The following is a 57,671-nucleotide window of genomic DNA, read 5'->3' on the forward strand; positions in this document are numbered from 1 at the left end:
TGGAAGGCCTGTACAGTTGCCTCGACTACTACCGCAACGTCAGCGATTCGTTCAGCAAGAACCTGGTCGAGCATTACGACACGCTCTATCCGGGCAGTGCCAAGTTCACGGCTGGCAGTGCGTGTTCCGGGATGTACCGAGGTCTGAGGCTCTGGGAGGCTGCCGTGAAAGAGGCCGGCTCGCTAAAGCAAGACGATGTCATCAAGGCACTGGACCACGCGAGGATTGCCGAGGGACCGGGTGGTCCGGCCGAGATGGTGCCGGGCCAGCATCACGTCCGGATGAACATGTACCTTGCCCAGGCGCATGACGGTAATTTCAGGATCGTCCAGAGCCTCGGGGTCATCGATCCGAAAGAGTGCGTGCAGGGTGCTGGATAAGCCAATCCAGGGGATCGGGCCGCACGGAGGCACGCACAGCCGTCAGATCGCCTGAACATAACGCCCGATCACAGAAAAATGGATGCTCGGATGTACGTTGGAGGGGAAGGGATCTTAGCGGCCTGCCGGATCCGTACGCACCTCAGCCGGCAGTCGAGCACGCGCTGGCAACCGGCGCAAAGTCGAAATGGGCGGCGGCGTATACAGCGTTGCACGCCCATACTTCTTCCCCATCCTTGTAGAAGGCAACCCATTTGCCGTCGCTGACGCAGTGGGCGCCAGGGAAGACTTCGTCATGGCCGTTCGGACCGTCCAGTGGAAAGGGCGCGTGGGGCGTGGCCCAGTAGTGGCCGCTCGGTAGGGGCGCGAATCGGTTTTGGGGGCATGCTCATTAGCCCCGCAATGCGGCGTCACACAACGCGCGCTCCGCCCCGCCGCGACGAAACGGAGGCCGTGCCAATCCTGTAACGGCGTGGCACCGTCTTGTGACATCCTCGTGTAGTCTCGCTACCAAATCACCTCCTGCTATCCGGTGCGATTTCCATGGCACGATGCCTTCAATTTGCGGCCCGTGCCTTCTGCGTCGGCGCCATCATTGTGATCGTCGCCGTCTTGAGTTCGGACAATGCCTGATCAGTCCGGCAGTTCTCGCGGCTTGCGTGACGCTGGCGGGCTGTCCAATTTTGGAAGCAAGCGCTGATGATTTTTGGCTTGCTTTGTCGTCGCTTGGCTGCAAAACAAGTCCCCTGGCAGTTATTGTCCCCACTCCCGAATGGGGTGCCGTGGCATGTCGACAAGGCTTACTCGTAATACTCCGGCGCCATCTTCAGAGTGTCGCGCTGCGCTTTGTCGTGATTGATCCAGAGCTGCGCATTTTCCTGCACCAGCAAATCGGCAATGCGCTGCATCGAGGCCAGCGTCTTGTCCTTGTCGAAGTTGATTGAAGGAACTCGGCGATTGTCCCAGTTGCTCTTGAAGTGGACGGCATCGCCCGACAGCACGAGCGCACCGGTCTTCGGCAGCTTGACTAGCAACGACTGATGGCCGGGCGTGTGGCCGGGCGTCGAGATAATCGTGACGCTGCCGTCACCGAACACGTCCTTGTCGCCTTCAATCTTGGTGACCGGATGCCCGGGCTTGAAGCGCGGTGCATTTTTGGCGCCGGGCCATTCGTATTCAGCCTTCTACACCAGCAGCATCGCCTGCGGGAACATCTCAACATTGCCAAGGTGGTCCGGGTGGGTGTGCGAGATCGCGACATATTTGATGTCCGAGGGCTTGACACCGAGTTGCTCCAACTGGCTCGCAAGCGCTTTCGGCCGACGCCAGTGTATCGCCCTCGGATCAGCCGGGGCCTCCCCGTCGGGCAGGGCGGCGATAGCGTCGTCTAGGCCCGTGTCCCACAGAATCCAGCCCTGGGCGTGCTTGATCAAGTAGCAATTGTCCGCGAACGGCATTGATTTGCCGATATTCACGCCCGGTGACCAACGCGAGATGTCACCGGCGACGCCTTCCCCGCAATTGAGGATGTAGAGCCGCTCGACACCGCTTGTCTGCTGGGCGGGCATGCCACTGCACCCAGCGAAGAGGATTACAAGCGAAGCGAGCGCGAGTTTGGCGGCGATGAACGGAGATTTCAGCATGACAGATTTCTCCTGATGGGCGGGCGAGTTCGGGCAGGGCAGATTATAAGGCTTCGAGTCGGAACGCCAATTATGTGAACGACCGCTCCTGGGGCTGCCGCTTCCGCCAGCCTTGGGGCAGCAACGGTTTGTCGCAGCACGGGGGGGCCAGGAAGAACGTGAGGTCGGCCTTGCCGGGGCGCGGCGATAGGCCACGATAACGGTGCCTTGTCGGCGCATCGGTCATCACCCAAGAAGGCAAGGCCTTAGCGGCCTATGTCCCGCGCAACTATTTGAGGGAGATCGGGCCGATGCGCGGCAGGCCGGCATCGGAATCCCTCGTGTTGCAGACGAGCACGGCAAACCGGCTAGTCGAGCGGCTTGGCTTTATGTCGATCAGCGACGCCGAGCTGCCGCCCGCCGTACTGCCCTCGCCAGCATTCCACGGCTACTGGGACGATGCTGGGACACGGATGCAGGGCGGCGCCATCCCCGCGCGGCAGCGCCAATGCAGGAATTCAACGCTGCGCATTCTGTCGCGCGGGCAGGCGGCTGGTGTGCCGCCGCGCCTGGCTAGGCCCTGACCACCGTGACGCTGAACGCGCCGTGGTCCAGCCCATCCGCAATGGCATCGCACGCATGTTTGAAAAAGCAGTAATAGGTGCCGCGCCCGTTGACCACGATCCGGAACAGGATGACTGTCCGGCGGGGTTCGGAATGCTTGTTGCTTAGAAGCTGAAAGTCACTGAGATCACGGTTACCTGCTCGTGCGACGCCGGGTTGAACCAGTACACCGCGGCGTCAATGCGCTTGGCCCTTCACCTGCGCAAACACGCCGCGCTGCAGGTTGCGGCCGTTGTCATGCACGCGCGTGCCGATGGTGATGCGCACAGATCCTGGATCAGGATACCGGCAATGCATGATCGAATCCCTCGCGCGCGCCGCCGGCAACTGCCCAAACTGAAATCGTGTTCCTACGCCCCGGCTGTGGCATGAGCAGCTTTGATCGCGGCATCACGCTCCTTGGCCGCAGCGGCCTTTGTCTCATCGAAAGCCTTCTGGGCCTCGGCTACCTTTCGCTTGTATTCCTTCCTGGCGGCGGCGATCTCCTGACGCATCTTGACGATCGCATCGCTGTGACCTTTCGCAGTAGGAGCGGTAGCGGTCTGCGCCCAACCTGGTGAAGCCATGATCGCTGCAGCCAGCATGGTCATTGTTGCCAGTCTTCTCATAATTTTCTCCCGATTCCGATTGTTCCCATGTCTCGAGCTGGTAGAACGCCAGACGGCCAAATCGACACTTGGCGGCGCCGTCGGCGTCAAGAATAAGAAGTATTGGTTGCGGGTTCCAAAGAAGTCAACCGTAGATGGCACACACAACCACCACACGGCATCGCCGTGGTCCCCCGACTGCAATCTCATTCGGCCGCTTCTCGTAGTTTTTCGGCTCTTGTTATGAGGACAACGTACTCAGGCCAGTTTCTTTTAATTTTCGGTTAAGACTTCGATGTGTCGGTACAACATCTGGAAGCCAAAAAGGTGAGGCCCGGTGCGTTGCATGCATGCGATACCACGCCATCCCCGCCTTCGGAGTAGCAGAGGCCAACGGCGAAAAGCGCTAAAGTTCTGGATTCGCCTGCCGATAAGTCGAATCGCTGCCAGCGGCAGGGCTATGGCGAATTCCCCTTGGCACCATCGTCGTGACGCGGCCGTGTCGAATTTACGGCTGCAGGAGTGTGACGACCACCTAGGCCAACCTGTCGAAACGGCAGCAACGGCGCTGACGCTGGGCGCGTTCGCTTTGCGCGGCTGATGTCAGTGTCCGTGACATCAGCCGCGCCGTACGGACCAGGTTCGACATCCGTCCACTCATTTGTCGCCAGCTTTTCGTGACGACGACGGTGGTCCAGGCAGGTCCGCGCTAAAGTCTGAAGCGTAGGTTCGAGTGTCCCTCGTCGGGCGTTGCCGATGGACTGGTGGGGGGAAAGGTGGCGTGAAGGGGAGGAGTGGGTCGCTAGCTGCTATCGCGGTCAGGCCGGCGAAGATTGGCTGGAGTCAAGCCTCCTGCTGCGCTAACGGCGGCGCCCCAGTCTGCGTGGGACGATCAGCCAAGTATATGTCTCGCTTTGTCAAATGAAGGCGAGTGCCCCTTGGTAGAATCCGGTGCCCTATGCAGCCAGTTGGCAGGTCACGCCGCCCCGATCCATCCAAGCGTGCCGCCGGTCTGAGTTAACGCGCATGCCGCCACCTATCATCTCCGTCGTTATCGCAGACGATCACCCGGTAATTCAGCTCGCAGTCAAGGCCACCTTGAGCGAGATTCCGAATGTCCGGATTTCCGCAACGTGCTCGTCAGGAAAAGAGCTCTTTTCGGCATTACAAACGCAACAACCTGACCTCATCGTCACGGATTTCACGATGGAGCGTTCCCAGGGCAATGAAGACGGCCTTCGACTGATCCACCGGCTCAGGCAGTCTTCCCCAAATACGCCGATCGTGGTCTTCACGATGTTGACCAATGGCGGACTGCTCACGCGCATCAAGGAGACGGGCGTAGAGGGAATCGTCGGGAAAAACGAGGAGCCGGGCATCCTGAGGCAAATCTGTGTCGATGCAATGACTGGTACTGGTCAGCGCCTGTCACCGGGCATAGCGGCCAGGATGTCAAGTGCGGGGGCGTTGGTCAACGGCACGGCAAGCCCGCTGTCCCCGCGGGAGATCGAAGTTGTGCGGATGTTCGCGACTGGCAGCACTCTCACGGAAATCGCGGGATATCTCCATCGATCGCTCGCTACCGTCGCGACGCAGAAGCGCTCGGCAATGCGCAAGCTGAATATCACCAGTAATGCGGACCTTGTCACGTACGCACGCGACAACGGTCTTACCTGATGCAGGACGAACGCGAGCGCTCGCAGCAACCGCCACTACACGCCGACCACTCGGTTGAGCGGAATCTGCAGCGGGAGCGCCGTGTGTTCTCGATGGTGGTCCTGCTGCTGGGGCTGGTCGCCATCGCGATCGCTTCGGCAGCCATGCTTGCCCGCCTGAATGGATCCCTGCATGCCCAGGAGCAGGTCGCGCGCCTGTACGAGCAAGGCGTAGTCGATGCAGTGCTCGAACGCCGCAGCACCCTGACGGCGACGAACTTGATCCTTGAGTTGCGCAGCAATGGCAAAGTCACCGTGGCGCCGCGCGGGCATGCCGGCAGTCTATGCACGCAGGTGTCTCCGTCTGCGCCTCCCGATTCCGTGTTGGAGCAGAGTTGCGACCAGGCTGTCCGGACGCTGACTGCCGCAAGCCAAAAGCCTTCGATCGAGATGATCTCGATTGCGAACGGGGCGACGTATCGGTATGAAGCGCCTGACGCATCGGGATCCGGCGTCGGTGCGACCCTGCCGCCGCTGTCGTCGTCAAGCATCACCACGATGATTCTTGAACGGTTCCAGAGCCGCGACATGGATCTCTTGCAGGCTGCGCGGGAGAAGCGCGTCGTATGGCTGGGCATCCCGGCGAATGCGGCCGGAGGGAGTCCGGAGATGGTTGGCGCATCGCTGGTCGCGAAAGGCGACGAACTCTACGCCATCGTGTTGACGCGGATCCCGCTGCAAGACTTGCTTCGGCCAGCCTGGCCGAACTTGTCGATCCCGGAGCCAATTGTCGTCGATCGCCTAGGCACGCCACTGGTTGCTTCAGGTGCTGGGGCCAACGCACGGCGCCTGGACGCCAGGCTGGAGGGACTTCCGGAGGGGCTGTTTCATTGGGTCCAGGACTATGGGTGGGCCCTGCGGCGCCCGCCGCTCGTTGCGGATTTCGGCCACCTGGTCTTCGCACTGCCGCTAGGGCAGCAGTTCCGGGAAATGCGGGAGGAACTGCTTGTTACCGGCCTGATGACCGCTGCGCTTCTAGCCTTGCTGTTTGCGATGTATCGCTACTGGAACTATCGCTTCCTGACCGGCACATATGCCGAGGCGGCACGCGCACAGCAGCTATTGCACGAAGCGAGACTCGCCAGCGAGGCTGCGGCCAAGGCCAAGGTGGCGTTCTTTGCGTCGATGAGCCACGAGATACGGACGCCGCTTTCCTCGCTGCTGGGAAACATGGAGCTCGTGGCCCTCGGTACGCTGGAGCCGGAGCAGCGGGCGCGGGTAAGCGCCATGCAGGTGTCGGCCGAAGGGTTGCTGCAGATCGTCAATGACGTGCTCGATTTTTCGAAGCTCGACGTGGGAGCGATGCGCCTGGCGGAGGAGCCCGTCGTCCTCACGGAACTCCTCGGGCGCATTGCAATCTCGCACGCGCCGCTTGCGGCGCGGCGTGGGCTGAGCTTCTTCGCGGTATATGGCAAGGAGATTCCGGCGCGGCTCAATCTTGACCCGGTACGCCTGACCCAGATCATCAACAACCTGCTTGGCAACGCGTTCAAGTTCACCGAGGCGGGGAAGATTGTCCTGCGCGCGCAATGGGTGGATGCAAACCTTGAGATCGTCATCACCGATACCGGCGTTGGCATACCGGAGGCATACAAGGAACGGCTCTTCCAGCCATTCTCCCAGGTCGGCAACAATCGTCTCGCGCAGGCCGGCGGGACCGGGCTTGGACTGTCAATCTGCATGCGGCTGGTGGAGCGAATGAACGGACGTATCACGCTGGACAGCGTATTAGGCGTTGGCACGCGCGTCACGGTTCACCTGCCGCTCAGTACGCCGGGTGGGCATCAGATCCCGGCGCAATGGCGCTTGGCGCCGCACCGCGCGCTGGTCCTGTCCCGTGAGCCAGAGTGCCTCGAAGGAATGCTGAACCATTTCGACTGGGGATCATGCCAGCCATCTTTCCGGTCGAGCATCGACGAGCCCATTGACGGGGACAGATTCGACTGCCTGCTCGTGACCGAGTCCTCGGATCCGGCCCAAGTCATTGCGTGGTGGCGGAAGCCGGCCTCTATCATATGGCTCAAGCAACTGGGCCCGCTCGTCCCGACCATACGGCCGGATGGCAGCCGGGAGGTGTCTGCCTACAGCCTTGCCGGTATCTATGCCGCTGCACAGGCGGTCCTCAAAATAGCTCCGGAGACTAAGCATGTCGACGAAGACCGTGTCGGGGCTGCCATACACGATCAGTCTGCAGCTCCGTTCGCGGGCCTTTCCGTGTTGGTCGCGGAAGACAATCTGCTGAACAGGAAACTGCTGCGCGACCAGCTTCACCTGCTAGGTGCGAGCGTTATCGAAGCCGGCAACGGCAACGAGGCCTTGGCAGTGTTGTCGGAGCAGGGCGTGCATGCAGTGCTGACGGACGTGGACATGCCCGTAATGAATGGATTCGACCTGCTTCGTGAAATCAGGCGGCGCGGGCCGGAGATACCCGTCTATGCCGTAAGCGCAAGCGCGAGACCGAAGGATGTTACCGAGGGGCTGGCAAGCGGGTTTACCGGCTATCTCACGAAACCGGTGTCGCTGGCGACGCTGGCTTCGGTGCTCGATGCTGTTGCCGCCCAGGCCGACCCGCTACACACGGATGATGGGGCGGCGCCAGTGCTGCTAACCGATGACGATCTCCCTGAACTGCCGTCGGTCGCCGAAGAATACGCCGAAGCGTTCCTGGCGCAGACCATGGTGGACCTGAACGAATTCGAGGCGATCCGGGCAGCGCGAGACATCCGCCACCTCGAACAGCTGCTGCATCGCATCTCGGGGACGCTCGGGGTCGTCGGGCGCTCAGGACTATCCGAACTCTGCGTTGACCTGCACGGCCACGTGGCTGAAGCCGGACGCTGGGACGATGAGATCGAACTGCAGTCCGCCTTCATCATGCAAGGCCTGATGAGCGCATGCGAACACGTGCGTGGCGAGAACCGGGTCGCCTGCGGTTCCCGTCCGCTGGCTTTCTAAGTTCTATGATTGTGAATGCTCCTGCGCGCGGTCAGCATTGAGGAGACGGCTGGATGCCTGCTTCAGGCACCACTCGTCTTGGGTACTGACCTCTTGCGAGGCCCTTAGTTTGCCCGCCTGTACGGCGGGCATTTTTTTCCTGCGCCCCGGCAGGGAGCATCGGCTAGCGCTGATTGCCGCCACGCCGAGGCGCGAATCCTTGCCACCGGGGAAAGATGGCGCAATGCCCCGGACTGGCACCTCCTCAGGAGAGTTCATGAGCAATCGTAGAAGTCTTGCTCTTGCCGCGTGCACGGCATTGGTTCTGATCTCGGGTGCGGCGGGTACGGCGCAGGCTCAAGCCTTGATGCTGAAGCCCATCGCCTATCCGCTGAGAGGACAGTCGGCCTACCAGCAGGCCAACGACGATGGGGCCTGCTATGGCTGGGCTCGGCGGGAGACCGGCGTCGATCCGGCCCGAATAGCGAGCACGCCAGCGCCGGTCATCCTGCCGGGCGGCGAGAGGGTACGGGGCGCAGCGGGCGGGGCGGCTGCCGGGGCAGTGGTGGGTGCGATTGGCGGTGACGCGGGCAGGGGGGCTGCTGCGGGCGCGGCGGTCGGCACGGTCGCTGGTGGCGCCGCCCATCGCCAGCACCGCCGGCAGGCTGCAGCCATCAGCGCACAGGCGCAGGCCAGCAACGACTGGGCCATGACGTCGTACTGGCAAGCCTGGCGTGCCTGCATGGCGGGCCGCGGTTATTCAGTACAGTAAGGATCACGGAAGGTGGACTGGGCTGGCGTCAGCCGGTCCACCCCGGGAAGCAACACGTCGGAGGCGTCCTAGAGAACGGCGCAGGCTTCTGCACTGGCGGTAACGGCAAGATCTACCCGCGCATCATTGCGCAAGACTACGCAGAGGAAGTTGCCGATGGGTTCGCCAGCGTGAGGATCTTCCCGCCACAGGTGTGGCAGGGGTGCCGTCGAAGCATGTAGCTCGCCCCGTTCGGACGCGGCATGGGATTCCGTGCCGGCTATGGCATCGCTCCAGGTTATCGCGATGGGCCCCTCCGGCTTGGTGCCAAGGAAGCAGAAAGAAGGCGCCGACAGCGAGCGCCGCGACGCGGGTCCGGTCTCGCAAGGGCCGGCGCGTAATGCCAGCACGTCATGATCGGTCTGATTGACAGTGACGATCTTTGTCCACGGCCAGGGCTCCTGGAACGGACTCCACGTCTCAGAGGTAGGGATTGCGCATCCGGAGATGGCGCTTGCTGTGGCAATGGCAATGACACATGCAGAAATCGAGGAAACAGCATTCATTGGATAGTCAATTCAGGTGAACCTGATATTCACCTGGGAGGGCATACGACGGCGGACAGGGTAAGCCGGCCTCGCCGTGGCGGCTATCAAAGGAATTCGAAATACCGGGCCACGCTTGGGGCGCATCCATTCGACGCGCCCTCACTTTCTAATTTCTTTGATAGCCCCGCCTGCGCCACCGGCATAAGGTGTGCACATTCACGGAGATGTGACTGGCCGCGCCGGTTTGCGTCGACGGTATCTGATCCACTTCGAAGGAAACTACAGGAATGATCAAGCACTGCCTTTCGGCTGTCTCGATAGCGGGCGCGGGCGCGCGCGGTCGTGGGGTGCCCAACCTTGTCATGGCCCTGCTGATTGCCGGCGCCGCGCAATCGTACGCGCAGATCCTGCCCGCTCACGGGCAGCGAGACACCGCCGCGCAGCCGGAAGCCTGCTCAGGTACCGGCGCCGGCCTGCAATCCGCGGCCTGCCGTGCCGCCAGCAATCCCGGCCAGAGCAAGTACAACCTCCTGTACGCGGACGATGTGCCAGCCGGCAAAAGCGAACGGTCTTCCGGGCCGGTTTCAGCCAGCCCGTGCCGGAGCTGCCCGACGGATGCACAATCCGGCTGGCAAGCCGGGCGCATGCCGGACAGCGCCGCCAGGAGCAGCCGCAGCGAATCAGCGGGTACTACGCCGACCAGCACACTGTAGTTCTCAACGCAGCCGAGTACCTGGCAAGTCAAACACCGGGCCCTGGTGCCCGATCTCTCTATTTCCCCGATGAAACTGCGTCAATATCTGCTGGCGGGCCTTGGCCTGCTGGCAATGCATGAACCAGCGTTCGCCTCCTTCCTCAGCGGAAAGGCCCTGGAGAGCGCCGCCAATGCCATCTCCTGGGTGGTGATGATATTCGTGCCGCTTGCAGCCATCTACCTGTTCTGGATGCTGCATATCTGGCCGGATACGGTCGCCCACCGGAAGCAGCATCCGCAAAGGGAAGCCATCCATGCGCTATGCCTGCTTTCGCTCTTCTTCGGCGGACTGCTGTGGCCGATGGCCTGGCTCTGGGCACACACCAAGCCGGTGTTCTACCGGGCGGCCTATGGCACCGACAAACTGCCGGAAGATGAAGCGGCGCGAGGCGCGGGACATGCCCCCATCGGCCGTCCCGGGAACGTCGCGTCCCTACGGGCGACGGCACGCGGCGTTACGTCCGACGCAGGGGAGCAGAGCTGAATGGATGCGCTGCTGCTTGCAATCTACGCGCTGGCCGTCTGGCTGGTCTTCTTCAAGTTCAAATGGCTACCATGGAACACGACTTCCATGGTCATTGTGGTCACGATTCCGGTGGTCGCCCTGACGCTGCTGGTCCTGACGCTGAACGTGGTGGCGCCTTCCTCCCATGATGTCAGGGTGGTTGGCAAGGTCCTCCAGGTGGTGCCGCAAGTGCGGGGGCGTATTGTCGAGCTTCCGGCCGAGGGTAACCGGCACTACAGCAAGGGCGATGTCCTGCTGCGCATCGACCCGACGCCGTATCAGGCCTCAGTCAAACAACTCGAGGGCAGGTTGATGGCGGACGATGCCGGGTTGGCTGAAGCGCAGGCAGCGGCGCGCCAACTCGGCGAATCCGTGCGCGGTGCGGCCGGCAAGGTTGCCACGGTGCAAGCCAAGCTGTCGCTCGCCCGCCAGCGCCTCAAGGAACATGAGGCCCTGCTTGCAGCAGGGGCCGGTTCGAAGTTCGACCGGGAAGATGCCCTGGCCCGGCAGCACGAACTGGAAGGCGAACTGGTCAGTGCGCAAGCTGTCGAGGACGAGGCGCGGCAGAAGCTGTCGGCGAGGAGCCAGGGGGAATTCGCCGCCATCGCCACGGCGCGCGCCAAGCGTGCGGAAACTGAAGTCATGCTCGAGAACGCCCGATGGGAACTTGGCCAAACCGAGTACCGGGCGCCCGCAGACGGCAAGGTCGTGAACCTGCAGGTGCGCGTGGGCACGATGCTGGTCCCGTTTCCGTTCTCACCGGCATTCAGCTTCGTGGAGGATGAGCAGGAGGTGGTCGCCTTCTACACGCAGAACGAGCTTTACAACGTCAAGGCGGGGGACGTTGCCGAGATCTACCTGCCGACGCATCCAGGTGAAATTATCAAGGCAAAGGTGGATTCGATCGTCTGGGCACAATCGCAAGGCCAGTTCGCGCAGGGCGGAATGATCCCGAACACTGGTGCCACGGAAGCAGTGCCGAACCGATTTGCGGTCAAGCTGGACCTGCGCGACGAATCGAAGGGCCAGATGCTTCCGGTCGGGGCTGTCGGCGCGGGTGCCATCTACACCACGCACATGAAGATGTTCCATATCGTTCGGATGGTCTTCCTGCGCGTCAGTTCCAAGCTGAACTATCTGGTATTCAAGCTCCATTAAAGGCAAGCCTGTGTCGTCATCTCTCAACAAGACCATTCCGGTACTGCTGACGCTGCCGCTCTCCATGCTCTTTGGCTGCGCCCTGCAGGCGCCGCCGGATAGCGCCAGCCTTCGAGGCCAGGCCGTCCCGGCGCTTGAAGGGCAGCGCACCTGGGCAAACGCGGCCGAAGCAGGCGAGCCCGCGGGCGACTGGCTTGCAAGCTTCGGCGATGCCGAGTTGCAGCGGCTGGCCCGGGAAGCGATCGCGCACAACGGCGATCTCAGGCTGGCAGCGGTGCGCGTCGAGCAGGCGCAGGCACTCGTTACCATGCAAAGCAGCGGCCTGTTACCGAGCGCGGGCGTGAAGGGCAGGGCCGGCCATTCGGAAACCCAGTTCCTCTCGATTGGTGCGAGCTGGGAGATCGATCTCTGGGGCCGCATCCGTGCACAGTCGCGCGCGGCAAAATCCCAGTACGCCGCTACCGCGGACGAATATCTCTGGGCGCAGCGCGTCGTCGCAGCCGCCACTGCTAAAGCATGGTTCACGCTGATCCGGTCCGCAAAGCTGGAGGACCGGCAGCGGCAAGCCGTTGCCATACAGGAGCAACTGGTGCAGATAACCGAGCGGCGGGTTGCCATCGGTGCGGCGCCGGATACTGAGCTGGTGGAAGCGAAGAATGCGCTGCGCACGCAGGTGGATTCGCTCCGGAAGGCCGAACTGGCCAGGAGCCAGGCCGCGCAAGCCCTGGAGCTGCTGCTGGGCCGCTACCCTGCCGGGGAAATCGGGGACGGGGATAGTGTGGCGAAGCTGGAGCTGCCCGCCATGCCCGTAGCTCCGCAGGCAGGCCTGCCTGCAGACCTGCTCGATCGCCGCCCGGACTTAACGGCTGCGGCACACCGCGTCGCCGCGGCCTTCGACCTGAGGCAGTCCGCCGAGGCAGCGCGGCTGCCAAGCATTTCAATCAGCGCGGCCATTACTGGCATCCGCAGCGACGTGCTGCTGCTCAACCAGGCCGGCACTCCGATCAAGGGACTGAATGGCGCGATCTTCGCGCCGCTGTTCACGGGGGGAGAGCTCAAGGCCAGGGCGGACTACTACAGCGCCGAGCAGAAGGCCGCCATGATCGCATATGGCAACAGTGCCCTGCAGGCACTGGGCGAGGTCGATGCGGGGTTGCGTGCTGAATCGAATCTTGCAGATCGCACCAGACAACTGCAGGATCGGGTGAACGAGAGCCAGCTATTGGTACAGCGCGAGGAGGCACGCGTAAGCATTGGTGCTTCCGACCCGCGCGGCGTCCTGAAGGCTCGGCAGACACTGCTGGCTGCCGAGATGAATCTGATCAACGTGCGGGGCGATCATCTCAACCAGCGTATTGCGCTGCTGTTGGCGTTGGGGGGAGACTGGAGCGGGAGAACCAGGGAAAGCGCTTGAATGAGCCAGCGCCCTCGCATACGAATTCAGCCTTTTGCTCCGCGGATATGGCACCGGCACTTCTCACTATTGGTCCGGTATTCGGTCGCCGAGGGACGTCTTGACCTTCGCGGCTGCCTGGGAAATCCGGTCTCGGACGACGCCAATCGCCTGCTTGAGGGCGTAGACATCCTGGAAGTAGCGCTGCGGCAGCCGTATCTGGCTGGCGTGCGCGTCGATGTTCTCGATCTCGTCGCGCCATTGCGCCACCTGCTCTGTGGTCGGCTCGCCGTTTCTCCAGATTTCATCTTCCAGCGCCTTGATCTCGTGGTACCAGACTACAAGCCGTTTCTTGTACCGCGCCTCTATCATGCGCGGCAATGCCTGCAGCAAGCCGAGCAGCAAAGCCATGAAGGGCAGCAGGATCAGCAGGCGCCGTTCGATGAAGCTGGCGAGCCAGAAAGGGAGGTAGCGCTGCAGGAAGGGGCGTCCGGACTTGAAGTAGCGCGTGCTTTCGTCCGAGATCGGAAACTCGCTCGTATTCAGGTTGGGAAACGTGCCCAGCCGCGTGAAGTAGTCCTCGCCGCCATGCACGGACTTGGTTACCTCCAGCAACAGGTAGACCAGGGCAGGGTGGAGGGTGTCCTTGGAGACCAGCAGGGCCGTGGCGGCCAGCAGCGTGACATCCGCTTGCGGAAGATCCTTGGAGATGCTGGTCGATGCGCGCGGGAATGTGAGCTTGGAGAGAGAGGGAAACCTCTGCACCAGGGCGTCGGCCTGGGCGAAATTCATCAGCTTCAGGTCGCTGTTCAGCAGCTTCTGCTGCATGTCGGCATCCGGCCTCCCGATGAAGAAGGCGGCGTCGAGCTGGCCACCGAGGAGGCGTTGATAGGCCTGGGTAGCGTCCATTTCCAGCAGCATGCTGTTGCTCGCGTTGACGCCACTATGTTTGAGCAATACGCGCGAGATATTCAGCAGGCCGCTGCCGGGTACGCCGATCGAGATCCGCTTGCCGCTTAGCTGTGCCAGCCGGTCGATCGTGGCCTTGCCACGATAGAACACCCAGATCGGTTCGTAGGCAACGGCGGCAATGGTCTGCAGGTGGTCGGCTTCCGTCGGGGTGGTGGTGCCTGACTGGATGAAGCCGACGTCGTATTCGCTGTCGGGATCCGTCAGCCTCGCATAATTCTCGACCGATCCGGCGGAGTTGCGGATATCAAGTGTGATGCCGTCGCGTTTGAGGAGAGGGGCATAGCGATCCGCAAAGCCGCGGTAGATGCCCTTGTCCGCGCCGGTTGTGATTACGATGGTGCGCTGGATAGCGGGTTCGAGGACGACCTCCACTCCCCAGCCCAAGGCAGCGACCAGCATGATGGCGCCAGTGATCACAAGCCGCCGGCGCCCCGGTGTCATGGGCGCCTTCTGGCTGCGTCGGAGCGCTGGGTTGGGCCTGGGCATTGCTTGGCTCTCTTGTCAGGTTTCTTCTATGCCGTATGGCTTGGGCGCCATACGATATCAGATTGTCCTGTAGCGAAGCTGGCGATTGCGCCAGCAGGCGGGGCAACGCCGCGTTCCGTAACGCCAATGCGCGACGGTACCTGGGGTGATCGTCCTTTTCCTGCAGATTGATACGGTTATGAGTCAGCCCAGACCCCTTGTTGGGTTGGGTTGCAGCCCATTCGCCTGACCTTATTGCGGCCATCCGAGCACTTGTCGTACAGTTTTGTCCCGAACGACACCAACGAAAAGTGTAGATATCGGCATTTTCGTATCGCTACGTTGGCAGGGAAGAGTTGCCCGCCCGGTTGACCGAATTTGACCTGAGGCAGTTTTTTCAGCTCACCAGTGCTGACATCGCGGCAATACGGGAGCGGTTTCGGGCCGACAGATACGCCGCGGTCGGCCTACAGCTCGTTTGCCTCCGGGCCTTCGGTCGGCCGTTGGACCGGTTTGCTGCCGTTCCGCGCAATCTCCTTCGGTACCTGTGTGAAGCTTTCTCCGCGCCGCTGTTGTCGATTGCCAGCCTGAAGACGCTGTACCAGCGACGCCCGACGTTGTACGAGCATCAGCAATGGGTCAAGGAGCACCTTGGCATCAAGGCGCTCGATGTCACCAGCCAGGCCGCTTTGCTGGAGATGCTCCGCGTGCAAGCTGCCGCAGCGCCACACGTGGATGAACTCGTCACCACTGCCCAGCGATGGCTCCACGATCGCTGCCTCCTCATTCCCGGCCAGCGCCAGCTCACAGACTTGGCACGGCATGCATTTTCCGCCTACGAGGCGCAAATGCTCGCGGCGGTCAACCGCGCAGTGCCGGCGGCCACGCTGCAGCACTGCATGGAATCCGTCCGCAGTCCGCGGGCTGACGGCACTGCAACACACCTCGAGTGGATCAAGGCGCCTTCCGGGCGCAATGGCCCCAAGAACCTCGCTGAAACGCTGGACACGATCCGCTACCTGAAGTCCCTTGCTGTGCACGAGTGGAACCTGGATGACATCGCGTTGCCCAAACTGCGTGCCTATGCGCAGAAGGTGCAAGCAAGGCGCCCGGGCAAGACCAAAGCACTGAAGGGGAGCACCCAGGCGCTCGAACTGGTGTGCTTTCTGCGGATGGGCTTGCTGGAACTCACCGATATCGCGATGCACCAGACCAGCCGACGCACACCCGTTCTGCCGTGGAAGGCAGGCAGCAGGCGCTCAAGGCCAAGGCCGTTCTGCAAGACAAGAGCAAGTCCACCACGCAGCGAGTGGATGAAGCCCTGACGCACCTGGCCGTCGTCACCGACGGGGCGCAATCGAGCTTTGCGTCACACGTGCGGGCGGCGCTGACCAGTAGCCATCAGCGGGTTCACGCTCTGCTGTCGGGCCTGGAAGACCTGGAGTTCGGAGGCAGGGAGGACGATCCCGGCTTTGCGAACCTCAAGGCATGGCGCGAACTGCAGACGAGGAAGCTCAATGCTCTGCCAGAAGACTTTACGGAGACCGGCGTTGGCACGGCGTGGCATGACCTCGTCCATGACCCTGACCCAAAGCGCGGCTACCAGGCCTTCGCTGCTTGCACGATGATGTCGCTACACAAGAGCCTGCGTCGGGGCAGCGTATGGATTGACCACTCGATGCGCTTTCGTGATCGCGACCAAATGCTCATTCCTGCCAAGGAGTGGGAGCGCGACCGTGCCAAGTACCGCGCGCTGTTGGGCCTGCCAGCCACCGCTGATACCTTCATCGAACAGCTACTGGATACGCTTCGTGCTGGCGTGGCTGTGGTGGCCGAGGCCTGCGCTCAAGGCAAGATCGATATTGGAAACGATGGCATGCTTCACCTGCCGGCGATTGTGCCGCTGGAGCAGGACGATGAGCCGCGCCGCACGCGCGACTTGATCTACAAGACAATCGGCGATGTGCAGTTTCCGGACCTATTGCTGGAGGTCGACGCGTCGACCAATTTCAGCGAGGTGCTACTCGGGCACCGGGCAGAGTCCGTGGCCGAACTGCTGTCGACCTATGCGGCCTTGCTCGCCCATGGCACCGAGATCGACGCCAAGGGCATCGCAGCAATGATTCCCGGCATCGACACCGCTCAGGTGTCACTTGCCATGCGCGCGCTGGAGACCCATGGCCATTTGCGCAGGGCCAACGAGGTGGTGTCCGAATTCCAGGGAAAGATCCCGTTAGCCACGCACTGGGGCACCGGAAATAAGGCATCGGCCGACATGATGAGATGTCATTGGACGTTTCACGGCATCTGTGGATCGCTCGCGTTGATCCGCGCCGACGCACCTACGCGGCCGGCATCTACACCCACGTGCTCGACAAGTGGGGCATCGTCTATGATCAACCGATCGTCTTGAACGAGCGTCAGGCAGGGGTTGCAATCGAGGGTGTGGAGCAGCACAACCGCAGCGAGGACCATATCCGCCTGTCGTTACTGGCAGTGGACACGCACGGCTACACGAACGCCGCGATGGCCACGGCCAAGGGCCTGAGTTTCGATCTATGTCCGCGCCTGCGCGATCTGGCAGAGCGCAAGCTGTACCTGCCTGCAGAGTTCAAGGTGCCGGAACGTATCGAGCGTGTCACCACGAAGCGCTTGTCCTTGAGAGCCATACGCCTGGGTTGGGACGATTTCCTCCGGGTGCTGGCATCGATCCGTATCGGCCGCATTAGCGCTGAGCTCGCGATGCAACGGTTCGGCAGCGCCGCCAGGACCAACAAGGCGCACAAAGCTGCCGAGCATCTCGGTCGGCTGTTGCGTAGCATCTTCCTGTGCGACTATGTGACCATTGAAGACTTCCGCCGTGAAATCCATACATTGCTCAGCCGGGGGGGAGTCGGTGCACCAGCTGCAGCGCGCGATCCATGCTGGCCGGGTACCACACGAACGCGGCCGGCGAGGCGATGAGATGAAGGCGATCTCGGGGGCGCACGCGCTTCTGACCAACATCGTACTGGCGTGGAACACCCACCGCATGAACGATGTCGTCGAGCGTTTGCGCAAGAGTGGTACGAATATCGAGGACGCTTGGCTGCGCCGCATGGGGCCCGGGCATTTCGGACACATCAACTTCCGTGAGACTTTCAGCTTCGGTGTGGATCGCTACACTGAGGCGCTCATCCAAGGCCGCCGCGCGGCTATCGGAGGGGCAATGACATGACCGCAACATCAAACACCGCAGAGCACAATCCATCAGCAGCCGAAAATCGGCACGCCGCAGTGGCTCGAGGCCGAGAAATGCGTGGATTCGCGTGGTCGGCAAGGGCCGCAAGGCCGGAAGTGTGTGCTGCCACCGCTGGCCCGCCGTGCGCTCGATCGCTACCTCGTGGAGCGTGGACTGCCAGTGGCGCCATCGAAGTGGCGACCCATCGACGCCGCTCATCGGCAGCTTGGGCGAAGAGGGTGGGATCACCGCCTGGCGTTTGTGACGGGTGATGAAGCGATTTTTCGCGACCGCCGCCGCCGTCGTCGAAGACGGCGGCCCGGCCTTGGCCGAAAATCTGCGGCGCGCGAACCCGCACTGGACGAGGCACACCCATGCAACTCACTTGCTCAACGGTGGCGCGGAACTCACGACCGTGCGCGACAACTTGCGGCACTCGTCCCTGGCCACGACTTCGATGGACCTGCATGCGGACGACGTCCGGCGTGCGAAGCAGGTAGCCGATCAGTTCGGCGCACCCTAAGCATGTCCCTCCGTGTGCCAGCTTCGCAAGGGCGGAAATGGTGGGCAAGCGTACCAATCTGCAAAAAAGGACCGTGCGGCGCGATTGGAGGCTCACTAAGTCATTGTTACAGAACGTCTTTTTTTCTGCCTGACCGTATCAATCTGCAGCAATAGGACGATAACCCCAGGTGGGGCGCGTTGCTGTCGCTGCTCATCTGCGCCATTGGCGTCAATGGTGGGGGTGGATACCCTTTTCGTCGCTGGCGCTGCGGGACTGGTCCTTTCGCTTTCCTATGAAATAGACGCTCTCACTCGGGTGCTCTCATTCGGGCCGCTGGTATTTCTTGGCGAGGGTTCATACTGCATCTACATCGTGCAGCGAATCCCTCAGTATCTGTTCTCCTTCGCGAGGTCCCGGCTGCCCGACCTTGCCATGATGCCGGCTGCGGTGCAGGCTTTGATCCTGTTGGCGCTGACGGTCGGCGCTTCTGTCTTTCTTCACTACATGATAGAAAAGCCGATGCGGTCCCGGATCAACCGCTACTTCGGTTCAAGCCGCAAGCGGGGCGGGTCACTGGCGACTCCCTGAGGACTGACGGCAAGGGTCGCAGGTCCAGTTATAGCCGCGCACCAACTGGCTGGCCCCTTGGCGCAAAGCTACGCTCGTCGTGAAACTACAATGACCCGCCGTCCAGGATCAATACTTCTCGAATCAACGCAAGGTGATCAGGGTCGGACTGAATATCTTCTGGACTGTGATAGCGTAACGGTTGCACCGGGCGGCCTTGTCGTCGAAGGCGTGGAATTACGGCGTCAGTGCGAATTGTCGCCTACGGCAAGCAGACCGGTGTGTATGCCGTATTCTTCGACGGCGAAGTGTATGCGCCGTTCCGGCACGAGGACTTTGAGGTGGTGCGACATGGCGAGTGAATACGCCAGGTGGCAATGCGTTCCGACAGGGTACTTGAACCGGTATCCGATTTCAGCCGCATAGAGACAGTGCCGAATGCGATCACTATGAGGCTGCGGCAAGTCTGCTGCAGCTATCCGCGATGGCTTCCGGTCTGGTGGTCGTTGATGCGGCACTGTCATTGCTGGCGATCCATATGCGTAAGCCGAACTGGCTGGTAGAGAAATGGCTGCTTGTGCTTCTCACCATGATCGTGGTGGACCTCGTCACGGTCCCGAACTACGGTGCACGCGGCGCCGTCTATGGCTATATCGCCGGCTATGCGGTAGCAATGATTGCCGGCATCGGGTTCTTTATCCGGTCCCGTGAGACAGTCGCGGTAAAGCAGGCGGTGTAACCGCCGGCGCGATCTCCAATGATACTTTCGGATTGTTCAAGCACATAAGACCACCCGCGGGCAATCTCATGCACCATGAGGCCTGAGGCCGCAGCGGCACGCTGCGGCCTCACTCGCGTTCAAGGCCCTGACATACCTCATGTCCGCTTCAACTGCTTTTTGCCGTACTCGCCAAGATATCGGTACTTGCCGAAGTAATAATGCGCGCGGTACCAGCGGCCTTCGATCTTCATGCCATTGAGCAGCACCCCTTTGACCTCCGCCCCGCTCTGCAACAGCGCCCGCTGGGACGCCTGCAGTTCGCTCACGGTCGTCTTCTCGGCGAGCGCCACCAGGAAGACTGCGGCTGCCTTGCCGGCCAGGATACCGGCGTCGGTGGCCGCCAGGATGGGCGGGGTGTCCAGCAGGACCAGATCGTAGCGCATCGTAAGCGTGTTGAGTAAGGTATCCATGGCGGGGCTGAGCAGGACGTCCGCCGCATGCGGCGGCTCTCTCCCCGTCGGAATGAAGTCCAGGCCGGGGGCAACGTCCCTTTGCACGGCCTGTTCGAACGACGCGCCAAGCAGCAGCTCGGTGAGTCCTGGCTTGCGTCTAGCGCCAAAGCGCCGGTGTAGCGATCCTCGCCGAAGGTCGGCATCGATTAGCACCGCGCGCCGGCCGCTGGCGGCGATCGCCGCGAAATTCGCGCAGATAAAGGACTTGCCGACCCCCGGTGCGGGCCCTGTGATAACCACGGTCCTGTTGCGGCTGCCGGCCAGTGCAAACTGCAGGGCTGTGCGGAAACTGCGCAGCGTCTCTACGGCAGGGTCGTCCGGCTGCAGCCGGACCAGCAGCCCGCCGTTGTTCGGGGCCTTCTGCACCTGCGCCTCCTGTGCGCTGAAGGGAATTGTCGTGTAGACGGTCATGCCCGTCCTGCGCTCGATCTCATCGGCGTCCGCCACGCCGCCGTTGAAGGCATGATGGAGCACGACTGCCATGAGACCGGCGAACAGGCCGACGGCGACTGCCAGCGCGGCAATTACCTCCCGGTTGGGCCGGATCGGGCTGAGCGGCACTTCGGCCGAGTCGACCAGGCGCGAGGAGCCCATCTTGCTGGCCTTCATCAGCCTGAGCTGCTGCAAGTCATTGAGCACTGACTGCAGCGTGTCGGTGCTGACCTTCACGTCTCGCATCAGGCGCATCACGTTCTGCTCCACGTCAGGCAGCTTCTGGATGCGGGCTGTCATGCCGTTGATCTGGGCATTGACGCTGGCGATCTGGTTGTCGATCAGCGAAATGGCAGGATGGTGGGGCGTGAAGCGCGCGTCCAACTCCTGCCGCTTCTGCCGAAGCTCTTGCAGCTTGGTCTGCAGCTGCACCGACTGGTTCAGCATCAGTTTGGATTCTTCCGGCAGGTCAACGGTACCGCGCTGGTTGCGCATAGCGTTGTAGCGGGTCTCGGCGGTCGCGGCTTGCTGCTTGAGGCCGGGTAACTGCTGCAACAGAAACGCCAATGACTTCTCCGCTTCGGCGGCCTTGCGCAGCACGTTCTGTTCGACATAGGCATTACCGATTTCATTAAGCGTGGCAGCCACCATCGCAGGGTCGTCGCCCTCCAGGGAGATACCAATCACGCCACTATGTCGCCCGCGCTCGGTGATGATGATCTTGCTCCGCAAGTGCGTGATGACGGCGCTGCGTGGGAGCCGGCGCAGCTCGAACGCGGCGTCACGGCGCGCCTCGAGTGCGCTGACCAGCAGGCGCACGGGCCCAGCCGGTGTTGCGATCGACAAGGGCGTACCGACCTTGCCGTTGCCCGTGATGTCGGAGCCATGGAGCGATACCGAATAACTGCCGTCACCGGTTGCTGTCAGCCGGATCTTGCGGCCTTCCATCGACATAGGGACATCTAAGTCCTGCACGGTAATCGATTCGCGCCCCCAGGCGAAGCCCCCCCAGCCGAGCAGGCTGGGGGCGGACAATTCGCGGTTGAGTTGGGCGATGGTCTCCCCAATCAGGGGAAAGTAGCGCGGCCGCGCCTCGATATCCAGACGCAAAGACGCGACCGCTTTGCCGAGCACCATGCGCGAACGCAACAGTTCCATTTCGGCGGTAGCCGCCGGCTTGATGTCCAGCGCCGGCGATATCGACGTGGCTAGCTTGCTAGCCGTTGCGCCAGGACCGTTGCTCTCTTCCACCTGGACCACGATGTCGCTGTGGTAGACCGGCGAGGCGATCAGGGCGTAGAGCAGCCCCAATGCGATAACGACGATGGCGGCACCGAGGAACGTCCGGCGATAGCGGACCAGGACATCGAGGTAGGCGGTCAAGTCGACATTCTGGTCGTGCTCGACCGGTGCCTCGATCGCGTCATCTCGCTCGCTTGTCGTTCTCATGTCGCTCTCCTGTGGCTGCCCATCGACGCAACGGCGTGCTCTTTGTTCCGTTTGCGACAACCCACGTGCCCAGCTTTCACGATCGCTCGCAGCGGAACAACGTCGGGGAAATGATCAAATGGCGATGCGTGCGCATGGATGCATCAACCCTTGATGTTTCGTGAAGCCGAAAAGGTGGTGGGGGCGTCAGCAAGTCCAAGGCGGCCTGAACCCAGGCACGATCGGGGACAGATTCGGCGCAGGCGGCTCCATTTTCGGCACACCTCCTTTGCCCCCGGGCCATCCGGTTCCGAAGGGATCACCAACACATCTCCGGGATGCCAGGACAATCGGAATGAGCGGACCCGGCAAGCAGGTGACCAGGACCTCAAGGACACCCAATCGCCCTGAGCTCAAATACAGCGCGCTCAGCTGCGGGCACAGACTCAGCAAGTCTGGCACCAACATCAGGGTCAGCAGCGAGAGGAGGAACAGTCCGTGTGGGCGCATGGCACTCCTCCGCGACGGTTGTGCGAGGCCTATCCAACGCTAAGAGTTTCCTGCAGGCGGCGTCGTGCTGCGATATATGTATGTGCGCAACACCACAAAACTCCGTTAGCCAGATGAAGCGAATCGTGCAGAAGGGAGCCCGGTCCAAGCTGCGGCATGTACGGAGGTTTGGCTGTGTGTGCTAACGAGCGAGGGCGCGCAACCAATGCGCAAGCAAGAAAACCGAGCCTCAGTGAGAGGCTCGGCATGTAGAAATGCTAACGGGCTCGTGGAAGTTTGCCCGTTAGAGTAAGGGGCTAGTTTGATTTCGGTGCAATTTACGACGGTTCGCAAGCCCAGCTGGGGCGCGGGTTCTCAAGCGTAAGTTGTGGTTTATTCGAGGTTTGCTGTTCGCCTTTGCTTGACGTATCGGGCTTGGCCCACTTGACGGGAGGCGCACGAGATACAAGGCTGGCAGAGCACCTATTTGGGCGCGCGCGAGGTGCCGCGTGAACTCAGCAGTTTCGAATTGCAGACGTTTTTCACATACAGCCGCGCCGAGCACGAACTGATCGGGCGACGGCGCGGCGCAAAAAAATGGCAACGTATCAGGAACTCCTGGCGCAAAAGCAAGCGTTGGAAGCCAAAATCGAAGAGGCGCGCACAACTGAGGTCGCGGGCGGCATCGTCGCGGCCGGCCCGCGGGTACAGCTTCCGCTGCTTCCGAGAAGGCGCCGCTACCGCCGAAGTACATGGATCCCAAAACCGGCAAAACCTGGTCGGGATGTGGCCGGACGCCCGCTTGGCTGGGCAAGCGGCCCGAGCGTTTCCTCATTCCGCAGGAATAAAAAAGCACACGCGTCGTTGGGGGGCGACTAGGTCGACCATCCGAAGCGGATACGGAGCGCCCCCAAGCTGAGAAATTACCTGATCGGCTCGGGCACGTAAAAGACGACATGGAAAGAAGTAGTGCCGGGGTATAACGGCAGAAGTGGCCGCCGTAGGAATAGGTAGGCTGTTGCGAGCGGGGCGCCTGACGTGAGCTTGAGATCCAGCCTTGGCCAAGATCTGCTTGACCGCCCATAGGTGGGCATTTTGAAGTGCCTTAATCGTCGCATCCCTCTGAGCGTGCAACGCCGGCAGGGAACCTTGATTCCCCTCATGATGTACAATTGAAATGTACGCATCAAGCAAGGAGCACTTTTCCATGCAAACCATTCCGTTCTCTGAGGCAAGAGCGCACCTCGCCGATGCGCTCCGGGGTGTAGAAGTGGCACAAGAGCCGCTAATGATCTCCCGGCGCGGGCAGGCTGCCGGCGTCTTGATGTCGTGGTCACAATATCGACAGCTGGTTGGGTCTTCCTCTGGCTTTTCTGCGCGCTTAGCAGAGTGGCGCAAAACGCATGTGACAGTGGAGGATGAGGGCGATCCCTTTGCGCAATTACGTCAACCTGATGGGGGAAGAGAATTCTCATGGTGAGCGCCGTGAGTTGGTTGCTGGACACCAACATTGTTTCAGAGGCCATGCGGCCGAGACCTGAGGTCGCGGTAATGGAGAATTTGGCCCGCTACGAGGGGGAGCTAGCAATTCCAGCCCCGGTCTGGCACGAGCTCCGCTTTGGTTGGTTGCGCATGCCGGATGGCCAACGGAAGGACGCTGTTGGCCGTTTTGTGCAAGATGTCGTGGGCACTTTGCCAGTCTTGCCTTATGACGCTGCCGCAGCGCGGATCCACGCAGAGCTGCGCCAGTCGCGCGAGCGGGCTGGATTCACATTGCCATTCGTGGATGGGCAGATTGCATCGGTGGCGATAGCGCACGGGCTAACCCTGGTGACGCGTAATACAAAGGATTTTGCGGAATTGGCTGGTTTGCGGCTGGCGAACTGGTTCGGCCTCTGAATGCCGCTACGCGTCGGTTTACATCATCTTGCCTCGACATCCGGTCCAGCCAACGGAGCGCCACCGGTCGGCTTGTTTGCTTCAAGCTGCTTTGCAGACCACGGATCGCACCGCCGCCACTTAAAGTATTCCGAGAGGATTGGCCGGGATTCGTTAATATCTGAAGCTTCAGATATTTGCGAATCCCGGGCGTCCCTCGTCAAGCGCGCGGGGACGGGTGTGACGGTGCTTACGCCGCGCTCGATCGTCGAGGTGCTTCGAGCAGGGTATGTGCCGGATTTGCATTCGACGGCAGAGATTTGGGCTTTGAGAAACAAGGGGAAGCAGGGTGCAGACGGTTGCGATTTTGGATTTTGAAACGACGGGATTGTCGCCAAGTCGAGGTGACCGAGCGACGGAAATTGCTGTCATTTTGTTGCGCGACGGCGAGATCGTCGACCGTTTTCAAAGCTTGATGAACGCTGGAAAGCGTATCCCCTCGCAGGTTGTAAGCCTGACCGGAATCACCAATGACATGATTTCAGATGCGCCTGCTGCGTCGAAGGTCATGAGTGAAGCGGCCCGGTTTGTCGGCAGACATCCGGTGGTAGCCCACAATGCTGGTTTTGACCGAAGATTTTGGCAAGCCGAGCTTGGGCTTCTGGACATCGCAGCCAATCAGCACTTCGCGTGTACGATGCTCACCTCCAGGCGTATCTACCCACACGCTCAAAATCACAGGTTATCGACACTCGTCGATATGCTGCAATTGCCTAAGACCGGGCGTGCACACCGAGCGATGGCCGACGCTGAAATGACCTGTCATCTGTGGCATCGACTGCAATGCGATATCGCTCAAACGTACGGAGTGAGCCAGGTCGATTACGCACTCATCGCCCGTGTCCAGGCCACCAGCAGCGCTAAGGTCCCGACGCTTCTGCGGTCACTAGGAGCGGCGTAGACGTTAATCATCATCCACCAGTTGCCGAATCCCTTTGATTTGGGATGATCGTACTTTTGGTGCGGAATCTGGCGGTTTGGCTCCCTGCCGCACAAAGTGCGGGCAGCCACGAAGCCTTGCTGCAAGCTGCTCTCCGGCTGGCTACCGCCCGATTTTGCGCAAAATGTACGACTACCCCAGAACCCGCCTTCAACCTTGCTCACTCCCCCCGACGTAGTCATATGTGGGGTGATCGTACTTTCCGTGTAAAAAATGGCGGTAGCAGGGCTCGCAGCCGCCTGTGGCAAGGCTTTTCGCCGCAATGAGTCTCGCGCGATCTGTGTATGTGTAAGTCCTTGATGGATTGGCACTTTCCGGGACAAACCGCCAGAAAATGCACGGAAAGTACGATCACCCCGGAATGAGCTGGGACGGGCAGCGCGAGATGCCCGCCTGGCTGCGGCGGGCGGTCAATGCGGGGCAGAGCGTGGAGTTTTTCCGGATCGGATAGCTTCGACGGCGGATTAGCTTGGGGGCGGTCGTCTTGTGGAAGTGGACTCACACCATTCCGCGAGGCCGCGCGGGGCGATGGCCAGCCGTCAGGAGCAGCCAGTGCTCCCCTAGTACCGCGCTCTGTGGCATGGGTGCCCCGGCTACCCCGGTAGTGAAACGGTCAGCTCGGGTGGCGCTCAGCGCGTGCACATTCCAAGTCGAACAGCAGCGCGCGCCGTTCGTCCAGGAAGTCTACGAACAGTCCGGGGGTCGCCAAAAACATCGTTGACAAGACGGGCTTCCAGCAGGGGACGCATGTTCACTCGCGGTGCGGCAGGTACGAAGGCTCAGGTCAAGGGCCGGGTTGGCGCTCGCCGCTGCGCCGCGTGCGGTTGGTTCGCAGTATTGACTAGCGAAACACGAAAACCGGGATCCGGCAATGCGTCAGGACTTTCTGGGTTTCGCTGCCGACCAGTAGCCCCTGCAGGCCGGCTCGGCCATGCGATGCCATGACAATGAGGTCACAGTTACGTTCCTCCACGGTCCGGATGATCGCCTCATAGGGGTGATTGTGGGTAACGCTGATCGTCTCGCATGCCACCGCCGCTTCATGTGCTGCTTGTGCGACCACCGCCAGGTATCTCTCCGCATGCATTTCGGCAAGTTGTGCGTAGCGCTCCTGGCTATCCTCCAGCATGTCGACCCGATGTGTGAAGACATGGAATTCCGGGATGACAAGCAATCCAGTGATCCTCGCCTCAAATGCCTTGGCGAGTGTCACCGCCATGCGCACGGCAGCGTCGGAGAGTGCCGATCCATCGGTGGGCACCAAGATATGCTGAAACATGTTGGCCTCCTCATGGCCGGCCGGGCCATCCGCCTCGCCCCCCTGGCACGCGTTACGAACTTACTGTAATGGTATGACAATCGTTCCTGCTCTGACGTGACGCGCTCCTCGATTCGCTGATCAGGGGAACAGGGCGACTCGTGGCGGTGTAGCTCCCTTGTCAGCCTTGGTGCTTCAACAATTTGGTGTCTCCGCCTGGGCGGCAAGATTTCGCCTTCAGCCTAGCACTGCAGCAACCCGTCAACAAAGGGCCGGCGGCGGCAGCGGTACGCTGAGCGAGAAATTCTACGGCGTTGATCGCAACGGGAGGATTGCTCACCTGCGACAGCGGGATGTTGCAGCGCCGCATGCCATCGGTGTACAGATATTCCGATGACCTCCTGAACCAGGATCTGATCCCCGACCGCATGTACAGCGCGTGGCACGCCAGGAAGACGGGCAAGCGAGCCCTCCTCAGCGACAAGAGGCTTTCGTGGCATAAGCGCGACGATACTTCCGTCGCATTTATTCCACGGTCCTCTTGCCCCCCTTCCGGGCCGTTTCGTAGTGGCTTGCTGCTTGTTATGCCGGGCTGTCAACCCAAGCCTATATTTGACACAGTGCCAGTCGTGCTGCGCGACGCACTGCGATGATTTCGCTAACAGGAGGGCAAGATGAACGACATCCAATCCAATTTCTCCATGCACAAGGACGCATTGACCCGTGACGTCGATGCGCTGATGACCGACGTGCAGGCGCTTCTTCATGATGTCAAAGCCGAAACCGGCGTAGGGACCAGCCTTGGGCGCCACGCACTCAAAGCCCGGCAGCGCGCGCTGCAGGACCGCCTCGTTGCGCTGCGCGAAGAGAGCCGCACCAGAGTCTCCGAGTGGGCGACAACGACCGATCGCTACGTCCATGAGCATCCGTGGCATAGCATTGGTACCGTGGCCGCCATCGCGGCAACCACAGGCGCTATCGTCGCGCTGGCTGGCAGCCACCGTTAGGCATTCGTGACTGCGGCGCCGGCATGGCAATGACACGTGGTAGTCCCGCATGGGACACGTGGCGTTTGCCATGCCTGCAAATGGCTGCAGCCCCTTGCCGGAAGCAATTCAGGAATGGCCGACATTTGGCGGTCTGGCTCGGCCTGGTGCCTCGCCAGTGCTCTTCGGGAGGCAAGCCTCGTCTGCACGGCATTAGCCGGCGCGGCGACACCTACTTGCGGACCTTGCTCATCCACGGCGCGCGGGCGGTCTTGCGCTACGCAACGACAAAAGCTGATCCGCGAAGCCTCTGGCTGCAGCAACTGATTGCGCGATGCGGGCACAACTGCGCGCCGTCGCACTAGCCAACAAGAACTGGCGCGTCATCCAAGCGCTGCTCAGCAGCGACTCGACCTATATGACGCGAAGCACGGCAGCATAACCCCAATACCGCTTGCAAGGAGAGGATGGCCTCGTCGGCGGACATTCGTGCCATCATGGACTTGCGGTAATGGCTGCTCGCTTCTATCGGAGAAGGCTTCTTGGGTTTCCCTCTCTAGGAGCATAGGAAGGGCGTCCTGGCGCGACAGCTGACCGCTGTCTCAACCCAGCATAGAGGAGCGTGAAAATGGTCGAATCGAGACTTTGGAGTCGGACGGGCACAATGCTGGCCGCAGCGGGACTACTGGCACTATCGGGCGCTGCCCTGGCTACCGAACAGTCGCAGCAGCGGCAACAAGGCAGGGACGCAAACCAAGCTGCCAAACAGGAGGCGCGCTCAGGCAAGGTCGACTGCCGGGCCGCAAACCAGAAGAGCAACGCCGAGTGCCGACAGGACAAGCGCGGCACGAAGCAGGAGGGCCGCCAGGAAAAGCGGGACATCAAGTACTGATGGAGAGTATCGGTCGATTCCCGTGCTCGCCAGCAGCAGAGCATGCATCGGCCGCTTGGCGAACCTTCGGCTGAGCGTGCTGGTCTCGCCCGTAAGCGCCGCGATGCGCCGGGCAGATCGTAAGTTGGCAAAGCAGCACAAAGCGCTTGATTTCGCTCCAAAAGGTGAAGCCCTCAGCGCGCTCGGCCGTGGAATCAGCAGGAGGCTACGCCGCATTCAGTGCAGGCCGAGTCGGGTATCGGCGTCAAGCGGTTTCAGCTGGTCTGGGTGTTCGAGAATGAGAAGGTGCTGAACGTCATCAGTTCAGGATGGACATTCGGCGGGCAGGTACGCGGTGTTGCATTGATGCCGGGTTCGCCCGCCTAGCCGACAAGCCGGATGAAGTTTATGTGTCGGCTGCTTTGAGTTTGGCGTCATTTGAAAGAACAGCAGCAGGACAAGCAAGGTTCCGTTTCCTATCATGGATCGAAGCCGACTTCTCCGGCCTTTGCTTGTACCATGCCTCCGACCGAATCCGAAGCCCTCTCCCGTTCCCCTGTCGATCGAGTCCGCCCGTGCCCATTTTTTGTGAAGGTGATGGCCGCCGCGGGCACGGCGGGGTTGCTGGCTGGCTGCGCCATCACTGCCGCCCCCGACTCCAGCATCGACTTCCGGAGTCGCGCGCTGACAGCTACCGAGGAGGGTATGACCGTATCTGTAACGGTGCTTTCGGCACGCGAAAGTGCGTCCCTGTATGGACTGGCGCTTGCGAAAAAAGGGATTCAGCCAGTCTGGGTCGAGGTCAGGAATGAGGAAGATCGTCCTTATTTTCTTTTGTTTCCCGGGCTCGATCCGAACTTCTTCCCGAGCTCCGAGGCCGCCGACGCGTTCGCCGAGGGCGAATCACGTGAAGTGCGGGCAGAGATCAGCGAACGCTTCGGGCGGCTTGCCTTCCGGAACCCGGTTTTGCCTGGGCAAACTGTGTCAGGCATGGTATTGACCAATCTCGAGGAAGGCGTAAAGCTGATTCAACTCGACCTGGTGGCCCACGGTCGCGTACGAGCGTTATCGATGTTCACAATCGTGCCAGAGTTCCGCAGTGATTATGACGCAAGCGCCGTCTTCTGGCGCGAGGTTTATCCGCCCGATCTGATCCGCAGCTACGAGGACGACGACGCCTTCCTGGCGGCGCTTGAGACGTTGCCTTGCTGTGCCACCAATGGCGATGGCGCGAAGAACGGCGACCCGCTGAACCTGGTCGTCGTAGGCGGGCTCGAGGATGCGTTTCCTGCGCTGGTGCGCCGCGGTTGGCGCCCGACTGAGACAAAGTGGTCGGGCGCAATCATGAGGGTAGTGTCATCGGCTATCTCAGGTGAGCGGTATCTCAATGCGCCAGTGAGCGACCTCTTTCTTTTCGGGCGGCCACAGGACCTAGCGCTGCAGAAGGCGCGCGACTCGATTCACCAGCGCAACCACCTGCGGCTCTGGCTGAGTCCCATGCGTTATCACGGCAAGCCCGTATGGGTCGGGCAGATCAGCCGTGACATCGGGAGTCGCCTGACGATCCACTCGCCAACGCTGACGACGCACAAGATCGACCCCGATGTCGACGAAGCGCGCACGGCGCTGGCAGAAGACATGGCCTATTCCCAGAGTCTCGCCATTGTCGGATATGCTTCCGGCGTGGGCGCCGCGGCGCCAGAGAGCCCGCGCGAGAACCTGACCACGGACCCCTACTATACGGACGGTGATCGCTTGGTTCTCGTGTTCGACCGCCGTCCCTCCTCTCTCGCTGCGGTCCGGTTCTTCTCGCGGCGCGAACAGGACGGGCAGCGCCGTACCACACCGGGAATCGGGCGATGAGCCTGTCGCCGGCCATCTGTCGCGGTCTTTGCGCGGTGGCGGGAGTCATCGTCATCTTGTGCCTCGCTGCCGGCTGTTCTGCGTGGCACCCTCCAGCCGAAGGAGGAGATGCAGCATTCCGTGCCCGCGCCGTGAGCATCACGAAACAGGATGTGAGCGTAACAGCGGCTGTACTGAGCACGGCCGACAGCGAGCGTATGTTCGGCGCGGATGTCAATGCGACAGGCGTGCAACCGGTCTGGATCGAAGTCAGAAACGGGACGTCACAACCGCTGAGCCTGCTTCGCACGGGCAGCGATCCTGACTACTTTTCGCCATTGGAGGTCGCCTGGCCCTTGCATACGTGGTTCGACGGCAGGACCAATGATCGTATAGACGAATGGTTCAACCTGCAGGGATTCAGAAACCCGATTTCCCCAGGCGAGACGCGTTCGGGTGTCGTGTTCACCAATCCGGATCGCGGCACCAAGTTGCTGAACGTGGATTTGCTGGGCAATCTCTCCCTGATCGCCCTCACACTCTTCCTCAAAGTGCCCGACGATGCCGGGGACCCGAGCTTTTCCCGTCCGTTGTTTGCGTACCCAGCCTCCGCCATCACGGACTATCAGGACCTGGCATCGTTGCGCTCCGCTCTGGAGCGTCTGCCATGTTGCGCCACCGATGCCACAGAGCAGACCAGCGAGGATCCGCTGAACGGCATCGCTATCGGCGACATCGACGATTTCGGGGCGGCCATGGTGCGACGCAGCTATCGCCGAAATCAGCAAGCCTTCGACAATGCCCAGTATGTTTTCGGCCGCATCCCGGACGCGGTCCTGCGCAAGCAGGCACAAGCCGGAGCGCCGGCCACCTGGATACGAGCCTGGCGCGCCCCCCTCAGCTTCGGAGGGCGGCCCGTCTACGTCCTGCAGTTCGGCCGTCCGGTGGGCGGCCGCTTTGCCGCGAGCAGCGTTGCCCCGGTGCTGCATGAGAATGTTGATGAGGCACGAAACCTGGTGGTCCAGGACTGCATGTATTCGGAAGGCCTGGAGACGCTTGGCTTTGTCGGTGGCGTCGGTCCCACAGCCCACATGCAGGAGCGGGCGACACTAGGTGGCGCGCGCTACTTCACTGACGGGCTGCGCGCGGTGATGTTCTTTGTCACCCGGCCGCTGAGCCTATCGGACTTGGAGATTCTGGACTGGGAGCCATATGTGAATCCGCATGGTGCTCCCACCTCCAAGGAGGTGAAGCGTGCCCACGAATGAATCGATCCCAGCCAGTTGCAAGGGCATTGTGCGCACTCTGAGGCAGCGCGTCAGGCGCCTGAGCGGGCAGGGCGCATCGGCGGGGCTTTTGGCATGCCTGGTCCTGGCCGCTTGCGCCCCAAAGCCGCTCATTCCGTACTCCACCGAAACACCGCCACTGGTCCTCCTGCCGGCGTCCTCCGCGGGCATGCAGGACGCCCGAGGGCGCTTCCGCGAGATTTTCTGCGAGGTGCTCCAGGCGAGGCAATCAGAACTCCCGGACTACCGCCCTTGCGACGATGCATTGACGCGCATTTCGGAGGAACCCACCGGCACCGGCAGCCCGGTCGATCTTGGACTGTCGCAACGACGTCTTGTCGCGATGGTGGTTCCAGGTATCGGGTATGAATGTTTCGCGCCATGGCTAAGTCCGCCCGGGACCGTCACCGCGCATCTGAGGCGGTTCGGCTATGACGGGACGTGGATCAAGGTCGATGCCTTGTCGAGTTCCGAAAACAATGCGCGTCAGATCCGCGATGCGATCATGTCGATGCCGGTGGGCACCGGCGCACCGCGGCTGGTGCTGATCGGTTACTCGAAGGGCGCGCCCGACATCCTTGAGGCAATTGTCAGCTATCCGGAAATCCGCAGCCGGGTGGCAGCGGTGGTTAGCGCCGCGGGTGCAGTTGGCGGCTCGCCGCTTGCCAACAACGCCGAGCAATACCAGGCCAACTTGCTGCAGCACTTTCCCGGCGCAACATGCCAGCCCGGAGACGGTGGCGGCGTGCAAAGCCTGAAACCAGCTGTGCGCAAAGCGTGGCTGGCGAAGCATCCGCTGCCGGCAGGTCCCCGTTACTATTCCCTCGTGACTTTTCCCCAGCGCGAGCGAATCTCATCAATTCTCACATCGAGCTACGACAAGTTGGCGCGCGTTGATGCGCGCAACGACAGCCAGATGATTTTTTACGACCAGCTTATACCGGGCAGCGCCATCATCGGCTACGTCAATGCAGATCACTGGGCACTGGCGGTCCCGATCGCCCGGACACGCCCGACGATCGGCGCGATGTTCGTGACCCAGAACGCATACCCGCGCGAGGCCCTGACTGAGGCCATCCTGCGGTTTGTCGAGGAGGAGTTGGCGAAATCGTCCCGCTAAGCGCGAGCAGGCCCGACCGATGTGCCAGTCCTGCCTGGCTGACAGTGGCGGTGGTCGACCAGCAGGGCGCCGGGGTCTTCTTACATTCGCTGCTCGTTTGTCTTGAGTGAATCACAGGGAGACCGTGATTATTTTCCTTATCGCGGAAGAAAAAGATTTCATTTCTGTTTTTTGGACGGATGTCGCTACAGTGGGGCAGGAGGAAGGGTGCCGAGCCCACGTATGTGGCGGTGCAGCGAAGGGGAGATATCTCCCGGGCGAAAGGATATCTATAGCCTGGGCGATGCAATCAAGTCGTTGGCTGCCGTTCCGCACCCTTGAGCGACGGACTGGACAATAGGGCCAGGGCGCTGGTATGAGGCTTTTTTTCGCGCCGAAGATCTGCGCGCTAGTGCAGCCGAAGCGCTGCCACTGGCAGAGGTCCGCACGCGCCATTGAATTTGGGGCAAAGCAGAAAAATGCAAGGGAGAACGGCATGAAAGGAAGGACTCTGCTGGCCATGGCCATGGCCATGGTGATGACGGCGACCACGTCGGTCTGGGCGCAACCTGAAAGGAAAATGGATGTTACGCAGGCACCAGGGCAGGCGAGTGCCACAGGTACAGTCAAGGCGACTGCCAAAATCACCAAGATCGACGCACCGACGCGAACCGTTACAATGAAGAGGACCGACGGCAAGGTCGTGGACCTAGTGGTGGGCGAGGAAGCCAGGAATTTCGACCTGCTGAAGGTTGGCGATGTGGTTACCGTTGAGTACAAGGAGGCGTTGACCGTGAGCCTGAAGAAGGGTGGCGGGCCGCTTTCCATGCAGGAAAGAGAGATTTCGGAGCGCTCTGCCCCAGGCGCAAAGCCTGGCGGGACGGTTGGCAGGGAAGTAACAGCCACGGCCGATGTCGTCGCGGTGAATGCCACGGCCAAGACCGTTACGCTTAAGGGGCCCAAGGGGCGCACCGTCGACCTGATCGTGGAAGATCCGGAGCAACTTAAGAACATCAAGAAGGGAGACCGGTTGCAGGCGATTTATACGGAGGCCGTAGCCGTGTCCGTGCAGCCGGCCGGCAAATAGCGCGATAGAGGACCGGTGGGCGTTACTCCACGGGCGCTCTTTTGTGCTGAAGGAATGGGCTTGTGGGCTGCCGCCCGAAAGCGCGTCGTCCCAGCGGCGACATTCCGTGCCGCGTAGCGGTGCCCCTTGCCTCGGCATCGTAGTCCAGTTGCGTCGCCGGTTCGGGAGAAGCGCCCGGCCATCGCTCTGACGACCGCGCCGGTTGCGAATAGTCGATTTCTGACGGACGACGGGCGTGTCGCCCACTTGACGCCATTCCAATTGCCAGATCGTGCTTCACAACAGGAGGCAGCCAATGGAACGGAAGATTTCGTTTCGGCGGCGAACGCATCTGTGACAATCTGCAGGTGCGAACCGACAAGCTCGACGATCTTGTATGGCAGCAAGTTGTGGAGTTGCTCAGGCAACCAGATCGATAGGCGTCGGTTCCTACGCAGCGGTAATAGGCGTAATCCCGCTGATGTCCACTGAGGGGAGAATACGAACGTCGACTGGACGTGTTGGAGCGAAATGAAAAGAACGGCTTCGACACCACCAGCCTGGACAAGCAGCGGCTTCAGCTTGAAAAAGGCAAGTCACGACTGATTGACAGCTACGCGGACGGCATCATCGACAAGGCCGACTTCGAGCCGAAGATGCAGCAGTTGAAGAACCGGCTTGAGCAGATTGAACAGCAGATCCTGGAATCACGGCGCCACGGAGCAGTGCAAAGCGAGCTGTTTCTGGTCATCAACCGGCTTGAGGAATTTGCAACCGCGGTCACCGAGAGGCTGGAGACGATTGACCTTGAAACGAAACGCAAGATCGTTCTGGGGCTAGTCAAACGTGTCGAGATCCACAAGGATGAAATCGTCGTTGTGTTCCGCGTCGATCCGCAGCCGCCGGCTCCAAGCAGCGAAAATTCGAACGACTCAGACGAGGGACTGGAAAATATGCAACATTGTAGGCGGCGTATGTACGACCGCCTGCGCGCACAGGTGCCCGCCCCGTGCGCGGGCACCTGTGCGCGGACATGGACTATCAGGACAAGCTGGCGCGCTTTCTGGAGAATCACGACGAGCCGCGCGCGGCATCGACCTTCCCACCTGAAGTTCATGCGGCTGCCACGGCGCTGACCTTCCTCTCGCCGGGCTTGCGGTTCTTCCACCAAGGACAGTTCGCGGGCCGGCGCACACGTATCTCGGCGCATCTGGTGCGCGCCCCGGAGGAAGCGGTCGACGGAGCGCTCGCGCAGTTCTATGACCGGCTGCTTGCCGTGTTGCGCCAACCACTGGTTCGCGATGGAAACTGGTCTTTACTGGAATGCGTTCCGGTCTGGGCCGACAACACCACGTCGGACAATTTCATTGCGTTCCGTTGGGTACGAGCTCCGCACGAATGGATGTTCGTGGCCGTGAATTACTCGCTGCTGCAAAGCCAATGCTTCGTGCGAACTCCCTTCACGGAACTGGGGGAGCGGACCGTTCGGCTCCAGGACCAACTCAGCCCGGCTGTCTATGATCGACCGGCCGATGAGCTGCGCGGCCGTGGGCTTTTTCTGGACATGCCGCCCTGGGGCTACCATGTCTTTGACGTGCAACGGATTGAATGACAGGGACAGTTGGCCGCGCTGGGGCGGCATCAGCTAGTTTCGGAGGGCGCCCCGTCAAACCAGCCGGCGCACGCGGCCCAGAACCATGAATATGACGGCTACGGTACGCGGCATCTCAGGCTCGAGTTTCGCAAAACTTGAAGGAAGGCAGGGCGGTGCTTTATCGAGGGTGAAAGAGGTGAGCCGCGCATAGGTTCCACGATGACGGAGAAGCGGCGTGCGTGATACTTTTCGCTCGCCAGCCGAGGCCGATTGGTTGGCTGGCGGCACTTCGCCCGAACTAATTTAGGTGGCCGCTGGCTGGGGCAGCACGATCTTGAGGGGCCTTGGAGCCTTTGTGCGGCAGCGCGCAATGTGTGAGCCTGGCGCGGTGGCTGCGCGGCGGGGGCCATGATAGCGTGGCGCTCACAGCGTCGCGAAACTCTTGAATGCGAGGAACTTCGGAGCATCAACTTCCAGTTCGCGCAATGCATTGATATATATCAACGTGTCGTAGGGCCTGCCTTCTTCCAGTAATTTGCACGCGGCAAATAGGAAGACAAAGGGGAGTCAAGGTGAACGCAAAGAAGTCGCGGGGAAAAGCCAAGACGGAAGTCGCCGAGGTAGAGGAGGATGTCCCGGTATTTCGCACACGCGCAGAGCGTCTCGCCGCCGGTCAGGCCTTGCGCGATGGCGTTTCGCGCGGCAGCCACGCGGACTGGACATCGCCAGCCCATGGCCGGGACCCCGTAGAGATTCTCGAAGCATCGAGTCAGGACCGACTGCCGGAACTGGTACCAATCCGCTACGGCCGAATGCTCCGTAGCCCTTTCACGTTCCTGCGCGGCTCCGCCGCACTCATGGCGCACGACCTCGCCACTACCCCAAGCACAGGAATTCGGGTGCAAGCCTGCGGAGACTGCCACCTGCTGAATTTTGGTTTATTTGCGACGCCGGAGCGAAATCTGGTCTTCGACCTGAATGACTTTGACGAAACCCTGCCCGCCCCCTGGGAATGGGATATCAAGCGGCTGGCAGCCAGCTTTGCGGTCGCAGCACGCGACAACAAATTGTCCGATACGGATGGCCGGAATGCCGTCCTGGAGTGCGTGCGTGCATATCGGGAACATCTGCGGGAGTATTCCCGGATGGACGCTCTGGAAGTCTGGTACGCGCGCCTGGACGCGGATACCCTCATTGCGATGGCGCCCGATGAAAAGGCGAAAAAGTTCCGGGAGCAAATCACAGCGAAAGCCCGCCAGCGTGTCGTCGAACACCTCTTTCCCAAGATTGCCGAGGAAGTGGACGGTCGACGCCGGCTGGTCGACCAACCACCGCTTATCTACCACATTGCTGACGCTGACATCGAGGAACGGCTTCGTGAGGGGCTCGTCGAATACCGGCAGACGCTTTCCGACGAGCGACGCGTCCTGTTCGATCGCTACCGCCTGGAAGACTTCGCCCTGAAAGTGGTGGGTATTGGGAGTGTGGGAACGCGCTGCTCCATGGGACTGTTTTCCGACGAAGAAGGACATCCCCTCCTCCTCCAGTTCAAGGAGGCCCGTCGGTCTGTTCTCGAGCCCTATGCGGGCAAGAGCCGCTATGACCTCCAGGGGCAGCGCGTCGTCATGGGGCAACGGCTGATGCAGTCTTCCAGCGACATCTTTTTGGGATGGGCGCGGGGGCGACGAGGCCATGACTTTTTTGTGCGCCAGTTGCGCGACATGAAGATGTCTTTTCCCGTCGAGGGAATGGCTGCCGTGCAGTTCAACCGCTATGCCGAGGTCTGCGGTTGGACTCTTGCTCGTGCCCACGCCAAGTCGGGGGATGCCACGACCATCAGTGGCTATCTAGGCAAGGCCGACACGTTTGACCAGGCAATGGGTGCGTTCGCTCTTGCCTACGCGGATCAGACGGAGCATGACCATGCGGCGTTGGTGAAGGCAGTACGCACAGGACGGGTCGAGGCTCTCATTGAGGAGGAGTAGGGATTCTGCGTCACTCAAAACTGGAAGCATTGGCGCAGAGCTCGATGCGGCACGCATTCGTCGCATATGGCGGAGCAGGGCACCTTCCTTTCGTCGGGGATACACGGCATCTACACCGTTAGCGCGCCTCTCCAAGTTCGTGGATGGATCCTGTATGTCCGGTAGCGGGCATACAGGAGAAAACTCCTCTGGTGGCAAGATGCTCTGGCAGTGTGGGACTAACCGTGCTTGTATGAGAATCTGGATCAGTTCAACCGGCTGTGCTCACCGCCGCTAGGCAGCAAGCGCAGCCTCGATCGAAGATCAGAACGCACGCCGCCATGAAAGCCGCACCCAAAGAAGATCCTCCGGCCGCCACGCATGGCTCCCTGCATCTTTCTTCAATGAGGCTATGGTTTTGCGTTGGGGCGGTGGCACTGTTCACTGGTTGCGCATCTCTCGGCCCCAAGACCATTCCCATGGATCGGTTCGATTACAGCACGGCGGTCGCCGATTCGTGGAAGCAGCAAATGCTCTTGAACATCGTCAAGCTGCGCTACATGGACTTGCCGGTCTTCGTAGAAGTGGCGTCCGTCGTAAGCGGCTACTCACTGCAAACCGGCGTGACCATCGGCGGCACGCTTTCGTCGGAGCGGGCGGTCCAGGGCAACTTCCTCTCGTCGGGGATACAGGGCATCTACACTGACCGGCCCACCATCACCTACACGCCGGCGACCGGGGAGAAGTTTCTGCGAGGAATCATCACGCCAATTGAGCCAAAGAACATTTTCTTCATGCTCCAGGGAGGTTATGCGGCGGACTTTATCCTGGGTCTGACTGTCGAGTCGCTCAATGGCGTGCGCAATCGCTCGATAGCTGGCGGCGCGCTGCGGGAGGCGGACCCTGAGTTTCGTCGCGTGCTCGCCCTGATGCGCGAAGTGCAGGCCGCAGGCGCAGTCGGAATGCGGGTGGAAGAGGACAAGACCAAAGGTTCGACCGCTGTGCTGTTCTTCCGGCGAGACGACGTGCCGTCTGACATCGTGGAGAAGACGGCTGAAATTCGGCGGTTGCTCAAGCTGCCTGCCGACGCGCAAAGGCTCACCCTCACCTATTCCCCGGCGCGCGGAGCGGACAACGAACTGGCTGTGAACAGCCGCTCGATGCTACAAGTCATGATCGCCTTTTCGAGTTACCTGGACGTACCGGAAGCGCACTTGAAGGAACACAGCGCGCTGCCCGGGTTCGAGGACGCGGCCACGGAGAGCCGGGACGACAAGGTGCGGATTCACAGCGGCAAGGACAGGCCGCCAGACACGTTTTCCGCCGTGCATTACCGCGACTATTGGTTTTGGGTCAACCACGGCGACTTGCAAACAAAACGCGCCCTCACGGCCGTCATGTTCTTCTTCACGCTGGTGGAAACTGGCGGCAACGAGAGGCTGCCATTAATCACAATCCCGGCACAATAAGGGTTGCGCCAGGTCTGCAGGTCTCGTACGAAGAGGCACTATCCTATGCAGAATAGGCCGGCAAACGCCTGCCAACCGAGGTGGAACCATCGCCACGCGCGGCGGCGTATGAACATAGCAGGGCTGAGGCTGTCGACCGGTTCCGGACGCGGCGGTGAACCTGGGACTCGACACCATCGAATCGGCAATGAATGCCGGCCAGGACATCGTAGGCGGCGAACTCTGTGATCACTACGCCTTCCGCCAGGACCAGGTCGACTGGCAGATCTGGATCGCTACCGGTAGCCGGCCACTGCCACGCAAGCTTGTCATCACCAGTCGCGCTAACGAGGCGCGTCCCCAGTCGGTCACGCAGTACAGGTGGAACCTGATTCCGAAGCTCAGGAGTCTGTGTTCGCGTTCACGCCACCAAAGGGGGCACGCGAGGCAGAGTTTGTTCCCCTGAAGAACCAGTAAAGGAGCACCGCCATGAGATACGCATTGGGTAAGCGGCTCGCCATGATCCCGGCCGTGCTCTTCCTCGCGGCTTCAGGCTGGGCGCCGACCGCCGAGGCACGTGGTGGCGGTCAAGGTGACGGAGGTCGTGCCGCCGGCGCGCATGCTGGCGGAGGCCGTGGCGGTGGTGGTGGCGGGGCGCAGCAGCAGGTAAGCAACCAGCGCGCGGATGCCCTACCAATAACGTGCGCAATACCAGCGTCAACAGTGTCAATGCCAACTGGAACGTCAATGTCAACTCGAACCGGAACGTCGACGTGAACGTCGAGGGCGGAGGGTGCTGCAACGGCTGGGACAACGACTACCACCCGGTGGCGGCGGCTGCTGCCGTGACGGCCACGGTCGCTGTGACGTCGACGGTCGTCGGCTCCATGGTCCGTTCGGTTCCGCCGAACTGCGTGCCGGTCAATTCTATGGCGGAATGGTCTACCAGCAGTGCGGCGGCACCTGGTACCAGCCACAGGGATCGCAGTACATCGTGGTCACCCCGCCGTATTGATGAGGTCGGTCAAAAAAATGGATGCCAACGTTTCGCACAATCTCGAAACGGAGTGCAGAATCGCGAGGGCGACAATGGTCAACGTCGGGCTCTCGGAGCCACTTGATGTGAACTGGGCTTCCGTCACAGATGAACAAATTCGCGATGTCGTGCGTCTGCCCCCACTTGTTGCACACACCGTCGCTGGGGCGCGCGCTCATGCGGGCAGTGATCCTGCAGCCGCGCATCAACCACCTGTTCTGGAAGCAGCGCAAGGTGGACGCGATGATGCTGAACGAACGCTTCGAATAGGCCGCGGCTGGCGGGCATGTGGGTCCGGTGCTGCCGCGCTTGCCCGATTCCGGGCAGGCAGTGCCAGAGGAGCCGAGATGAAGAGGCGATACTGGGTCTTGCGGGCGCTCGCATGCCTTGCCGCATGCATGGCCGGCGCCATGTCGGCCGGGCCGGCCGTTGCCTACTTCGACCACTACCTTGGCGGCACCATCGTCGGCACGCTCACGCCGGCGCAGGTCACTGCGTTGACCGACGTCTTTCGCAGGACGCTGGAGCAGGGCGCCGACCGGACCCGGCTGGCGTTCAGGCTGCCGCCTGATGCGCGCAAGCGGCCGGTTGAAGGTTGCAGATTCCTTCACGCCGTTGCATTCCCGGCACGACCGCGGCGACCGGTCCCGGCAACTGGGCAGTGAATTCCGCTGGGCCGGCGAAACCGAAGCCTGGACCGGGTGGTACTGCAAGGAGAAGAACGGCAACTGGAAGTCGCGCAAGCTGCCGAAGTAGGGGGGAACCCTCGCAACCAGGGCACCCTTCCCATCGCTATCGAATAAACAAGGGATCGTCGGCAAGCCCATGGCCAAGCATCATCGTTTCAGGCGCGGTAGGAATCCCATGTCTTCATGGCCGGGAGGATGTCTAATCGAAGAGCTCGTACTGTTTTTCGTCGTCGCGATCGGACAGAGGGGCAAATTCGGCTGCAAGGGGTCGTGGTCAGAAGTCTGACGGATCAGTTGGAGATGATCCGCGCTATCGAGTCGCTGGGAGTACGCCCGGTGATCGATTCAAGCTTCCACTTGCAGGAACTGCCTGCAGCGTTCCGGCACCAGGAAGCCGGTCGCCATATTGGCAAGATCGTCGTGGAGATGTAGGCAGGCGCTCTGTATATCTGACCTTCAGAGCCGGCTGTCTTCGGGCGTCGGGGATGGAGACTTGTAAAGCGCGGGGGTCTGCGCCATGATTGAAAAATGAAGGAAGATCCGCTCACTGACATTCTCACCTTAGCCAGCGCGCGATGTGTTGACGTTGGGAGCCTGGCGGCGATTCCCTCCGCCCAGGAAGCTCAAGTTTGTTGCCCTCATGAAGGGCGAATGCTGGCTGACCATTGAAGGGAAAGCTGCGCCGCGTCAGGTCATGACGGGCGACGTATTCGTGCTTCCGGCTGATCGGGCTTTCGTGCTGGCCGGCGACCTGAAAACCACTCCCGTCGATTGCAGCGGGCTTTTCGCTGATGCATTGGAAAAGATGGTGACAGTCGGCCATGGTGTCGACTTCTTCGCCGTTGGTGCACACATTGCCTTGGACCAGGAGCGTGGCAAGCTGCTGTCGGAGGTTCTGCCACCTTGCCTTCATATCGGCAGTAATTCGGCCGAGGCGTCGGCCATGCAATGGCTCCTGAATCAGCTCGGTCAGGAGCTTGTCTCTGATCGACCAGGGGCGGCGCTGGCATCCAGACAGCTGGCGCAGCTTCTGTGTATTCAGACAATCCGGTCTTATCTCGAGGCTTCCGGACCTTATGTCGTGGGATGGATCAAGGCACTCAGCGACGAGCGCCTTGCGCCCGCGTTGCGCCTAATGCATCGCGAGCCCGGTCGGGCGTGGGGGCTTGGCGAACTGGCGAAGGAGGTTGCCATGTCACGTACGAGCTTCGCCGTTCGCTTTAAGGCCATCGCGGGTATCCCGCCCCTGGCCTACCTGCAGAACCTGCGCATGCGCTTTGCTGAGTACCAGCTGCGCGAGAGTTCCATTTCGATATCGGACGGCAACTTTGCCTTCCAGGGAATAGTTCATGTCGTCTCCAGTGGATTGGTTAAAAGTCCTCCTGCAAAAAGATACATCCGTCGGACTGTGTACTGAATGCTTGAACTTTCACAAAACCTGCGAGAGCGTTCAAAAAAAGTGCTCATCAGAGACTTCCACGGGTGTTTTAGGGTGGAAACAGGGGTGACCTTGTATGACGCTGCTCTGGGTACCCTGTCGACGCAAACCATTCCTGATGGCGGCGACCCTCGCGCTCCGATGACAGAGGACGCAGCGACTTCGATCGACTGATAAATTGGGCGCTCCAGGGTCTGTTGGTATGCCGGCGCGGACCCAATCATGTGCTTTCGACCGGCATGGTCTACGCTGCTGGCCTGCCGTTGATGCTCTTGTGGCGGGCTGCCACGAAATCTTCCGCCTATCAGGGGTGATCGTCCTTTTCCTGCAGATTGATACGGTTATTGATAAGCCCCCAGTCCTTTGTTGGCGTAGGTTGCAGCCCATTCGCCTGACCTTATTGCGGCCATCCGAGCACTTGTCGTACAGTTTTGTCCCGAACGACACCCCGAATAGTTGTCGGCATTTGCGTATCGCTACGTTGGCAGGGAAGAGTTGCCTGCCCGCTTGACAGAATTTGACCTGCGGCAATTTTTTCAGCTCACCAGTGCTGACATCGCGGCAATACGGGAGCGGTTTCGGGCCGACAGATTCGCCGCGGTCGGCCTACAGCTCGTTTGCCTCCGGGCCTTCTGTCGGCCGTTGGACCGGTTTGCTGCCGTTCCGCATCGGTACCTGTGCGAAGCTTTCTCCGTGCCACTGCTGTCGATTGTCAGCCTGAAGACGCTGTACCAACGACGTCCGACGTTGTACGAGCATCAGCAATGGGTCAAGGAGCACCTTGGCATCAAGGCGCTCGATGTCACCAGCCAGGCCGCTTTGCTGGAGATGCTCCGCGTGCAAGCTGCCGCAGCGGCACACGTGGATGAACTTGTCACCACCGCCCAGCGATGGCTCTACGATCGCTGCCGCCTCATTCCGGGCCAGCGCCAGATCACCGACTTGGCACGGCATGCATTTTCCACCACCGCATTACGAGGTGACCTCCAACAGCATCGTCGATGTGGACTAAAGGCTACGATCTTCCAGGATCTGGTCTACAAGAGACCGCTCGAGAGGCCACGCGAGTGGCCTTCGCCTGTCGCTGACGTGATCAGCTTCGATCGGCATCAAGGACTGGTCGAACTGAATGCCAGTGACAGCTTCGATCTGCGCTTCGGCAAGCGTGCTGAAGCGGTATATGACTCCAATGGCCGGTTGCACGCTGGCGCAGGAACTTGCCCTTGTAGGGCGGATGCTGGCGTTGCCGATCCCAGCGCCTGAATAATGACGCAGACGGGTCGAAAATACCCTATGCCTTCCCAGATCAGTCAATGGTTGCGCCCGACCGCTTCACCACATCCGCCCACTTAGCGCTCTCCGTCTTGATGTATGCGCCTAGTTCCTCCGGTGTCGAACCAACCGGCACGATGCCGTCGGTAAGAAAGCGCTGGCGCAGATCCGAACTCCTGATCAGCCCGGCGATTTCGCTGCTCAGGCGCGCAACGATCGGCTTCGGCGTGCCGCGCGGCGCCAGCAGCGCGTACCACACATTGGAGTCGTAGCCGGGCACGCCGGCTTCGGCGATGGTGGGAACGTCAGGCATCGATACCGCCCGATTTGCGGTCGAGACGGCCAGTACCCGCAGCTTGCCTGCCTTGATCTGCTGGGCCGCGAGCCCGTAGCTGGCAAACATGGCGCTCACCTGCCCGGCCAGCAGCGCTGGCATAGCCGGCCCGGCGCCCTTGAAGGGAACGTGCACAAGCTCGATGCCGGCCTTCGATTTCAGCAATTCCATTGACAGGTGCGGACCGCTGCCGTTGCCCGACGATCCATATGTGTACTTGCCCGGATTGGCCTTGGCCAGCTTAATGAACTCGGCCAGATTGCGCGCCGGCACCGAGGGGTGCACCACCAGGAAGTATGGCGCCGAAGCCAGCAAGGACACTGGCTCGAAATCCTTGACCGGGTCGTAGGGCAGATTGCGGTACAGGCTCGGGTTGACGGCGAGTTGCGCCGTCAGCGCCAGTACCAGGGTATAGCCGTCGTTGGGCGCCTTCGCCACCATGTCCATACCGATATTGCCGTTGGCGCCGCCGTGGTTGTCCATGATGAAACGCTGCCCGGTACGCTGTGAAAGATACTGAGCCAGGGGCCGTCCGACGATATCCCCGCCGCCGCCAACGGCATACGGCACGATCACGCGAACGGGCTTGTTTGGATAGGAGTCGGCTTGCGCGCCATGCGCCGTCGCAGCGGTCGCAAATAGCAGCGTCATTGCGACAAGTCTTCCCAGTTGTTTCGCGGCTTGGAACATTGCATGGTCTCCTTTGAGTATGGTTTTGATTGCGGTCAGTTCAGCCAGCCGCTTGCCCGGATTCTGTCGAGGAGTGCGTCGACGATTACTGGCGCCAGCCCGACATAGGTGGCTGGGTCAAGAAGCTGCTTGAGTAATGTGGGATCCAGTGCGTCGCGGACCGCAGCGTTGCGCAACAGAGCTTGCTCGAAGGTGATGCCAGTCTCCATCCCTTGCATGGCAGCGGCGTAGACCAGCTCATGCGCACTTTGCTTGCCGACTTTCTCTGCGAGCGCGAACATCACGCGCTCCGACATCAGGAAGCCACCGAGCAGATCCAGGTTGGCCCGCATCCTGTCAGTCTTTACCGTCAGACCGGACAGCGCCTGATGCATCATTTCCAGCATGGCTGCGGTCATCATGCAGGCCTCGGGAACCGCTTTCCACTCCATGCGCACAGCGGCCACATCGCGTTCGTGCTCGGCCATCTGGGCATCGTGCATCATCGCCACGCTGTAGCGGATGGCGCGACTCAGGGTGACGACCGTCTCCACAACTGCAGGGTTCCGTTTATGAGGCATGGTGGACGAGCCCACCTTGCCTTCGCTGAAGGGCTCAGCGACTTCGCCGACCTCGTCAGCCTCCAGGTTCATAATCTCATTGGCGATCTTGCCCAACGTTGCGCCAAGCAGTCCCAGCACCCCAACATACTCCCCAAGCCGGTCCCGCGCGGGCTGCCAGCTTATCTCTGCCACATTCAACCCCAGGCGCGCCATGACCCGCTTTTCCAGTTCGATGGCGTGCGGGCCGAAGGACGCCTTGGTGCCTACCGCCCCAACCATCTGGCCGACAAAGGTGCGCGCCTCCAGCGCGACCAAACGTTCATTGTGACGGCAAAGTTCCGCCAACCATATCGCGCATTTATGGCCAAAAGTAATGGGCAAAGCCTGCACCGAATGCGTGCGGCCGGCCATCGGGGTATGTTTGTGCGCGTCGGCAAGCCGGAACAGCGCCTGCGCCACCGCGGCCAGGTCGCGCGTTAGGATGTGGTGCGCTTCCCGGACCTGCAACATCATGCCGGTGTCGTATACGTCCTGAGAAGTCGGGCCGAAATGCACGAACTCTCCGGCTTCGCCGCCACACTGGCGCTGCAGGGCGCGCACCGCTGGCACCAGCGGGTGCTTGACGCGGCGAACCTCGATAGCAAGCTGGTCCAGATCGATGTGCGCCACCCGCGCCCGCGCGGCAATTTCCCGTGCCGCGGCCGCTGGGATGATCTCGAGTTCTGCCTGTTCCAGCGCCAGCGCCGCCTCGAAGTCCAGCCACTTCTGCACCCGGTTCTCTTCCGAGAATACGGCGCGCATCTCCTCCGTGCTCCACATATGCCGCTGGAGGGCCTGGTCGAAAACACTGCTTGTCATTTGCTGACGCCTTCTGTCGCTGTAAGGGAAATGACAGTCATTCTGGAGCGATCAAATCATTCTGTAAAATGACATGTTTGGAGACATTCATTACCAAAATGGCATGATATGACGCTACAACAACTTCGCTGCATCCGGGCAGTGATCGACAGCAAGCTGAGCGTTTCGCGCGCGGCGGATGCACTGCACACCACGCAGCCTGCGGTCAGTAAGCTGATCCGCGCGCTCGAGAATGAGATCGGTATAGAGTTGTTCGTGCGTCGCGGAAACCGGCTGGTGAGCCTCACCGATGCAGGACAGGAAGCGGCCGCGCTTGCAAGGCGCGTCTTGAACGACACGCACGCATTGTCCAACCTGGCGCGTACGACCCAGGCGATGAACAGTGGAACGCTGCGTATCGGCACTACGCATATCCATGCCCGATATGCGCTGCTCGACGTCATCAAGCGGTTCCGAGGCGCTTATCAGGAGATTGATCTGGAACTAGCGCAGGGCACACCCGCGGAAATCCTACGATGGGTCAGCGAAGGCGCCGTAGACCTTGGCATCTCAACGCTGCCACAAAGCACGCCCGAGAGCATCATCACGCTCGATGCTTATCCGATCCGCCGCTGCCTGATCGTTCCCCGCGATCATCCTCTCTTGCGGCGGAAGAGGGTCACCATCGAGGACATCGCGCAATACCCGCTGGTGGCTTATGACGAGCGCTTCAACTCAGGCTGGGTAGTGCTGCGCGAGTTCGAGCGCCATGGGTTCTCCCCACGCGTAGTGGTAAGGGCCACCGATGCCAATGTCATCAAAGCCTATGTTGCTGCCGGCCTGGGCGTTGCCGTACTCCAGCAGATGGCGCTGGAGCCAGACAGGGACACGGACTTGGCGATGATCGAGACAGGCGGCATATTCCCGCAATCCATGGCTGTAATCAGCCTGCGTGCCGACCAGTTCGTGCGGGGCTATATGCAAGCCTTTATCGACATGCTTTCGCCGAGCAGCACGAGACCGGGCGAGGCTGCGCCGAGCCCAGCATCAACTTCCGCATTGGATAGAGGGGAGATGTGGCGCAGCCGATTTCGTTTGCGTTCGCGCGTTAGGTCACGATAACGGGGCCTTGTCGTCCGTGATCGTTTAGGTGGCCAGGGAATTCGAAACCGCGCTGACCGGCGAGTTGACGCAAGCCTTCGCGCACAACGTCATGTTACAGTTCGTCGGAGCCATTCGAAAAAGCTGGATTGTCGGCGACGGCTCACCCGTGCTACAAGATAGCCGCACATTTGGCGCAGGCTCAGGGAAACGGCTTCAAATCACTTCAGGAGGGCCAGAAGGTCAGTTTTGAAGTCAAGCAAGGTCCCAAGGGGAAACAGGCAGCGAACATCAAACCGCTGTAAGTTTTCCGCGCCGCAAACGCGTCCTGTCAGGGCAGGGGCCGATGCGTGATCGCTGTGGGTCTGGAGCAGGGCGTCGAAAAGGGGCGCGCGCCTGCGCCTTTGATCAACGCTCGAGAAAGGGCCTCAACTTGTCAGCGCGACTGGGATGCATCAGTTTACGCATCGCCTTGCTCTCAATCTGACGGATCCGCTCGCGGGTGACGTCGAACTGCTTGCCGACCTCTTCAAGCGTCCGATCAGAGGTCGTATCGAGCCCGAATCGCATCCGCAGGACCTTGGCCTCGCGCGGCGATAACCCGTCGAGTGCCTCATCGATCGCGGTGCGCATGTTCGCGCGAATCGCGGCCTCAGCCGGTGAACTCGCAGAGACATCCTCAATCATGTCACCGAGCGTCGCGTCGGCGTCGTCGCCCACAGGGGTCTCGAGCGAGACAGGTTGCCTCGCGCTCCTGAGGATACTGCGCACTTTTTCCTCGGACATCTCCATGCGCTCGGCGAGGACGGAGGGATGCGCTTCCTGTCCCATCTGTTGCAAGAATTCGCGCGAAATCCGATTCAGCTTGTTGATCATCTCGATCATGTGGACCGGCACACGAATGGTCCGTGCCTGATCGGCAAGCGCACGCGTGACAGCCTGCCGGACCCACCAAGTGGCGTACGTCGAAAACTTCCAGCCGCGCCGGTATTCGAACTTGTCCACCGCCTTCATCAGGCCGATATTGCCTTCCTGGATTAGATCCAGGAACTGCATGCCACGGTTCACGTATTTCTTGGCGATTGAAATGACAAGACGAAGATTCGCTTCAATCAGCTCTCGCTTGGCCTGCCGCATTTTCAACTCCGCGGCACTCATCTGGCGGTTGATCCGCTTGAGCTGCTGGAGCGGCAGCGAGACCCTGGCCTCGATGTCGATGAGTTTCTGCTGGCCGGCCCGAATGGCCGGCAGATGTCGCTCGAGCGCCGCGCCAAACTGCCGCGAAGTCGCCGCCATGTGGCTGGCCCATTCAAGGTCGGTCTCGTGGCCCGGGAACGACTCGACAAACGCCTCGCGCGGCATGCCGCAACGGTCGACGGCGATCTCCAGGATGCTGCGCTCGATCGCACGAACCTCGGTAATCTGTTCGTGCACGCTGGCACACAGGCGGTCGATAGTCTTGGCCGTAAAGCGGATCGGTCCTAGTTCGCGCTGGATCTCCGAGCGCAATTGCGCAACGGCTGCGGAACGGGCTTTCCCAGTAACGGGTGCATCCGGCAACTGCTCGAACAGTACACGCACGCGCGCGAAAATCGCAAGACTGTCGATCGTGAGTTGTTCGAGGCGGGCTGCGTTCGCTTCCTCCGGATCCACGGCGTCCATTTCAGCGTCATCACCGTCCGGGTCATCGTCGGAGGCGTCTGCTTCCACTTGAACTTCATCGGACTCTAGCGCCATTTCGCCTTCGTTCACGTCGTCGCTGATGCCATCGACCAGTTCGTCGATGCGCAGTTCGCCGGCAACGATGCGGTCCACATCGGCAAGAATCGTGGACACGACTGACGGACACGGGGCGATCGCCTGAATCATGTCCTGCAGGCCGCCTTCGATGCGTTTTGCGATCTCGATTTCGCCGGCGCGAGTCAGCAGTTCATTGGCGCCCATTTCGCGCATGTACATCCGGACCGGATCAGTAGTGCGGCCGAATTCGGAATCGACGGTCGACAGTGCAGCTTCCGCTTCCTCGTCCGCCTGATCGTCGGATGCCGCGGCAGGCGCGGCGTCGCTTAACAGGAGCGTCTCCGCGTCCGGCGTCTGCTCGTACACGGCCACCCCCATGTCGCTGAACGTGCTGACGATCGTCTCCATCGCAGCAGTTTGCGTAAAGTTGTCGGGCAGGTGATCGTTGATGTCCGAGTGGGTGAGATAGCCGCGCTCACGGCCAAGCGCGATCAGCGCGCGCATCTGGCGTTGACGCTCCTCATCCTGGCGCGCCATGGACGTGATGTCCAGCGGTGTTGCGACCACCTGGATCTTACCTTTTGGAGAGCGGCGGCCGGTCTTTGACGTGACCGCGATCGTGCGGGATGCTGAATCGTCGCGAACTGGATTTGCCAATACACTCTCCTCGACAGGTTGGCCGACGATCGTCGCGAACATGACGGCTGGTCAAGCCTGTCGGGGAGCGAACGAAATCGTGGAATGACGCACGGACAGTCGAGGCCTGAATGCCTCTCGCGGAATCCGGTGTGCGCAGAACGGGGGATTGTGAATAATACCAGCCGACGTTGTGCGGCGCAATATGCGGTGGCTACGGTTTGGTTGAGACCAGATGTCCTGCCACCATTGCACTGTATATTTATACAGGTGCGACCTGAAAGTCGGAGACCGCGCCAAAGCGGGGGCGAACGACCGGACCACCGCCGAGAGGCCAATAAGGCACTTACAATGCGCGCATGGCTTCCGATCCTGGGGCGGCGACCTCCATCCTTCAACTTCGAATTGCTCTGCGTGGCCTGAGCCCGCCGGTTTGGCGACGCGTCCTCGTTCCCGAGTATTTGACGCTCGCACAATTGCACGATGTCATCCAGGTAATCATGGGCTGGGCGGGCGAACATCTGCACCAGTTCAGCATTCGTGGCAGGCAGTACGGCGCAGCTCATGAGGACGTCTTGCAGTTCTCCACCGTGGGCGTTGATGTCCTATGGCTTGACCGTCAACGTGCTGCAGGAGATTTTGCCGCTCGATTACGTCCTGGCAGCCAGTTCGATCCGACGTCAGGTCACTTCGCTCGGTCGCCGGCTGGAAGCGGAACAGGCCACCGACGCCCTGCAGCAGGCGGAGGTGGCCGCGAGCGTCGGTTCGTCCGAGATCCCGGAGCCCAGTCCGATCCGCGCGGTCGGCATTGACGGCGGCTACCTTCGGCGGGCCGGCCACTGGCGCCGCCAGGATGGCTGGTTTGAAGTGATCGTCGGGAAGTCCCTGCGGGATCAGGATGGCGGGCATAGTTTTGCCTACGTGCACAAGCTGGAGCGCCGACCGGCCGATCGTATGTGGAACTTCCTGCTACGAGAAGGTGTGCAACCCAGTCAACCGGTCACCTTCCTGTCGGACGGAGGCGATACCGTACGGATTGCGCAGCTCGGCTTTGGTGACCGCGGTGAGTACGTTCTCGATTGGTTCCACATCGCGATGCGGGTACAGAACCTCGAACAGATGATCAAGGGCCGGCCGGCACACTGCGACGGCCCGACCAACGCGGCATTGATCAAGACGCTGCATGGCGCCAAGTGGCACCTGTGGCACGGCTGCCCCCGTCCGGCGTTGCGCCGACTGGAAAGCCTGGGCTGGGATCTGGAAGCTGAGGCCAGCCCCGAAGAGGCCAAACTCCTCGGCAAGCTCGAGGAGTTCTTTGTCTACCTCGACAACAATCGGCACTTCATCGTGAACTACGGTGACCGCTATCGGCATGGGGAGCCCATTGCATCAGGTTTTGTCGAGTCAGCCGTCAACCAGGTGGTGAGCAAGCGGTTCGTCAAACGGCAGCAGATGGCCTGGCGGCCTCGGCACGCGCACAACCTGCTGCAAAGCCGGACCGCAATGCTCAATGACCAGTCTGGTCTTACGTTGAACGATGGTATCCCTCCATCGCCAAAGAAAAAGACTATCGCTTTGCCGCCTAGTCAGCCCCCGGTTTGGCGCGGTCTCCAATAGAGGCCCAGACGCCTTGCGCCGCGAAGCCGGCGGAGGCGCGCTCTCGCGGTCACGGCTGGCGCCAGTCCGCACGGCGTGCGCCCTCTACAAATTGGAGCGCTGTCTTTCCGCGCCCGGACGGGACTAAGGCGCCGCTACGATTTTCACCACAGCAGTGCTTTCCCGAACGATCAGCTCCGGCTCGAATTCGTCCTGCAGATCTTCCCGCCGTACCGCTCCTTCTATCTGCGCAATGATGTTCCTCGCGGTCAGTTCGCCGATACGCACGGGGTTCGACCGCATGGTTGTCAGGGTAGGCGTGATAAGTTCTGCGACCTGCCAGTCCCCGAAACCGGTCACGGAGATATCGTCCGGAATGGACCGGCCCAGAGCACGGCACTCGGCGATGGCGGCGACCGCGATGAAGTCGTTTATGCAGATCAGTGCGGTAGGCCGATGTGGACTGGTCAGACAGGCGCGCGCTGCGGCGCGGGCCGGCTCGACCTCATAGGGAGTGGGCAGGACCAGCTCCTCGCGCAGTGCGATGCCGTGTTCGCTGAGCACGTCCTTGACGCCTTCCAGCCGCTGGACCGACAGATGCTGGGTGTTCAGCGGCCCCGGGAGGACGGCGAATTCGCGGTGCCCAAGGCCTACCAAATAGGCGGTCAGCCGCCGCATCGCGAGCCGGTTGTCGTAGCCAACCGTCGGATGGCTGCCTTCGCGATCCGTTGCCCACATCAGCACATAGGGGACATTGTGCTTATGGATAAGAGAGAAGACTTCGGGGTGATGCTGCGAGCCGATGATGGCGATGCCGTCCACGCGCCGCTCCAGCAGTTCCCGCGCACAGCGCAACTCGATTGCGCTGTTGTCGCGATGACACGTCAGAAGAACGGTATAGCCGAGCGCTTCGAGCTGCTTCTCCAGGGTATCCACGGCTCTTGCGTACAGTTCGTTCATCAGCGTCGGCGCAATGATGCCGATGGACATGGTCCGTCCCGAACGCAGGATTCGGGCAGCGGCAAAGGGCACGTAGTCGAGGCTGGCAATCGCTTCCTGCACGCGCTTCAGAGTCTCAGGCCGCAGCAGTTCAGGTGCCGACAACGCGCGCGATACGGTGGCGGAAGACACGCCGGCAAGGAGAGCGACCTGTTTCACGTTGACCATATTTGGCATGCCTCGAAAACGAAGGGAAGAGCAAGGTTGGAGTGAAGGATGAGCCCGTCCAGGGGTGCCCTGGCGGCCCGGCCTGACGCCGCATTGTATCGCCGGGGGCAAGTCCCGCTGGTCAGGAACGCCGCGCAAGCGCCGGTCGCGGCAATGCGGCCGGCGCTTGCCGCGGCTAGTCGAGCCGCACCTTTGCCGAGTCCGCAACCTTTTTCCATTTGGCGAGTTCGGCGCGAAAGAAGGCATCGAACGACTCCGGCGTGCCGCCGACGATCTCGGCGCCCTGAGCCATCAGCTTCTCCCGGATGTCCTGATATTGCAACGCCTTGTTGAACTCAGCATTCATCTTGGTGATGATGGCCGGCGGTGTGCCCGTCGGCACCATGAAGCCGCCCCAGGATACGGCCTCATAGCCGTTAATGCCCAGTGCTTCGTCTACCGTGGGAACATCCGGCAAGGACGGGAGGCGCTTCTTGCTGGTGACCGCAAGCGCGCGCAGCTTGCCGCTTTTGACCTGCGACATGCCGGCCAGGGCCGTCGGCAGCGCGACATGGATCTGCCCGCCCAGCACGTCGGTCAAGGAGGGTGCGTCGCCCTTGTAAGGGACATGCGCCATCTTGACGCCCGCCATGGTATTGAGCAGTTCGCCCGCGAGGTGGTTGCTCGCCCCGTTGCCTGCCGAGCCGAAGGTGATCTGGCCAGGCTTATCCTTGGCCATGGCGATCAGTTGCCTCAGATCCTTGATGGGCGAGTTCGCCGCCGTGACGATGATCAGCGGAACCGTAGTCACCAGGATCACGGGCGCGAAATCCTTGACCGAGTCATAGGGCAACTTCGAATAAACCGCAGGATTGATCGCATTCGGACCAAGGTTGGCCATCAGCACCGTATATCCGTCCGCGGCCGATTTCGCCACGAGTTCGTTTGCGATGATGCCGTTGGCGCCCGGCCGATTCTCGATGACGACCGATTCTCCCCAGGCCTGGCTAAGCTTTGCGCTCAGCAGCCTGGCGGTGACATCCGAAGCACCGCCGGGCGGATAGGGCAAGACCACCCGGACCGGCTGGGCTGGCCAGTCCTTGGCTGCCGCGTGCTGCCACCCGGAGATCGCTGCCAGGCAAAGCAGGGCGGCGGACGCTTGTCGTAGATATCGATGCATGATGGGGTCTCCTGTCTCCTGATGCGATCCTGCTTCGGGATCGCGCATGTGCTACCTGCGGTTCAAATCGTTCCTCCATTGCGCAATCCCGAAATCCGGTCCGCGGACCAGCCGAGGTCGCGGCTCAGGATATCGTCCGTATGCTCGCCGAGCACTGGCGGGGCACGCCGATACTCGACGGTTGAGCGGGAGAACTTGATTGGGTTGGCGATCTGCGGCGCGATCGCTCCGCTTCCATGGGGAAGCGAGAACACCATGCCGCGCGACCGCACTTGCGGATCCGACAAGGCCTGTGGAATCGTATGGATCGGTCCGCACGGCACGCCGGCGGCTTCCAGTCCGACCAGCCAGGCTGCCGTGTCGCGGCCACCAAATCGCTCCGCCAGCAAGGACACCAGGCTTTCGCGGTGCTTCAGGCGCGCGGCGTTGGTCGCGTAGCGCTCATCGCGTGCCAGTTCGCCCAGTTCCAGTGCGCCACACAGGGCGCCGAACTGCCGGTCGTTGCCGACTGCGACGATCAGCGCGCCATCGCTGGTCGCGAACGATTGATAGGGCGCGAGGTTCGGATGGGCGTTACCCCAACGTCGTGGCTCGGAACCCGCTACCAGGTAGTTGGAAGCCTGGTTCGCGAGCCACGCGACCTGCGTGTCGAGCAGGCTCATGTCGATGTACTGGCCGCGTGCGCTCTCGACCCGTTCGAACAACGCGCTGACGATGGCCACCGACGCGTACATCCCTGTCATCAGGTCCGAGATAGGTACGCCGCATTTCTGCGGCCCTCCGCCGGGGAGGTCGTCGCACTCGCCGGTGATGCTCATGAGCCCGCCCATGGCCTGCACAACGAAGTCGTAGCCGGCCCGGTGACTGTACGGCCCGCTCTGCCCGAAGCCGGTGATCGAACAGTAGACCAGGCGTGGATTGAGCTCCGCCAGCGTGGCGTAGTCCAGGCCATAGCGCCGCATGTCGCCGCATTTATAGTTCTCGACGAAGACGTCGGCCGTCTTCGCTAGTTCGCGCAGCAGGGCCTGTCCCTCCTCGCTGCTGACGTCCACGGTGATCGAGCGCTTGCCACGATTGGCGCAAAGAAAATAGGCCGACTCAGTCGTCTGGGTGCCGTCTTCCCGAGCAAGGAAGGGCGGCCCCCAGGCGCGCGTATCGTCCCCGCTGCCGGGCCGCTCCACCTTGATCACGTCGGCACCGAGGTCCGACAGCAACTGGGTGCTCCACGGTCCCGCAAGGATGCGGCTCAGGTCGAGCACTCGGATGCCTTCCAAAGGTCCTGCCATGGTTTTGCCTCCTGTGAATGCCAGAGCTTCAGCTCGGGTCGAACAGCACGCCGGGATTTAGGATCTGCTTCGGGTCGAACGCTTGCTTGGCCGCCTTCAGCGCGGTGCAGAAAAGCTCGGGCCGCTCCTTGTCATACCAGGGCCGATGGTCCCGTCCGAGCGCGTGGTGGTGCGTGACGGTGCCGCCGGCGTCCACCATGGCCTGTTCCGCCACCCGCTTGATTGCCATGTACTGCTCGGGAATGCGGGACTTGTCCCCATAGGCAAACCAGGTGAAGTAGGGCGCAGGGCCGTCCGGATACAGGTGGGTGAAGCGGCAGGTCACCGAGCCCGGGCGGCCCGTCACTTCGCGGATGATGCGATGAGTCTCGGCCTTGACGTGCTGGTGAAGCGCGGCGAAGCGGTCCCACGTGACGGCAGTTTCCATGGTTTCGCGCATGACGCCGCGCGCAATGGCGTACTCGCGCAAATAGGGTCCGCGCAGAAACTTGTTGCGCCAGCTTGCCGTAGCCGAATCGGCGCCTTCCTCCTTGGCTGCCGGAGTGGTATCCCACTCGCCGGCGCATTCAGCGCAGATCTCCAGCGCGCGTGCCATCCACGCATCGACCGGGTGATCCGCCGACTCGAAGCCCAGCACGAGGATGTCGTAGGTGCCGTCGCTTGAGCCGGTGTAGGCCGCCTCCTCCCGCTCAACCAGCCGCGCGTTGGCGGGGTTCAGGCCCGACTGGGACAGCAGCCGCGTCGCCTCGACACCCTTCGCATAATCGCGGAAACGAACCGTGGTCTGCTTGCGGAAGATCGGGCGGCGGTGCAACTTGACCCAGGCCTCGGTAATGATGCCAAGCGCGCCCTCCGAGCCTAGAAACAGCCGGTCGGGATTGGGGCCCGAGCCCGATACCGGAAAGCGGCGCGACTCGATATTGCCCGCGGGGGTCACGACCTTGAGGCTTTCGATGTGGTCGTCGATCTGCGTGTATGCAGTGGCGAAATGCCCGGCGGCGCGGGTCGCGATCCAGCCCCCCAGCGACGAGAACTCCCATGCCTGCAGGAAAAAGCGCATGGTCAGCCCGGTCGGCTTGAGTTGACGTTCCAGGCTCGGCCCGAGCACCCCGGCCTGGATGCGCGCGGCCTGGGAGGTCTGGTCGACTTCCAGCACCTTGTCGAAATGTTTTAGGTCGAGTGTGAGGACGCCTCGGTAGCGATCGTGTTCCGGGGGGGTCACCCCGCCGACCACGCTCGAGCCGCCGCCGTAGGGTACGACGGCGAGCTGTTGGCGGCCGCACCAGTCGAAGAGATCGACGATGTCCTGTTCGGTCTTGGGATACGCGACGACGTCTGGCGGGTTCGGGAACTCCTTCCGGATGGCCCGCGCCACGTCCACCGTACCGGCGCCGTAGGTGTGATAAAGGCGGTCGTAGTGGTCGGTCGTGCAGATCTCGCGCAGCGTTGCAGGCGGCTGGACGCGCGGGGCGCGGAGCTCTATTTCGTCCGCAGTGGGGAAGGGCATGGCCTCGAAATGCTCGATGCCTAGCAGCCGGCTCCACGCGGCCTCGAACTCCGAGATTTCCTCCGGCGTGACGGTGTCCCCTTCGTAGCCCCAGCCATAAAACTTCCGACGGCGTTCCTGCATGTCGATGTCTCCTTCGTGGTTTTCGTCGATGTAATCGATTACATTGCAGCACAAAAAATATTGCAGAGCCGCAGAGTGGGTGTCAAACTGGCAATGCAATCGATTACATCAGTCTAGGCGAGGGGAGAACGATGTCAAGGGCGAAAAGGGGATTTTCAGCAGAAGCGGGACGACGATGGAAGACGTGGGGAGAAGCGAGACAAGGGATTGAAGCGGCTAGGGGCACGGGTGTAGAACAGCCGACCGATGACGTAGCTAGATCCTATGAGACAGGACAAGCCGATGCCTAGAATCAGCGTGTCGTGCTTGGCTCACAGGAGAGCATCATGCGTACAGATCAGGCATACATGGGTACCGAGCGGGTGTTGGCGGTGTCGCTCGAACTGGCGGCCGCGAAGTGGAAGGTCGCGTTACATGACGGGCACCGCGAGCAGCCTGCGGTGCATACGGTCGCGCAGCCGCAAGCCTCAGCGCGTCTGCAGGTGGTGCTGGACCTGATCGAACAGCACAAAGACAAGTGGTCGCTGCCAGCAGCTGTGCGCGTCGTCGTAAGCTACGAGGCCGGCCAGGACGGGTTTTGGATCTGTCGCGCGCTTCAGGCGCGCGGCATCGAGTGCTACGTCATCGATCCGGCCAGCATTCCGGTCGAACGCCACAAGCGGCGCGCGAAGACCGACCGGCTCGATGCCATCAAGCTGGTGATCAACCTGCGCGCATGGCTACGCGGCGAGCGCGACCGCATGCACGTGGTTCACGTGCCATCGCCGCAGGATGAAGCGTCGCGGCACCTGATGCGCGATCGCGGGCAACTGCAGAAGGAAGTGCTGCAGCACTGCGATCGCATGCGCAAACTGCTGGCCACGTTCGGCTGCTGGGATGAGGTGGATCACAGGTACTTCGCCGGCCGGCTCGCCCGTGACGAAGTGAAGTGTCACGACGGCGCCCCGTTGCCGCCCGAAATGCGCGAGCGGTTGCTGCGCGAGTGCGAACGGCTGGCGCTGGCGCAGCAGCAACTCGAGGGTCGGCCGGGATTCGCAAAATATCCGCCACATCTCCGGCTAAGCCGCTGATTTGAATAGGAAATCGTCGATGGATCGAGTGGTGGCACGCGCCTCTGCAAGTCAAGTAGGTAATCGCCGAACCGGTTGATATGCTCGCGGCGGTATGGCGACAGACCCTTGAGCACTTCGGCATTCACCGGGTGCCCACGTTCCTGCAAATCCTTGAGCTTGCGTGACATCCACTGGACGTTGTGGAGGATGACCATGTTGGCGACCAGCTGGTTGTACTTGATCACCTTGCGCTGTTCGTGCCGCAGATTTTCGGCGATGACCCCGTCGCCACCAAACATCAACCACTGCGCGAAGTCATTGAACTGCTCGCTCTTGTTTGTCGCGGCATGAATGGTGCGCCGGAGTTCCGGGTCGTCCAGGTACTTCAGCAAGAACACCGTGCGGAGGACGCGGCCCAGTTCCCGGAACGCAAAGTACAGCTTATTCTTCGTGCTCTCCGAACCCAGCCGGCGCAGGATGGTCGACGGCGTCATCTTGCCGGCCTTGATCGAGACGGCAACCCGCATCATGTCGGGATAGTGTCGTTGGATCAGGTCCCAGTCGATGGACCGGCGGCACAGGCGCTCGATATGGTCGTATCTGCGTCGCCGGTCCGCCTTGTACAGCACCAAGTCCTTGATATTGCGCATGCGTGGCATCAGGTTGATGCCCAGCAGGTGGGAGAGGCCAAACACCGGCCCGCTCTGCGCCTGGGTATCGCCGTGAATGGTATCGGGCTGGATCTCCGAACCGTTGCGGATCAGCCCGTCCAGGATGTACACGGCCTCATGCACGCCGCACGGAATGAAGTTGCTGAAGAGCGCGATGTACATGTCGGAGACATGGTAGTAGCCAATTCCGCCGTACCCGCCATAACGGATGTGATACTCCG

The 57,671-nt window shown here is 61.4% G+C and carries 41 protein-coding genes and 13 pseudogenes (2 of these 54 cut by a window edge); 40 read left to right on the plus strand and 14 right to left on the minus strand.

Annotated features, from left to right (window positions below; all coding sequences use genetic code 11):
* Positions 1 to 380, plus strand: the end of a protein-coding gene (locus tag K307_RS02935) for a substrate-binding protein (protein WP_042876204.1). 733 nt of this gene lie to the left of the window's left edge; 380 of the gene's 1,113 nt are visible here — the last part of the coding sequence; its start codon lies beyond the left edge, outside the window; it ends in the stop codon at positions 378 to 380.
* 800 nt (positions 381 to 1,180) lie between these two features.
* Here the strand turns inward: K307_RS02935 and K307_RS50555 are convergent.
* Positions 1,181 to 2,242 (minus strand): annotated as a pseudogene (locus tag K307_RS50555) (N-acyl homoserine lactonase family protein).
* Between the two features lie 101 nt (positions 2,243 to 2,343).
* Here K307_RS50555 and K307_RS02945 point away from each other — a divergent pair.
* Positions 2,344 to 2,586, plus strand: coding sequence for a hypothetical protein (locus tag K307_RS02945; protein WP_155301045.1), 243 nt, complete (start codon positions 2,344 to 2,346; stop codon positions 2,584 to 2,586).
* A 390-nt stretch (positions 2,587 to 2,976) separates the two neighbouring features.
* Here K307_RS02945 and K307_RS02950 read toward each other — a convergent pair whose 3' ends face one another.
* Positions 2,977 to 3,216: a hypothetical protein gene (locus K307_RS02950; protein WP_230625422.1), complete on the minus strand. Its 240-nt coding sequence runs from the start codon at positions 3,214 to 3,216 to the stop codon at positions 2,977 to 2,979.
* 1,023 nt (positions 3,217 to 4,239) lie between these two features.
* Here K307_RS02950 and K307_RS02955 point away from each other — a divergent pair.
* From K307_RS02955 to K307_RS02985, 7 genes are all read left to right on the plus strand, one after another.
* A complete protein-coding gene (locus tag K307_RS02955) occupies positions 4,240 to 4,890 on the plus strand; it encodes a response regulator transcription factor (protein WP_042876211.1) in 651 nt (216 codons plus the stop codon).
* On the plus strand, positions 4,890 to 7,883 hold the full coding sequence (locus K307_RS02960; RefSeq protein ID WP_042876213.1) for an ATP-binding protein: 2,994 nt from the start codon (positions 4,890 to 4,892) through the stop codon (positions 7,881 to 7,883). Before K307_RS02955 ends, K307_RS02960 begins: the two co-directional genes overlap by 1 nt.
* Positions 7,884 to 8,139: 256 nt before the next feature.
* A complete protein-coding gene (locus tag K307_RS02965) occupies positions 8,140 to 8,634 on the plus strand; it encodes a YMGG-like glycine zipper-containing protein (protein WP_042876214.1) in 495 nt (164 codons plus the stop codon).
* A gap of 814 nt (positions 8,635 to 9,448) precedes the next feature.
* On the plus strand, positions 9,449 to 9,874 hold the full coding sequence (locus K307_RS02970) for a hypothetical protein (RefSeq protein ID WP_042876216.1): 426 nt from the start codon (positions 9,449 to 9,451) through the stop codon (positions 9,872 to 9,874).
* 69 nt (positions 9,875 to 9,943) lie between these two features.
* Positions 9,944 to 10,399: a DUF3302 domain-containing protein gene (locus K307_RS02975; protein ID WP_042876218.1), complete on the plus strand. Its 456-nt coding sequence runs from the start codon at positions 9,944 to 9,946 to the stop codon at positions 10,397 to 10,399.
* Positions 10,400 to 11,578, plus strand: a complete 1,179-nt coding sequence (locus K307_RS02980; protein ID WP_042876220.1) for an HlyD family secretion protein — start codon at positions 10,400 to 10,402, stop codon at positions 11,576 to 11,578.
* A 10-nt stretch (positions 11,579 to 11,588) separates the two neighbouring features.
* Positions 11,589 to 12,992, plus strand: coding sequence for an efflux transporter outer membrane subunit (locus tag K307_RS02985; protein ID WP_042876221.1), 1,404 nt, complete (start codon positions 11,589 to 11,591; stop codon positions 12,990 to 12,992).
* A gap of 66 nt (positions 12,993 to 13,058) precedes the next feature.
* Here the strand turns inward: K307_RS02985 and K307_RS02990 are convergent, their stop codons facing one another.
* Positions 13,059 to 14,384 (minus strand): TAXI family TRAP transporter solute-binding subunit, encoded by a 1,326-nt coding sequence (locus K307_RS02990; RefSeq protein ID WP_042876222.1) that lies wholly within the window; start codon positions 14,382 to 14,384, stop codon positions 13,059 to 13,061.
* Positions 14,385 to 14,725: 341 nt separating this feature from the next.
* On the opposite strand from K307_RS02990, the pseudogene K307_RS02995 reads away from it, so the two are divergent.
* The 4 genes and pseudogenes from K307_RS02995 to K307_RS03010 all read left to right on the plus strand — a co-directional run bounded on the left by K307_RS02995 (position 14,726) and on the right by K307_RS03010 (position 19,439).
* Positions 14,726 to 17,625 (plus strand): annotated as a pseudogene (locus K307_RS02995) (Tn3 family transposase).
* A gap of 76 nt (positions 17,626 to 17,701) precedes the next feature.
* A pseudogene (locus K307_RS45330) lies at positions 17,702 to 18,151 on the plus strand (tyrosine-type recombinase/integrase); the annotation flags it as partial.
* Positions 18,152 to 18,373: 222 nt separating this feature from the next.
* On the plus strand, positions 18,374 to 18,721 hold the full coding sequence (locus K307_RS03005) for an acyltransferase family protein (RefSeq protein WP_155301046.1): 348 nt from the start codon (positions 18,374 to 18,376) through the stop codon (positions 18,719 to 18,721).
* Positions 18,722 to 19,184: 463 nt separating this feature from the next.
* A complete protein-coding gene (locus K307_RS03010) occupies positions 19,185 to 19,439 on the plus strand; it encodes a hypothetical protein (protein WP_042876228.1) in 255 nt (84 codons plus the stop codon).
* 137 nt (positions 19,440 to 19,576) lie between these two features.
* Here K307_RS03010 and K307_RS03015 read toward each other — a convergent pair whose 3' ends face one another.
* Positions 19,577 to 21,814, minus strand: a complete 2,238-nt coding sequence (locus K307_RS03015) for a polysaccharide biosynthesis tyrosine autokinase (RefSeq protein WP_042876230.1) — start codon at positions 21,812 to 21,814, stop codon at positions 19,577 to 19,579.
* 1,065 nt (positions 21,815 to 22,879) lie between these two features.
* On the opposite strand from K307_RS03015, the pseudogene K307_RS45335 reads away from it, so the two are divergent.
* The 5 genes and pseudogenes from K307_RS45335 to K307_RS48965 all read left to right on the plus strand — a co-directional run.
* Positions 22,880 to 23,130 (plus strand): annotated as a pseudogene (locus K307_RS45335) (H-NS family nucleoid-associated regulatory protein).
* 359 nt (positions 23,131 to 23,489) lie between these two features.
* Complete coding sequence (locus tag K307_RS45340; protein ID WP_196251510.1) at positions 23,490 to 23,762, plus strand: type II toxin-antitoxin system Phd/YefM family antitoxin; 273 nt, start codon at positions 23,490 to 23,492, stop codon at positions 23,760 to 23,762.
* Complete coding sequence (locus K307_RS03020; protein ID WP_042876231.1) at positions 23,756 to 24,181, plus strand: type II toxin-antitoxin system VapC family toxin; 426 nt, start codon at positions 23,756 to 23,758, stop codon at positions 24,179 to 24,181. The genes K307_RS45340 and K307_RS03020 overlap by 7 nt, the downstream gene beginning before the upstream one ends.
* A gap of 328 nt (positions 24,182 to 24,509) precedes the next feature.
* A complete protein-coding gene (locus K307_RS03025; protein WP_042876232.1) occupies positions 24,510 to 25,121 on the plus strand; it encodes a PolC-type DNA polymerase III in 612 nt (203 codons plus the stop codon).
* A 397-nt stretch (positions 25,122 to 25,518) separates the two neighbouring features.
* Positions 25,519 to 25,611 (plus strand): annotated as a pseudogene (locus K307_RS48965) (H-NS histone family protein); the annotation flags it as partial.
* Positions 25,612 to 26,001: 390 nt separating this feature from the next.
* On the opposite strand, the gene K307_RS03035 reads toward K307_RS48965, so the two are convergent.
* Entirely contained in the window at positions 26,002 to 26,439 is a 438-nt protein-coding gene (locus K307_RS03035) for a universal stress protein (protein WP_042876233.1), read from the minus strand.
* A gap of 653 nt (positions 26,440 to 27,092) precedes the next feature.
* On the opposite strand from K307_RS03035, the gene K307_RS03040 reads away from it, so the two are divergent.
* The 13 genes and pseudogenes from K307_RS03040 (at position 27,093) to K307_RS03085 (ending at position 39,040) form a co-directional block, all read left to right on the plus strand.
* Positions 27,093 to 27,425 (plus strand): DUF883 family protein, encoded by a 333-nt coding sequence (locus K307_RS03040; RefSeq protein WP_042876234.1) that lies wholly within the window; start codon positions 27,093 to 27,095, stop codon positions 27,423 to 27,425.
* Positions 27,426 to 27,526: 101 nt separating this feature from the next.
* Positions 27,527 to 27,846 (plus strand): annotated as a pseudogene (locus tag K307_RS45345) (transposase); the annotation flags it as partial.
* Positions 27,847 to 28,032: 186 nt separating this feature from the next.
* The gene (locus K307_RS03045) at positions 28,033 to 28,296 is read left to right on the plus strand and encodes a hypothetical protein (protein ID WP_051974602.1); all 264 of its coding nucleotides are present in this window, start codon (positions 28,033 to 28,035) and stop codon (positions 28,294 to 28,296) included.
* Between the two features lie 219 nt (positions 28,297 to 28,515).
* Positions 28,516 to 28,662: a hypothetical protein gene (locus K307_RS47360; protein WP_155301047.1), complete on the plus strand. Its 147-nt coding sequence runs from the start codon at positions 28,516 to 28,518 to the stop codon at positions 28,660 to 28,662.
* A gap of 210 nt (positions 28,663 to 28,872) precedes the next feature.
* Complete coding sequence (locus K307_RS03050; protein ID WP_051974603.1) at positions 28,873 to 30,138, plus strand: LssY C-terminal domain-containing protein; 1,266 nt, start codon at positions 28,873 to 28,875, stop codon at positions 30,136 to 30,138.
* Between the two features lie 131 nt (positions 30,139 to 30,269).
* Positions 30,270 to 31,385, plus strand: coding sequence for an LssY C-terminal domain-containing protein (locus K307_RS03055; RefSeq protein ID WP_230625423.1), 1,116 nt, complete (start codon positions 30,270 to 30,272; stop codon positions 31,383 to 31,385).
* A gap of 58 nt (positions 31,386 to 31,443) precedes the next feature.
* Positions 31,444 to 32,523 carry a hypothetical protein gene (locus tag K307_RS03060; protein ID WP_042881176.1) on the plus strand — a complete coding sequence of 360 codons (1,080 nt, stop codon included), beginning with the start codon at positions 31,444 to 31,446 and terminating at the stop codon, positions 32,521 to 32,523.
* A 475-nt stretch (positions 32,524 to 32,998) separates the two neighbouring features.
* Positions 32,999 to 33,589 (plus strand): hypothetical protein, encoded by a 591-nt coding sequence (locus K307_RS03065; protein WP_042881178.1) that lies wholly within the window; start codon positions 32,999 to 33,001, stop codon positions 33,587 to 33,589.
* Positions 33,590 to 34,086: 497 nt separating this feature from the next.
* Positions 34,087 to 34,704, plus strand: coding sequence for a hypothetical protein (locus K307_RS44095; RefSeq protein WP_230625424.1), 618 nt, complete (start codon positions 34,087 to 34,089; stop codon positions 34,702 to 34,704).
* Positions 34,602 to 35,180, plus strand: coding sequence for a hypothetical protein (locus K307_RS03070; RefSeq protein WP_155301048.1), 579 nt, complete (start codon positions 34,602 to 34,604; stop codon positions 35,178 to 35,180). The genes K307_RS44095 and K307_RS03070 overlap by 103 nt, the downstream gene beginning before the upstream one ends.
* A 554-nt stretch (positions 35,181 to 35,734) precedes the next feature.
* The gene (locus K307_RS03075) at positions 35,735 to 37,147 is read left to right on the plus strand and encodes a DUF2252 domain-containing protein (protein WP_080744854.1); all 1,413 of its coding nucleotides are present in this window, start codon (positions 35,735 to 35,737) and stop codon (positions 37,145 to 37,147) included.
* Positions 37,148 to 37,467: 320 nt separating this feature from the next.
* Positions 37,468 to 38,595: a hypothetical protein gene (locus K307_RS03080; protein ID WP_051975005.1), complete on the plus strand. Its 1,128-nt coding sequence runs from the start codon at positions 37,468 to 37,470 to the stop codon at positions 38,593 to 38,595.
* A 187-nt stretch (positions 38,596 to 38,782) separates the two neighbouring features.
* Positions 38,783 to 39,040 carry a DUF2092 domain-containing protein gene (locus K307_RS03085; RefSeq protein ID WP_329955910.1) on the plus strand — a complete coding sequence of 86 codons (258 nt, stop codon included), beginning with the start codon at positions 38,783 to 38,785 and terminating at the stop codon, positions 39,038 to 39,040.
* Positions 39,041 to 39,572: 532 nt separating this feature from the next.
* Here the strand turns inward: K307_RS03085 and K307_RS47365 are convergent.
* A pseudogene (locus tag K307_RS47365) lies at positions 39,573 to 39,798 on the minus strand (GMC oxidoreductase); the annotation flags it as partial.
* A gap of 159 nt (positions 39,799 to 39,957) precedes the next feature.
* Here K307_RS47365 and K307_RS03090 point away from each other — a divergent pair.
* The 4 genes and pseudogenes from K307_RS03090 to K307_RS47370 all read left to right on the plus strand — a co-directional run.
* Positions 39,958 to 40,275 carry a hypothetical protein gene (locus K307_RS03090; RefSeq protein WP_230625954.1) on the plus strand — a complete coding sequence of 106 codons (318 nt, stop codon included), beginning with the start codon at positions 39,958 to 39,960 and terminating at the stop codon, positions 40,273 to 40,275.
* A gap of 219 nt (positions 40,276 to 40,494) precedes the next feature.
* On the plus strand, positions 40,495 to 40,731 hold the full coding sequence (locus K307_RS45355; RefSeq protein ID WP_230625425.1) for a zinc-binding dehydrogenase: 237 nt from the start codon (positions 40,495 to 40,497) through the stop codon (positions 40,729 to 40,731).
* A 208-nt stretch (positions 40,732 to 40,939) separates the two neighbouring features.
* The gene (locus K307_RS03095) at positions 40,940 to 41,716 is read left to right on the plus strand and encodes an AraC family transcriptional regulator (protein ID WP_051974607.1); all 777 of its coding nucleotides are present in this window, start codon (positions 40,940 to 40,942) and stop codon (positions 41,714 to 41,716) included.
* Between the two features lie 477 nt (positions 41,717 to 42,193).
* Positions 42,194 to 42,700: pseudogene (locus tag K307_RS47370) on the plus strand (DUF4158 domain-containing protein); the annotation flags it as partial.
* 343 nt (positions 42,701 to 43,043) lie between these two features.
* Here K307_RS47370 and K307_RS03105 read toward each other — a convergent pair.
* Positions 43,044 to 44,033 (minus strand): Bug family tripartite tricarboxylate transporter substrate binding protein, encoded by a 990-nt coding sequence (locus K307_RS03105; RefSeq protein WP_042876239.1) that lies wholly within the window; start codon positions 44,031 to 44,033, stop codon positions 43,044 to 43,046.
* Between the two features lie 35 nt (positions 44,034 to 44,068).
* On the minus strand, positions 44,069 to 45,433 hold the full coding sequence (gene purB / locus K307_RS03110; protein ID WP_042876240.1) for an adenylosuccinate lyase: 1,365 nt from the start codon (positions 45,431 to 45,433) through the stop codon (positions 44,069 to 44,071).
* Positions 45,434 to 45,541: 108 nt separating this feature from the next.
* Between purB and K307_RS03115 the strand changes: the two genes are divergently transcribed.
* Together K307_RS03115 and K307_RS45360 are read left to right on the plus strand one after the other, a co-directional pair.
* On the plus strand, positions 45,542 to 46,534 hold the full coding sequence (locus tag K307_RS03115; RefSeq protein ID WP_063771652.1) for a LysR substrate-binding domain-containing protein: 993 nt from the start codon (positions 45,542 to 45,544) through the stop codon (positions 46,532 to 46,534).
* Between the two features lie 164 nt (positions 46,535 to 46,698).
* Positions 46,699 to 46,818: pseudogene (locus tag K307_RS45360) on the plus strand (cold-shock protein); the annotation flags it as partial.
* Between the two features lie 103 nt (positions 46,819 to 46,921).
* On the opposite strand, the gene rpoD reads toward K307_RS45360, so the two are convergent.
* On the minus strand, positions 46,922 to 48,952 hold the full coding sequence (gene rpoD / locus K307_RS03120; RefSeq protein WP_196251511.1) for an RNA polymerase sigma factor RpoD: 2,031 nt from the start codon (positions 48,950 to 48,952) through the stop codon (positions 46,922 to 46,924).
* A 296-nt stretch (positions 48,953 to 49,248) separates the two neighbouring features.
* On the opposite strand from rpoD, the pseudogene K307_RS50850 reads away from it, so the two are divergent.
* Positions 49,249 to 49,401: pseudogene (locus K307_RS50850) on the plus strand (IS1096 element passenger TnpR family protein); the annotation flags it as partial.
* Positions 49,402 to 49,483: 82 nt separating this feature from the next.
* Positions 49,484 to 50,475, plus strand: a pseudogene (locus K307_RS03125) (ISKra4 family transposase); the annotation flags it as partial.
* 154 nt (positions 50,476 to 50,629) lie between these two features.
* On the opposite strand, the gene K307_RS03130 reads toward K307_RS03125, so the two are convergent.
* The 4 genes from K307_RS03130 to K307_RS03145 all read right to left on the minus strand — a co-directional run bounded on the left by K307_RS03130 (position 50,630) and on the right by K307_RS03145 (position 55,727).
* Positions 50,630 to 51,652, minus strand: a complete 1,023-nt coding sequence (locus K307_RS03130; protein WP_042876244.1) for a substrate-binding domain-containing protein — start codon at positions 51,650 to 51,652, stop codon at positions 50,630 to 50,632.
* Positions 51,653 to 51,827: 175 nt separating this feature from the next.
* Complete coding sequence (locus tag K307_RS03135; RefSeq protein ID WP_042876246.1) at positions 51,828 to 52,811, minus strand: tripartite tricarboxylate transporter substrate binding protein; 984 nt, start codon at positions 52,809 to 52,811, stop codon at positions 51,828 to 51,830.
* 62 nt (positions 52,812 to 52,873) lie between these two features.
* Positions 52,874 to 54,097 (minus strand): CaiB/BaiF CoA transferase family protein, encoded by a 1,224-nt coding sequence (locus K307_RS03140; RefSeq protein WP_042876248.1) that lies wholly within the window; start codon positions 54,095 to 54,097, stop codon positions 52,874 to 52,876.
* A gap of 28 nt (positions 54,098 to 54,125) precedes the next feature.
* On the minus strand, positions 54,126 to 55,727 hold the full coding sequence (locus tag K307_RS03145) for an FAD-binding oxidoreductase (RefSeq protein ID WP_042881187.1): 1,602 nt from the start codon (positions 55,725 to 55,727) through the stop codon (positions 54,126 to 54,128).
* Between the two features lie 326 nt (positions 55,728 to 56,053).
* Here K307_RS03145 and K307_RS03150 point away from each other — a divergent pair.
* Positions 56,054 to 56,743: pseudogene (locus tag K307_RS03150) on the plus strand (IS110 family transposase); the annotation flags it as partial.
* Positions 56,744 to 56,785: 42 nt separating this feature from the next.
* On the opposite strand, the pseudogene K307_RS03155 reads toward K307_RS03150, so the two are convergent.
* Positions 56,786 to 57,671: pseudogene (locus tag K307_RS03155) on the minus strand (transposase) (its annotated part continues 271 nt past the right edge of the window); the annotation flags it as partial.

Source organism: Cupriavidus necator A5-1 (assembly GCF_000744095.1).
Classification (GTDB): domain Bacteria; phylum Pseudomonadota; class Gammaproteobacteria; order Burkholderiales; family Burkholderiaceae; genus Cupriavidus; species Cupriavidus necator_A.

What these genes read in the sequence shown, in the direction of transcription:
- K307_RS03140 (WP_042876248.1), bottom strand. Translation starts at nt 54,097, where the DNA reads ATGGCAGGACCTTTGGAAGGCATCCGAGTGCTCGACCTGAGCCGCATC.
- K307_RS03040 (WP_042876234.1), top strand. Translation starts at nt 27,093, where the DNA reads ATGAACGACATCCAATCCAATTTCTCCATGCACAAGGACGCATTGACC.
- purB (WP_042876240.1), bottom strand. Translation starts at nt 45,433, where the DNA reads ATGACAAGCAGTGTTTTCGACCAGGCCCTCCAGCGGCATATGTGGAGC.
- K307_RS03010 (WP_042876228.1), top strand. Translation starts at nt 19,185, where the DNA reads ATGGCTTCCGGTCTGGTGGTCGTTGATGCGGCACTGTCATTGCTGGCG.
- K307_RS45340 (WP_196251510.1), top strand. Translation starts at nt 23,490, where the DNA reads ATGCAAACCATTCCGTTCTCTGAGGCAAGAGCGCACCTCGCCGATGCG.
- K307_RS03090 (WP_230625954.1), top strand. Translation starts at nt 39,958, where the DNA reads ATGAAGAGGCGATACTGGGTCTTGCGGGCGCTCGCATGCCTTGCCGCA.
- K307_RS03080 (WP_051975005.1), top strand. Translation starts at nt 37,468, where the DNA reads ATGAAAGCCGCACCCAAAGAAGATCCTCCGGCCGCCACGCATGGCTCC.
- K307_RS02960 (WP_042876213.1), top strand. Translation starts at nt 4,890, where the DNA reads ATGCAGGACGAACGCGAGCGCTCGCAGCAACCGCCACTACACGCCGAC.
- K307_RS45355 (WP_230625425.1), top strand. Translation starts at nt 40,495, where the DNA reads ATGTCTAATCGAAGAGCTCGTACTGTTTTTCGTCGTCGCGATCGGACA.
- K307_RS03145 (WP_042881187.1), bottom strand. Translation starts at nt 55,727, where the DNA reads ATGCAGGAACGCCGTCGGAAGTTTTATGGCTGGGGCTACGAAGGGGAC.
- K307_RS03115 (WP_063771652.1), top strand. Translation starts at nt 45,542, where the DNA reads ATGACGCTACAACAACTTCGCTGCATCCGGGCAGTGATCGACAGCAAG.
- K307_RS03105 (WP_042876239.1), bottom strand. Translation starts at nt 44,033, where the DNA reads ATGTTCCAAGCCGCGAAACAACTGGGAAGACTTGTCGCAATGACGCTG.
- K307_RS03070 (WP_155301048.1), top strand. Translation starts at nt 34,602, where the DNA reads ATGGACTATCAGGACAAGCTGGCGCGCTTTCTGGAGAATCACGACGAG.
- K307_RS03020 (WP_042876231.1), top strand. Translation starts at nt 23,756, where the DNA reads ATGGTGAGCGCCGTGAGTTGGTTGCTGGACACCAACATTGTTTCAGAG.
- K307_RS03095 (WP_051974607.1), top strand. Translation starts at nt 40,940, where the DNA reads ATGAAGGGCGAATGCTGGCTGACCATTGAAGGGAAAGCTGCGCCGCGT.
- K307_RS02975 (WP_042876218.1), top strand. Translation starts at nt 9,944, where the DNA reads ATGAAACTGCGTCAATATCTGCTGGCGGGCCTTGGCCTGCTGGCAATG.
- rpoD (WP_196251511.1), bottom strand. Translation starts at nt 48,952, where the DNA reads ATGTTCGCGACGATCGTCGGCCAACCTGTCGAGGAGAGTGTATTGGCA.
- K307_RS02950 (WP_230625422.1), bottom strand. Translation starts at nt 3,216, where the DNA reads ATGACCATGCTGGCTGCAGCGATCATGGCTTCACCAGGTTGGGCGCAG.
- K307_RS02970 (WP_042876216.1), top strand. Translation starts at nt 9,449, where the DNA reads ATGATCAAGCACTGCCTTTCGGCTGTCTCGATAGCGGGCGCGGGCGCG.
- K307_RS03015 (WP_042876230.1), bottom strand. Translation starts at nt 21,814, where the DNA reads ATGAGAACGACAAGCGAGCGAGATGACGCGATCGAGGCACCGGTCGAG.
- K307_RS03035 (WP_042876233.1), bottom strand. Translation starts at nt 26,439, where the DNA reads ATGTTTCAGCATATCTTGGTGCCCACCGATGGATCGGCACTCTCCGAC.
- K307_RS02980 (WP_042876220.1), top strand. Translation starts at nt 10,400, where the DNA reads ATGGATGCGCTGCTGCTTGCAATCTACGCGCTGGCCGTCTGGCTGGTC.
- K307_RS03045 (WP_051974602.1), top strand. Translation starts at nt 28,033, where the DNA reads ATGGTCGAATCGAGACTTTGGAGTCGGACGGGCACAATGCTGGCCGCA.
- K307_RS03065 (WP_042881178.1), top strand. Translation starts at nt 32,999, where the DNA reads ATGAAAGGAAGGACTCTGCTGGCCATGGCCATGGCCATGGTGATGACG.
- K307_RS02965 (WP_042876214.1), top strand. Translation starts at nt 8,140, where the DNA reads ATGAGCAATCGTAGAAGTCTTGCTCTTGCCGCGTGCACGGCATTGGTT.
- K307_RS03085 (WP_329955910.1), top strand. Translation starts at nt 38,783, where the DNA reads ATGAATGCCGGCCAGGACATCGTAGGCGGCGAACTCTGTGATCACTAC.
- K307_RS03050 (WP_051974603.1), top strand. Translation starts at nt 28,873, where the DNA reads ATGGCCGCCGCGGGCACGGCGGGGTTGCTGGCTGGCTGCGCCATCACT.
- K307_RS03135 (WP_042876246.1), bottom strand. Translation starts at nt 52,811, where the DNA reads ATGCATCGATATCTACGACAAGCGTCCGCCGCCCTGCTTTGCCTGGCA.
- K307_RS03130 (WP_042876244.1), bottom strand. Translation starts at nt 51,652, where the DNA reads ATGGTCAACGTGAAACAGGTCGCTCTCCTTGCCGGCGTGTCTTCCGCC.
- K307_RS02990 (WP_042876222.1), bottom strand. Translation starts at nt 14,384, where the DNA reads ATGACACCGGGGCGCCGGCGGCTTGTGATCACTGGCGCCATCATGCTG.
- K307_RS02955 (WP_042876211.1), top strand. Translation starts at nt 4,240, where the DNA reads ATGCCGCCACCTATCATCTCCGTCGTTATCGCAGACGATCACCCGGTA.